This window comes from Paenibacillus paludis (assembly GCF_042610515.1).
Taxonomy (GTDB): domain Bacteria; phylum Bacillota; class Bacilli; order Paenibacillales; family Paenibacillaceae; genus Paenibacillus_AQ.
This window is the reverse complement of record NZ_JBGJZP010000028.1, coordinates 1-54,436: the sequence shown is the minus strand read 5'-3', so window position 1 is coordinate 54,436 and position 54,436 is coordinate 1. Positions and strand designations below refer to the sequence as shown.

Annotated in this window: 75 protein-coding genes and 1 pseudogene (1 of these 76 cut by a window edge); 69 read left to right on the top strand and 7 right to left on the bottom strand. The window is 45.8% G+C overall.

The window, feature by feature from the left end; all coding sequences use genetic code 11:
• The 28 genes from rpsC to ACAN56_RS32145 form a co-directional block, all read left to right on the top strand.
• Window positions 1-435, top strand: partial view of a 30S ribosomal protein S3 gene (rpsC, locus tag ACAN56_RS32280; protein WP_038597067.1) — the 3' portion only. 231 nt of this gene lie to the left of the window's left edge; only the last 435 of its 666 coding nucleotides appear in the window; its start codon lies off the left edge, out of view; the stop codon is at window positions 433-435.
• Between the two features lie 2 nt (window positions 436-437).
• On the top strand, window positions 438-872 hold the full coding sequence (gene rplP / locus ACAN56_RS32275; protein ID WP_036652954.1) for a 50S ribosomal protein L16: 435 nt from the start codon (window positions 438-440) through the stop codon (window positions 870-872).
• The gene (rpmC, locus tag ACAN56_RS32270) at window positions 862-1,059 is read left to right on the top strand and encodes a 50S ribosomal protein L29 (RefSeq protein WP_019908232.1); all 198 of its coding nucleotides are present in this window, start codon (window positions 862-864) and stop codon (window positions 1,057-1,059) included. Before rplP ends, rpmC begins: the two co-directional genes overlap by 11 nt.
• A 43-nt stretch (window positions 1,060-1,102) precedes the next feature.
• Window positions 1,103-1,369: a 30S ribosomal protein S17 gene (gene rpsQ, locus ACAN56_RS32265; protein ID WP_038597064.1), complete on the top strand. Its 267-nt coding sequence runs from the start codon at window positions 1,103-1,105 to the stop codon at window positions 1,367-1,369.
• A gap of 39 nt (window positions 1,370-1,408) precedes the next feature.
• Window positions 1,409-1,777, top strand: coding sequence for a 50S ribosomal protein L14 (rplN, locus tag ACAN56_RS32260; protein WP_019908234.1), 369 nt, complete (start codon window positions 1,409-1,411; stop codon window positions 1,775-1,777).
• A 60-nt stretch (window positions 1,778-1,837) separates the two neighbouring features.
• Complete coding sequence (rplX, locus tag ACAN56_RS32255) at window positions 1,838-2,191, top strand: 50S ribosomal protein L24 (protein ID WP_019908235.1); 354 nt, start codon at window positions 1,838-1,840, stop codon at window positions 2,189-2,191.
• A gap of 30 nt (window positions 2,192-2,221) precedes the next feature.
• Window positions 2,222-2,764, top strand: coding sequence for a 50S ribosomal protein L5 (rplE, locus tag ACAN56_RS32250; RefSeq protein WP_038597061.1), 543 nt, complete (start codon window positions 2,222-2,224; stop codon window positions 2,762-2,764).
• A 45-nt stretch (window positions 2,765-2,809) separates the two neighbouring features.
• Entirely contained in the window at window positions 2,810-2,995 is a 186-nt protein-coding gene (locus ACAN56_RS32245; protein WP_036589425.1) for a type Z 30S ribosomal protein S14, read from the top strand.
• Window positions 2,996-3,027: 32 nt separating this feature from the next.
• Window positions 3,028-3,426 carry a 30S ribosomal protein S8 gene (gene rpsH, locus ACAN56_RS32240; protein ID WP_019908239.1) on the top strand — a complete coding sequence of 133 codons (399 nt, stop codon included), beginning with the start codon at window positions 3,028-3,030 and terminating at the stop codon, window positions 3,424-3,426.
• A gap of 30 nt (window positions 3,427-3,456) precedes the next feature.
• Window positions 3,457-3,999 carry a 50S ribosomal protein L6 gene (rplF, locus tag ACAN56_RS32235; protein ID WP_038597058.1) on the top strand — a complete coding sequence of 181 codons (543 nt, stop codon included), beginning with the start codon at window positions 3,457-3,459 and terminating at the stop codon, window positions 3,997-3,999.
• Window positions 4,000-4,083: 84 nt separating this feature from the next.
• Entirely contained in the window at window positions 4,084-4,452 is a 369-nt protein-coding gene (rplR, locus tag ACAN56_RS32230; RefSeq protein ID WP_038597055.1) for a 50S ribosomal protein L18, read from the top strand.
• A 27-nt stretch (window positions 4,453-4,479) separates the two neighbouring features.
• Window positions 4,480-4,977 (top strand): 30S ribosomal protein S5, encoded by a 498-nt coding sequence (rpsE, locus tag ACAN56_RS32225; RefSeq protein WP_036652980.1) that lies wholly within the window; start codon window positions 4,480-4,482, stop codon window positions 4,975-4,977.
• A gap of 14 nt (window positions 4,978-4,991) precedes the next feature.
• On the top strand, window positions 4,992-5,177 hold the full coding sequence (rpmD, locus tag ACAN56_RS32220) for a 50S ribosomal protein L30 (RefSeq protein WP_019908243.1): 186 nt from the start codon (window positions 4,992-4,994) through the stop codon (window positions 5,175-5,177).
• A gap of 40 nt (window positions 5,178-5,217) precedes the next feature.
• Window positions 5,218-5,658 carry a 50S ribosomal protein L15 gene (rplO, locus tag ACAN56_RS32215; protein WP_020427058.1) on the top strand — a complete coding sequence of 147 codons (441 nt, stop codon included), beginning with the start codon at window positions 5,218-5,220 and terminating at the stop codon, window positions 5,656-5,658.
• Window positions 5,658-6,956: a preprotein translocase subunit SecY gene (secY, locus tag ACAN56_RS32210; RefSeq protein ID WP_038597052.1), complete on the top strand. Its 1,299-nt coding sequence runs from the start codon at window positions 5,658-5,660 to the stop codon at window positions 6,954-6,956. The genes rplO and secY overlap by 1 nt, the downstream gene beginning before the upstream one ends.
• A 97-nt stretch (window positions 6,957-7,053) precedes the next feature.
• Window positions 7,054-7,698, top strand: coding sequence for an adenylate kinase (locus ACAN56_RS32205; protein WP_379147899.1), 645 nt, complete (start codon window positions 7,054-7,056; stop codon window positions 7,696-7,698).
• Between the two features lie 4 nt (window positions 7,699-7,702).
• On the top strand, window positions 7,703-8,455 hold the full coding sequence (map, locus tag ACAN56_RS32200; protein WP_341096601.1) for a type I methionyl aminopeptidase: 753 nt from the start codon (window positions 7,703-7,705) through the stop codon (window positions 8,453-8,455).
• 9 nt (window positions 8,456-8,464) lie between these two features.
• Complete coding sequence (locus tag ACAN56_RS32195; RefSeq protein ID WP_038597045.1) at window positions 8,465-8,773, top strand: KOW domain-containing RNA-binding protein; 309 nt, start codon at window positions 8,465-8,467, stop codon at window positions 8,771-8,773.
• 2 nt (window positions 8,774-8,775) lie between these two features.
• Entirely contained in the window at window positions 8,776-8,991 is a 216-nt protein-coding gene (gene infA, locus ACAN56_RS32190; protein WP_018753971.1) for a translation initiation factor IF-1, read from the top strand.
• 53 nt (window positions 8,992-9,044) lie between these two features.
• Window positions 9,045-9,158: a 50S ribosomal protein L36 gene (gene rpmJ / locus ACAN56_RS32185; protein ID WP_003322638.1), complete on the top strand. Its 114-nt coding sequence runs from the start codon at window positions 9,045-9,047 to the stop codon at window positions 9,156-9,158.
• A 19-nt stretch (window positions 9,159-9,177) separates the two neighbouring features.
• Window positions 9,178-9,546 (top strand): 30S ribosomal protein S13, encoded by a 369-nt coding sequence (rpsM, locus tag ACAN56_RS32180; protein WP_020427053.1) that lies wholly within the window; start codon window positions 9,178-9,180, stop codon window positions 9,544-9,546.
• A gap of 19 nt (window positions 9,547-9,565) precedes the next feature.
• Entirely contained in the window at window positions 9,566-9,961 is a 396-nt protein-coding gene (rpsK, locus tag ACAN56_RS32175; protein ID WP_020427052.1) for a 30S ribosomal protein S11, read from the top strand.
• Between the two features lie 131 nt (window positions 9,962-10,092).
• A complete protein-coding gene (locus ACAN56_RS32170; RefSeq protein WP_036680585.1) occupies window positions 10,093-11,037 on the top strand; it encodes a DNA-directed RNA polymerase subunit alpha in 945 nt (314 codons plus the stop codon).
• 42 nt (window positions 11,038-11,079) lie between these two features.
• Window positions 11,080-11,445, top strand: coding sequence for a 50S ribosomal protein L17 (gene rplQ / locus ACAN56_RS32165; RefSeq protein WP_019908254.1), 366 nt, complete (start codon window positions 11,080-11,082; stop codon window positions 11,443-11,445).
• Window positions 11,446-11,651: 206 nt separating this feature from the next.
• Entirely contained in the window at window positions 11,652-12,431 is a 780-nt protein-coding gene (truA, locus tag ACAN56_RS32160; protein ID WP_038597040.1) for a tRNA pseudouridine(38-40) synthase TruA, read from the top strand.
• Window positions 12,432-12,667: 236 nt separating this feature from the next.
• Entirely contained in the window at window positions 12,668-13,105 is a 438-nt protein-coding gene (gene rplM, locus ACAN56_RS32155; protein ID WP_038597038.1) for a 50S ribosomal protein L13, read from the top strand.
• A 20-nt stretch (window positions 13,106-13,125) separates the two neighbouring features.
• The gene (gene rpsI / locus ACAN56_RS32150) at window positions 13,126-13,518 is read left to right on the top strand and encodes a 30S ribosomal protein S9 (RefSeq protein ID WP_025706574.1); all 393 of its coding nucleotides are present in this window, start codon (window positions 13,126-13,128) and stop codon (window positions 13,516-13,518) included.
• A 495-nt stretch (window positions 13,519-14,013) separates the two neighbouring features.
• A complete protein-coding gene (locus ACAN56_RS32145) occupies window positions 14,014-14,733 on the top strand; it encodes a Pr6Pr family membrane protein (RefSeq protein ID WP_038597034.1) in 720 nt (239 codons plus the stop codon).
• 250 nt (window positions 14,734-14,983) lie between these two features.
• On the opposite strand, the pseudogene ACAN56_RS32140 reads toward ACAN56_RS32145, so the two are convergent.
• A pseudogene (locus tag ACAN56_RS32140) lies at window positions 14,984-15,133 on the bottom strand (IS701 family transposase); the annotation flags it as partial.
• 377 nt (window positions 15,134-15,510) lie between these two features.
• On the opposite strand from ACAN56_RS32140, the gene ACAN56_RS32135 reads away from it, so the two are divergent.
• The 9 genes from ACAN56_RS32135 (at window position 15,511) to ACAN56_RS32095 (ending at window position 23,550) form a co-directional block, all read left to right on the top strand.
• Window positions 15,511-16,422 (top strand): ABC transporter permease, encoded by a 912-nt coding sequence (locus tag ACAN56_RS32135; protein ID WP_231578342.1) that lies wholly within the window; start codon window positions 15,511-15,513, stop codon window positions 16,420-16,422.
• 11 nt (window positions 16,423-16,433) lie between these two features.
• The gene (locus ACAN56_RS32130) at window positions 16,434-17,318 is read left to right on the top strand and encodes a carbohydrate ABC transporter permease (RefSeq protein ID WP_038597029.1); all 885 of its coding nucleotides are present in this window, start codon (window positions 16,434-16,436) and stop codon (window positions 17,316-17,318) included.
• 57 nt (window positions 17,319-17,375) lie between these two features.
• On the top strand, window positions 17,376-18,899 hold the full coding sequence (locus ACAN56_RS32125) for an ABC transporter substrate-binding protein (RefSeq protein ID WP_379147891.1): 1,524 nt from the start codon (window positions 17,376-17,378) through the stop codon (window positions 18,897-18,899).
• A gap of 51 nt (window positions 18,900-18,950) precedes the next feature.
• A complete protein-coding gene (locus ACAN56_RS32120; RefSeq protein ID WP_038597023.1) occupies window positions 18,951-19,769 on the top strand; it encodes a metallophosphoesterase family protein in 819 nt (272 codons plus the stop codon).
• Between the two features lie 21 nt (window positions 19,770-19,790).
• Window positions 19,791-20,582, top strand: a complete 792-nt coding sequence (locus ACAN56_RS32115) for a tyrosine-protein phosphatase (RefSeq protein WP_052092344.1) — start codon at window positions 19,791-19,793, stop codon at window positions 20,580-20,582.
• A 162-nt stretch (window positions 20,583-20,744) separates the two neighbouring features.
• On the top strand, window positions 20,745-21,389 hold the full coding sequence (locus ACAN56_RS32110) for a TetR/AcrR family transcriptional regulator (RefSeq protein ID WP_038597021.1): 645 nt from the start codon (window positions 20,745-20,747) through the stop codon (window positions 21,387-21,389).
• Window positions 21,390-21,585: 196 nt separating this feature from the next.
• Window positions 21,586-21,717, top strand: coding sequence for a hypothetical protein (locus tag ACAN56_RS32105; protein WP_269322432.1), 132 nt, complete (start codon window positions 21,586-21,588; stop codon window positions 21,715-21,717).
• A 169-nt stretch (window positions 21,718-21,886) separates the two neighbouring features.
• The gene (locus tag ACAN56_RS32100) at window positions 21,887-22,534 is read left to right on the top strand and encodes an SGNH/GDSL hydrolase family protein (protein WP_379147888.1); all 648 of its coding nucleotides are present in this window, start codon (window positions 21,887-21,889) and stop codon (window positions 22,532-22,534) included.
• Between the two features lie 2 nt (window positions 22,535-22,536).
• Entirely contained in the window at window positions 22,537-23,550 is a 1,014-nt protein-coding gene (locus tag ACAN56_RS32095) for an alpha/beta hydrolase (protein ID WP_379147886.1), read from the top strand.
• A gap of 342 nt (window positions 23,551-23,892) precedes the next feature.
• Here the strand turns inward: ACAN56_RS32095 and ACAN56_RS32090 are convergent, their stop codons facing one another.
• Complete coding sequence (locus ACAN56_RS32090; protein WP_052092343.1) at window positions 23,893-24,780, bottom strand: ImmA/IrrE family metallo-endopeptidase; 888 nt, start codon at window positions 24,778-24,780, stop codon at window positions 23,893-23,895.
• Between the two features lie 93 nt (window positions 24,781-24,873).
• A complete protein-coding gene (locus tag ACAN56_RS32085) occupies window positions 24,874-25,263 on the bottom strand; it encodes a helix-turn-helix domain-containing protein (protein ID WP_052092342.1) in 390 nt (129 codons plus the stop codon).
• Between the two features lie 302 nt (window positions 25,264-25,565).
• Between ACAN56_RS32085 and ACAN56_RS32080 the strand changes: the two genes are divergently transcribed.
• The 22 genes from ACAN56_RS32080 to ACAN56_RS31975 all read left to right on the top strand — a co-directional run bounded on the left by ACAN56_RS32080 (window position 25,566) and on the right by ACAN56_RS31975 (window position 43,207).
• Window positions 25,566-26,087 (top strand): sigma factor-like helix-turn-helix DNA-binding protein, encoded by a 522-nt coding sequence (locus ACAN56_RS32080; RefSeq protein ID WP_081966003.1) that lies wholly within the window; start codon window positions 25,566-25,568, stop codon window positions 26,085-26,087.
• A 178-nt stretch (window positions 26,088-26,265) separates the two neighbouring features.
• A complete protein-coding gene (locus ACAN56_RS32075; RefSeq protein ID WP_052092341.1) occupies window positions 26,266-26,697 on the top strand; it encodes a hypothetical protein in 432 nt (143 codons plus the stop codon).
• Window positions 26,694-26,990, top strand: coding sequence for a hypothetical protein (locus ACAN56_RS32070; RefSeq protein WP_038597016.1), 297 nt, complete (start codon window positions 26,694-26,696; stop codon window positions 26,988-26,990). Before ACAN56_RS32075 ends, ACAN56_RS32070 begins: the two co-directional genes overlap by 4 nt.
• A 3-nt stretch (window positions 26,991-26,993) precedes the next feature.
• Window positions 26,994-28,439 (top strand): phage tail sheath family protein, encoded by a 1,446-nt coding sequence (locus ACAN56_RS32065; RefSeq protein WP_379147882.1) that lies wholly within the window; start codon window positions 26,994-26,996, stop codon window positions 28,437-28,439.
• Between the two features lie 12 nt (window positions 28,440-28,451).
• Window positions 28,452-28,973 carry a phage major tail tube protein gene (locus ACAN56_RS32060; RefSeq protein ID WP_038597011.1) on the top strand — a complete coding sequence of 174 codons (522 nt, stop codon included), beginning with the start codon at window positions 28,452-28,454 and terminating at the stop codon, window positions 28,971-28,973.
• Window positions 28,974-28,990: 17 nt separating this feature from the next.
• Window positions 28,991-29,311 carry a phage tail assembly protein gene (locus ACAN56_RS32055; protein ID WP_052092340.1) on the top strand — a complete coding sequence of 107 codons (321 nt, stop codon included), beginning with the start codon at window positions 28,991-28,993 and terminating at the stop codon, window positions 29,309-29,311.
• Between the two features lie 152 nt (window positions 29,312-29,463).
• Window positions 29,464-32,487 (top strand): phage tail tape measure protein, encoded by a 3,024-nt coding sequence (locus ACAN56_RS32050; protein ID WP_379147879.1) that lies wholly within the window; start codon window positions 29,464-29,466, stop codon window positions 32,485-32,487.
• Complete coding sequence (locus ACAN56_RS32045; RefSeq protein WP_038597006.1) at window positions 32,487-32,690, top strand: tail protein X; 204 nt, start codon at window positions 32,487-32,489, stop codon at window positions 32,688-32,690. Before ACAN56_RS32050 ends, ACAN56_RS32045 begins: the two co-directional genes overlap by 1 nt.
• A gap of 2 nt (window positions 32,691-32,692) precedes the next feature.
• Window positions 32,693-33,724 carry a phage late control D family protein gene (locus ACAN56_RS32040; protein WP_379147877.1) on the top strand — a complete coding sequence of 344 codons (1,032 nt, stop codon included), beginning with the start codon at window positions 32,693-32,695 and terminating at the stop codon, window positions 33,722-33,724.
• Between the two features lie 2 nt (window positions 33,725-33,726).
• Complete coding sequence (locus tag ACAN56_RS32035) at window positions 33,727-34,122, top strand: hypothetical protein (protein WP_038597004.1); 396 nt, start codon at window positions 33,727-33,729, stop codon at window positions 34,120-34,122.
• Window positions 34,119-34,541, top strand: coding sequence for a phage tail protein (locus ACAN56_RS32030; RefSeq protein WP_038597002.1), 423 nt, complete (start codon window positions 34,119-34,121; stop codon window positions 34,539-34,541). Before ACAN56_RS32035 ends, ACAN56_RS32030 begins: the two co-directional genes overlap by 4 nt.
• Window positions 34,538-34,870, top strand: a complete 333-nt coding sequence (locus ACAN56_RS32025) for a GPW/gp25 family protein (RefSeq protein ID WP_379147874.1) — start codon at window positions 34,538-34,540, stop codon at window positions 34,868-34,870. The genes ACAN56_RS32030 and ACAN56_RS32025 overlap by 4 nt, the downstream gene beginning before the upstream one ends.
• Window positions 34,871-34,874: 4 nt before the next feature.
• A complete protein-coding gene (locus ACAN56_RS32020) occupies window positions 34,875-36,002 on the top strand; it encodes a baseplate assembly protein (RefSeq protein ID WP_379147933.1) in 1,128 nt (375 codons plus the stop codon).
• Window positions 35,995-36,546, top strand: a complete 552-nt coding sequence (locus ACAN56_RS32015; RefSeq protein WP_038596998.1) for a phage tail protein I — start codon at window positions 35,995-35,997, stop codon at window positions 36,544-36,546. The genes ACAN56_RS32020 and ACAN56_RS32015 overlap by 8 nt, the downstream gene beginning before the upstream one ends.
• Before the next feature lie 12 nt (window positions 36,547-36,558).
• Window positions 36,559-40,179, top strand: coding sequence for a phage tail-collar fiber domain-containing protein (locus ACAN56_RS32010; RefSeq protein ID WP_379147872.1), 3,621 nt, complete (start codon window positions 36,559-36,561; stop codon window positions 40,177-40,179).
• A 3-nt stretch (window positions 40,180-40,182) separates the two neighbouring features.
• Window positions 40,183-40,980, top strand: coding sequence for a hypothetical protein (locus ACAN56_RS32005; protein WP_379147870.1), 798 nt, complete (start codon window positions 40,183-40,185; stop codon window positions 40,978-40,980).
• 23 nt (window positions 40,981-41,003) lie between these two features.
• Window positions 41,004-41,471 (top strand): hypothetical protein, encoded by a 468-nt coding sequence (locus ACAN56_RS32000; protein ID WP_379147868.1) that lies wholly within the window; start codon window positions 41,004-41,006, stop codon window positions 41,469-41,471.
• On the top strand, window positions 41,472-41,579 hold the full coding sequence (locus ACAN56_RS31995) for a CD1375 family protein (protein ID WP_379147866.1): 108 nt from the start codon (window positions 41,472-41,474) through the stop codon (window positions 41,577-41,579).
• A 58-nt stretch (window positions 41,580-41,637) separates the two neighbouring features.
• The gene (locus ACAN56_RS31990) at window positions 41,638-41,778 is read left to right on the top strand and encodes a CD1375 family protein (RefSeq protein WP_179091818.1); all 141 of its coding nucleotides are present in this window, start codon (window positions 41,638-41,640) and stop codon (window positions 41,776-41,778) included.
• Window positions 41,779-41,871: 93 nt separating this feature from the next.
• Complete coding sequence (locus ACAN56_RS31985) at window positions 41,872-42,276, top strand: hypothetical protein (RefSeq protein ID WP_379147864.1); 405 nt, start codon at window positions 41,872-41,874, stop codon at window positions 42,274-42,276.
• Between the two features lie 11 nt (window positions 42,277-42,287).
• Complete coding sequence (locus ACAN56_RS31980; RefSeq protein ID WP_379147862.1) at window positions 42,288-42,992, top strand: M15 family metallopeptidase; 705 nt, start codon at window positions 42,288-42,290, stop codon at window positions 42,990-42,992.
• On the top strand, window positions 42,992-43,207 hold the full coding sequence (locus ACAN56_RS31975; RefSeq protein WP_038596984.1) for a phage holin: 216 nt from the start codon (window positions 42,992-42,994) through the stop codon (window positions 43,205-43,207). Before ACAN56_RS31980 ends, ACAN56_RS31975 begins: the two co-directional genes overlap by 1 nt.
• 343 nt (window positions 43,208-43,550) lie before the next feature.
• Here the strand turns inward: ACAN56_RS31975 and ACAN56_RS31970 are convergent, their stop codons facing one another.
• Window positions 43,551-44,180: a DUF1796 family putative cysteine peptidase gene (locus ACAN56_RS31970; RefSeq protein ID WP_038596983.1), complete on the bottom strand. Its 630-nt coding sequence runs from the start codon at window positions 44,178-44,180 to the stop codon at window positions 43,551-43,553.
• Between the two features lie 162 nt (window positions 44,181-44,342).
• Between ACAN56_RS31970 and ACAN56_RS31965 the strand changes: the two genes are divergently transcribed.
• The 5 genes from ACAN56_RS31965 to ACAN56_RS31945 all read left to right on the top strand — a co-directional run bounded on the left by ACAN56_RS31965 (window position 44,343) and on the right by ACAN56_RS31945 (window position 49,381).
• The gene (locus tag ACAN56_RS31965; protein ID WP_379147859.1) at window positions 44,343-45,218 is read left to right on the top strand and encodes a glycosyltransferase family 2 protein; all 876 of its coding nucleotides are present in this window, start codon (window positions 44,343-44,345) and stop codon (window positions 45,216-45,218) included.
• A 236-nt stretch (window positions 45,219-45,454) separates the two neighbouring features.
• The gene (locus ACAN56_RS31960) at window positions 45,455-46,147 is read left to right on the top strand and encodes a phosphoadenylyl-sulfate reductase (protein WP_038596980.1); all 693 of its coding nucleotides are present in this window, start codon (window positions 45,455-45,457) and stop codon (window positions 46,145-46,147) included.
• Between the two features lie 40 nt (window positions 46,148-46,187).
• Entirely contained in the window at window positions 46,188-47,357 is a 1,170-nt protein-coding gene (gene sat / locus ACAN56_RS31955; protein ID WP_379147857.1) for a sulfate adenylyltransferase, read from the top strand.
• 78 nt (window positions 47,358-47,435) lie between these two features.
• Window positions 47,436-48,182 (top strand): N-acetylmuramoyl-L-alanine amidase CwlD, encoded by a 747-nt coding sequence (gene cwlD / locus ACAN56_RS31950; protein WP_038596974.1) that lies wholly within the window; start codon window positions 47,436-47,438, stop codon window positions 48,180-48,182.
• 89 nt (window positions 48,183-48,271) lie between these two features.
• A complete protein-coding gene (locus tag ACAN56_RS31945) occupies window positions 48,272-49,381 on the top strand; it encodes an Mrp/NBP35 family ATP-binding protein (RefSeq protein ID WP_038596971.1) in 1,110 nt (369 codons plus the stop codon).
• Window positions 49,382-49,441: 60 nt separating this feature from the next.
• Here ACAN56_RS31945 and gerD read toward each other — a convergent pair whose 3' ends face one another.
• Window positions 49,442-50,119 carry a spore germination lipoprotein GerD gene (gene gerD / locus ACAN56_RS31940; protein ID WP_379147854.1) on the bottom strand — a complete coding sequence of 226 codons (678 nt, stop codon included), beginning with the start codon at window positions 50,117-50,119 and terminating at the stop codon, window positions 49,442-49,444.
• A 128-nt stretch (window positions 50,120-50,247) separates the two neighbouring features.
• Here gerD and ACAN56_RS31935 point away from each other — a divergent pair, with 128 nt between their 5' ends.
• The gene (locus ACAN56_RS31935; RefSeq protein ID WP_038600885.1) at window positions 50,248-50,838 is read left to right on the top strand and encodes a KinB-signaling pathway activation protein; all 591 of its coding nucleotides are present in this window, start codon (window positions 50,248-50,250) and stop codon (window positions 50,836-50,838) included.
• A 164-nt stretch (window positions 50,839-51,002) separates the two neighbouring features.
• Window positions 51,003-51,821 (top strand): PPK2 family polyphosphate kinase, encoded by an 819-nt coding sequence (locus tag ACAN56_RS31930; protein ID WP_379147852.1) that lies wholly within the window; start codon window positions 51,003-51,005, stop codon window positions 51,819-51,821.
• A 40-nt stretch (window positions 51,822-51,861) separates the two neighbouring features.
• Here the strand turns inward: ACAN56_RS31930 and pdaB are convergent, their stop codons facing one another.
• The gene (gene pdaB / locus ACAN56_RS31925; protein WP_038596963.1) at window positions 51,862-52,665 is read right to left on the bottom strand and encodes a polysaccharide deacetylase family sporulation protein PdaB; all 804 of its coding nucleotides are present in this window, start codon (window positions 52,663-52,665) and stop codon (window positions 51,862-51,864) included.
• A gap of 141 nt (window positions 52,666-52,806) precedes the next feature.
• Between pdaB and ACAN56_RS31920 the strand changes: the two genes are divergently transcribed.
• From ACAN56_RS31920 to ACAN56_RS31910, 3 genes are all read left to right on the top strand, one after another.
• On the top strand, window positions 52,807-53,457 hold the full coding sequence (locus ACAN56_RS31920; RefSeq protein ID WP_379147850.1) for a stage II sporulation protein M: 651 nt from the start codon (window positions 52,807-52,809) through the stop codon (window positions 53,455-53,457).
• Entirely contained in the window at window positions 53,442-53,537 is a 96-nt protein-coding gene (locus tag ACAN56_RS31915) for a hypothetical protein (protein WP_379147848.1), read from the top strand. The genes ACAN56_RS31920 and ACAN56_RS31915 overlap by 16 nt, the downstream gene beginning before the upstream one ends.
• 254 nt (window positions 53,538-53,791) lie before the next feature.
• Window positions 53,792-54,022 (top strand): hypothetical protein, encoded by a 231-nt coding sequence (locus ACAN56_RS31910; protein ID WP_025336637.1) that lies wholly within the window; start codon window positions 53,792-53,794, stop codon window positions 54,020-54,022.
• 44 nt (window positions 54,023-54,066) lie between these two features.
• On the opposite strand, the gene ACAN56_RS31905 is transcribed toward ACAN56_RS31910, so the two are convergent.
• Window positions 54,067-54,436: hypothetical protein (locus tag ACAN56_RS31905; RefSeq protein ID WP_379147845.1), on the bottom strand; the 370-nt coding region annotated here is incomplete at its 5' end.

The window sequence follows — 54,436 nt, the reverse complement described above, 5'->3', positions numbered from 1 at the left end:
AAAGGCGGAGCAGAAGTAGAAGTACTTCGCAGCGCAGTTACAACTATCGCTGGTGGCAAAAAGGTTCACATCAACATCAACGAAATTAAGCACCCTGAACTGGATGCAATTCTTGTTGCTGAAAGCATTGCACAACAATTGGAACGTCGTGTATCGTTCCGTCGTGCTCTGAAACAAGCGATTCAAAGAACTATGCGTTCCGGTGCAAAGGGAATTAAAACTCAAGTTGGCGGACGTCTTGGCGGCGCTGAGATTGCCCGTTCAGAAGGTTATAGCGAAGGAACAGTTCCACTTCATACGCTTCGTGCCGATATCGATTACGGAACGGCTGAAGCACATACTACTTACGGCCGTATCGGTGTAAAAGTATGGATCTACCGTGGAGAAGTTCTTCCCCCAGCTAAGAAACAAGCTGCTCAGGAAGGAGGCAACTAATCATGTTGGTACCAAAACGCGTTAAACACCGCAAGCAACAACGCGGTCACATGAAGGGTATGGCAAAAGGCGGTACCGAATTGAACTTCGGCGAATTCGGCTTGCAAGCTTTGGAGCCGTCTTGGATCACTAACCGTCAGATCGAAGCTGCCCGTATCGCAATGACACGTTACATCAAACGTGGCGGTCAAGTTTGGATCAAGATTTTCCCAGATAAGCCTATTACTCAAAAACCTCTTGAGGTTCGTATGGGTAGTGGTAAAGGTAACGTTGAGAAATGGGTAGCCGTAGTTAAACCGGGCAAGATTATGTTCGAACTCGGAGGCGTGTCGGAAGAAATCGCTCGTGAAGCGATGCGTCTTGCCGCTCACAAGCTGCCTATCAAGACTAAGTTTGTGAAACGTGAAGAATTGGGTGGTGAAGCAAATGAAAGCTAATGAACTTCGCAACTTAACCACTGCCGAGATTGAACAAAAGATCGCAGGATTCAAAGAAGAACTTTTCAATCTCCGTTTTCAATTGGCAACTGGCCAATTGGATAACCCGACTCGGATTCGTGATGTGCGTAAGGAAATAGCTCGTGCTAAAACCGTTATCCATCAAAGAGTACTCGGGATCAGCTAAGTGAGGGCGGATTAATGATCCGTAATCAGGAAGGAGGCTAACTATGAGCGAAGAACGTAATGCACGTAAGGTGCTGATCGGTAAAGTAGTCAGCGACAAAATGGATAAAACCATCGTAATTGCTGTTGAAACCTATAAGAAACACAATTTGTATCACAAACGCATCAAGTCTACGAATAAATTCAAAGCACATGATGAGGAAAACGTTGCTAAAATCGGTGATACTGTGAAAATCATGGAAACTCGTCCTTTGTCTAAAGACAAACGTTGGAGACTTGTTGAAGTGGTTGAAAAAGCGGTTATCATCTAAGATAATGAGCAGAGCCTTTCCGGAAGGAGGAAATTAATAATGATTCAACCATTTACACGTTTGCATGTGGCTGATAACTCTGGTGCGAAGGAACTGATGTGTATCCGCGTACTGGGTGGTACTGGACGCCGTACAGCAGCAATCGGTGATCTGATCGTTTGTTCCGTTAAACAAGCAACACCAGGCGGCGTTGTCAAAAAGGGTGATGTCGTTAAAGCGGTGGTTGTTCGTACTAAACGTTCTGTACGCCGTAAAGACGGTTCTTACATCGCATTCGACGAAAATGCAGCTGTTGTTGTTAAAGACGACAGAAGCCCGCGCGGAACACGTATCTTCGGACCAGTTGCTCGCGAACTTCGCGATAAAGACTACATGAAGATCGTTTCCTTGGCACCGGAAGTAATCTAAAAAAGTTACCCCTAAAGTAACGTGAAGTTCTGAGAAGGTTAGTCATAGGAGGTGTAATAAATGCCTAGAGTGAAAAAAGTTCTGGAATCCCATAACAATAAACTGCATGTGAAGAAAGATGATGTGGTACTTGTGATCAGCGGGAAAGACAAAGGTAAAAAAGGCCGTGTCATCGCTGCTTATCCTCGTGAAAACCGCGTCCTGGTAGAAGGCGTGAACATGGTGAAAAAACACCAGAAGCCTAACCAGTTGAATCCGCAAGGCGGAATCATCGAACAAGAAGCTTCGATTCATGTGTCCAACGTAATGCACATCGATCCGAAGAGCGGTAAAGTTACTCGTATCGGTTACAAAGTACTCGATAACGGTAAGAAGGTTCGGGTAGCAAAGAGATCCGGAGAGATTATCGACTAATACAGTCCTAAAGAAAGGAGGTAAATCTTCATGGCAGCAAGAATGAAAGAACGTTATTTGAATGAAATAACACCTGCTCTGATGCAGAAGTTTAACTATACAACTGTTATGCAAGTACCTAAGATCGAGAAGGTTGTCATCAACATGGGTGTGGGTGACGCTGTTCAGAACTCCAAAGTACTTGATGCTGCAGTTAATGACTTGCAACTGATCGCTGGTCAAAAGCCAGTAATCACTAAAGCTAAAAAATCCATCGCCGGTTTCAAACTGCGCGAAAATATGCCGATTGGGGTTAAAGTAACACTGCGCGGCGAGCGTATGTATTACTTCCTGGACAAATTGTTCAACGTGACGCTTCCACGCGTACGTGACTTCCGCGGTGTTTCCACTAAAGCCTTTGACGGCCGTGGTAACTACACGCTTGGTCTTAAAGAACAACTGATCTTCCCAGAAATCGAGTATGACAAAGTGGATAAGGTCCGTGGTATGGACATCGTTATCGTAACGACTGCAAAGACGGATGAGGAATCCCGTGAGCTGCTGAATCAGCTGGGAATGCCTTTCGCTAAGTAAGAATCATCCATTTCTCCGAAACTGTTTAGGAGGTGTCAGGCTAAAGTGGCAAAAACTTCGATGAAAGTTAAACAACAACGCGAGCCTAAGTTCAAAGTACGTGCATATACACGTTGTGAGCGTTGCGGTCGTCCACATTCGGTACTGCAAAAGTTCAAAATTTGCAGAATTTGTTTCCGTGAGTTAGCTTATAAAGGCCAGATCCCTGGCGTGAAAAAAGCAAGTTGGTAAGAAGTTTATAAACGGGAAGGAGGTTTACACACATGACTATGTCTGATCCTATTGCAGATATGCTTACTCGTATTCGTAACGCCAACACTGTGCGTCACGAGACAGTAGAAATGCCTGCTTCTACTATGAAAAAACAAATCGCGGACATCTTGAAGCGTGAAGGTTTCATCCGTGATGCGGAATTCGTTGAAGATAGCAAACAAGGGATTATCCGTATCTTCTTGAAATACGGCCCTAACCAAGAGCGTGTTATCTCTGGTCTGAAAAGAATCAGTAAACCAGGCCTTCGCGTTTACACGAAGAGCAATGAAGTGCCTCGTGTACTCGGCGGCCTAGGAATCGCGATTATCTCCACATCTAAGGGAGTTATGACCGACAAAGAAGCTCGTCAATCAAAATCGGGCGGAGAAGTTGTCTGCTACATTTGGTAATAAACGTCACAAGATAAGGAGGTGCAACACATGTCTCGTATTGGTCGCAAACCAATCGCAGTACCTAGCGGTGTAGATGTCACTTTGGACAACGCCGTTATTACAGTAAAAGGTCCTAAGGGCACTTTGACTCGTGAGCTTCATAAAGACATGAAGGTTACAGTTGAAAATAACGAAATCACCGTTGTCCGCCCGTCGGACAACAAATTGCATCGTTCACTTCACGGCACAACCCGCTCCGTTGTCAACAACATGGTGAGCGGTGTGACTGAAGGTTTCTCGAAATCTCTGGAGCTGGTTGGGGTCGGATATCGTGCAAGCAAATCCGGAGATAAAATCGTTCTGAACGTTGGTTACTCCCACCCGGTTGAAATTACACCGGAAGCGGGCATCGAGTTCGAAGTTCCTGCGAACACGAAGATCATCGTTAAAGGTATCGATAAAGAACGCGTTGGCGCTTATGCTGCCAAAATCCGTTCCGTACGTGAACCAGAACCGTATAAAGGTAAAGGTATTAAATATGAAGGCGAGCGTATCATCCGCAAGGAAGGTAAAGCCGGTAAGAAGAAATAATCGGCTTACTCTTCATTGTAAGATACCCCGTGCATCTTAAAGTGAAGCTGTTTACGGCAAACTGAAGGGAGTGAAAGGGAAGTCATGATTACAAAAGAGGATAAAAACAAGGCTCGTCTCAAAAGACACCTGCGTGTTCGTAAAAAAATCCAGGGAACTACTGAGCGTCCACGTTTGAACGTGTTCCGTTCTTCGAAACACATCTACGCTCAATTGATCGATGACGTGACAGGCGTTACAATCGTATCTGCCTCGACACTTGATAAAGATCTGAGCGCTACAATCGGCAATGGCGGCAGCGTTGAAGCTGCAAGCAAAGTAGGTCAACTGATCGCTGAGCGTGCTAAAGCTAAAGGGTATGCAGTGGTTGTATTTGACCGCGGTGGATACTTGTACCATGGACGAATTCAGGCTTTGGCTGATGCAGCTCGCGAAGCTGGTCTTGAATTCTAGAATATTTCTTAAAAGGAGGTTAACGACTTGCGTGTAGATCCGAACAGTTTAGAGCTGACAGAAAGAGTTGTACACATTAACCGTGTAGCAAAAGTTGTAAAAGGCGGACGCCGTTTCAGCTTTAGTGCACTTGTTGTTGTGGGCGATGGCAACGGCTACGTTGGTGCTGGTATCGGTAAAGCCGGCGAAGTTCCGGATGCCATCCGTAAAGGCATTGAAGACGCCAAGAAAAACCTGATTCACATTCCAATCGTAGGAACTTCGATTCCCCATCTGGTTACTGGACATTTCGGCGCAGGACGCGTGCTGCTGAAACCAGCATCGGAAGGTACTGGCGTTATTGCCGGCGGTCCAGTTCGTGCGGTATTGGAATTGGCAGGCGTTGGCGACATCTTGACAAAATCTTTGGGTTCTTCGAATTCCATGAACATGGTCAATGCAACTTTAGAGGGTCTTTCCCGTCTGAAACGCATTGAAGAGGTCGCGAAACTTCGCGGCAAATCTGTCGAAGAATTGCGCGGTTAAGGAGGGGAACGTCAATGGCAAAATTGCAAATTACCCTCGTACGCAGCGTAATTGGACGTCCAGAAACACAACGTGTTACTGTTAAGACGCTCGGCCTGCGTAAGACTAACTCGTCCGTGGTTCACAATGACACTCCTGCAATTCGCGGAATGATCAACAAAGTGAGCCACTTGCTGTCCGTTACAGAAATCGAAGGCTAAACGCCTCGCATAAATTAACAAACATAAGGAGGTGCAAACGATGAAGTTACATGAACTTGCTCCAGCTCCGGGTTCCCGCAAAGAACGCAATCGCGTTGGTCGCGGACCTAGTAGCGGTAACGGAAAAACTTCCGGTCGCGGTCATAAGGGTCAAAACTCCCGTTCCGGCGGTGGTGTTCGTCCCGGCTTCGAGGGTGGACAAAACCCACTCTATCGTCGTCTGCCTAAACGTGGTTTCATCAATCCTACCCGTAAAGAGTATGCGATTGTGAACCTGGAAGATCTGAATAGCTTTGCTGAAGGAACTGAAGTGACTCCACAGTTGCTGATTGAAACTGGTGTTGTCAAGAATTCCAAAAGCGGCATTAAGATTCTCGGTAACGGCGAACTAGCCGTTAAATTGACTGTACAAGCAAATAAGTTCTCTCAATCTGCGGTAGAGAAAATCGAGGCTGCCGGCGGTAAAACCGAGGTGATCTAATGTTCAAGACGCTTAAGAATATATGGCATATTGAAGATTTGCGCAAAAAGATCCTGTTTACCCTGTTCGTTCTGATCATCTACCGACTCGGTTCGTTTGTACCGGTTCCTGGTGTGAACAAAGAAGTACTGGAAACAACAAATCAAAGCGGCGACGCTTTGATGGGTCTTCTGAACACCTTCTCGGGCGGAGCGCTCAAAAACTTCTCGATTTTTGCGATTAGTATTTACCCGTACATTACAGCATCGATCATCGTGCAATTACTGTCGATGGATGTTATCCCTAAGTTTGCCGAATGGGCTAAACAAGGGGAGCACGGGAAAAAGCAACTGGCGCAAGTCACCCGTTACGGCACAGTAGTGCTCGGTCTGATTCAAGCGTTTGCGACTTCAATCGGATTCAACCGGATCTACAGCACTGAGATGATTCCGAATGCAACCTTTGCGGATTACCTGCTTATCGCGATCATTCTGACTGCAGGTACATCGTTCCTGATGTGGCTGGGTGAGCAGATCACGGAAAAGGGAATAGGAAACGGGATTTCGATCCTGATTTTTGCGGGAATCGTCGCTGCCATACCGGGACATATCACGGCTACGGCTCAGTCCAGCTTTATACAGCCGGATCAGATGTTCCTTAATATTCTTAAAGTCGTTATCGTGTTGATCTTGGTTGCGGCGATTATTGTTGGAGTAATCTTCGTACAGCAAGGGATTCGTAAGATTCCTGTGCAATATGCCAAACGCGTAGTCGGTAACAAGATGTATGGTGGACAGAATACGCATATTCCGCTGAAGATTAACGCAGCAGGCGTTATTCCTGTCATTTTCGCTGTTTCTCTACTGCAATTCCCGGTTGTACTCTCCAGCTTCTGGTCAACACATGAGTGGGCGAAATGGGTTGCTGGCAACCTGAAGTTTAATGAGCCTCTCGGTATGGTTCTGTATGTGCTGATGATTATTGGATTTACGTTCTTCTATACGTTTGTTCAGATGAATCCACAGCAGATGGCCGATAACATGAAGAAGAATGGCGGTTATATCCCGGGCATTCGTCCTGGTAAAGCAACGGAGAAATATCTCACCAAGGTAATGTCCCGTCTGACTATGTCCGGCGCGCTGTTCTTGGCGTTTATATCCGTACTTCCTGTATTCTTCGGGAAGCTCTCCGGTCTACCTGATTCGGTTCAGATTGGTGGTACATCCATCCTGATCGTTATCGGTGTAGCATTGGATACCATGAAGCAGATCGAGAGCCAATTGATCAAACGCCATTACAAAGGCTTCATCAATAAATAGTGGATAGGTTCCGGCGAAGCATGAGATTTACAGACTTCCCGGCACCTATTGTGCTGTTTCTTGCTTGGTGGCGAACTTTTGGGGGGAGAGAGAAATCGTGAACATTCTATTCATGGGCCCTCCTGGGGCAGGCAAGGGGACACAAGCAGGAGTTATCGTTAAAGAGCTTGGCATTCCGCATATTTCGACAGGTGACGCCTTCCGCTTGGCAATCAAGCAGGGTACTCCGGTTGGACTGAAGGCCAAATCTTACACCGAGCAAGGCTTGCTTGTACCTGATGATGTGACTATTGGGATCGTTGAAGAACGGCTTCAGCAGTCCGATTGCGAAAAAGGTTTCTTATTGGATGGCTTTCCAAGAACCCTTTCGCAAGCGGAAGCGCTGGAAGATATCTTAAGCCGCCTCAATATTTCATTGGATCATGTAATCAACTTGAATGTAGACCGTGGACTGCTGATGGCGCGTCTTACGGGACGTAGAATCTGCAGAGTTTGCGGAGCATCCTACCATTTAATTTTCAACCCGCCGAAGCAAGAAGGCATTTGCGACATTGATGGCGGTGAGTTGTATCAACGTCCGGATGACAACGAAGAGAGCGTAGGCAAGCGTCTGGATGAGTATGATAACAAGACAGCACCGCTGCTTGCGTTTTATGAGAATAAAGGTCTTTTGCGTCAGGTAAACGGAGAAAACGAAATCAATGTCGTTACTTCCGAAATCGTATCTTTGTTGCGAGGTTAATGTAATGATCATTTGTAAATCCGAGCAGGAACTTGCCTTTATGAGGGAAGCTGGTCGAATTGTTGCCGAGAGTCACCGGTTGATCGCTGAGGCTATCCAGCCTGGCATCACAACCGGAGAGCTCGACAGAATCGCCGATCAATACATTCGCAGTCAAGGTGCTGTGCCGTCTTTCAAAGGTTACAACGGTTTTCCTGCCAGCATTTGCGCTTCAGTCAACGAACAATTGGTGCATGGATTTCCGGGTAAACGCAAATTGATGGAAGGCGATATAATAACGCTTGATATCGGTGCAGAGTACCGCGGTTATCACGGTGATTCCGCTTGGACCTACGGAGTGGGCAGCATTTCTGATGAAGCTCAGCGCTTGCTGGACGTCACGGAAGGCTCCTTGTACGCAGGACTGGCGTTAGTCAAACCGGATGTGCGCTTGTTTACAATCTCCCATGCGATCCAGCAAACTATTGAAGACGCCGGATTCTCCGTCGTACGAGAGTATGTGGGTCACGGCATCGGGGCAAAACTGCATGAAGAACCGCAAATTCCGAACTATGGCATAGCGGACCGCGGACCACGTCTGAAACCGGGTATGGTACTCGCGATTGAGCCGATGGTGAACGTAGGGGACAGATATGTCAGAACGCTGGAAGATAACTGGACGGTCGTTACGGTAGACGGTTCATTGTGTGCTCACTTCGAGCATACAGTAGCAGTTACACCGGACGGCATGGAAATTTTCACGAAACTGAATGCGTAGGTGATCTTGATGAATACTCAGAGCAGCCCGCAGATTGGTCAATTGGTGAGAATTCTCAAAGGCAAAGATGCCGGAGAGGCTGCCGTTGTTATCGCAGTTGTGGATAGCAGATTTGTATATATTGCCGATGGGGACAAACGGAAGTTTGATGGGCCGAAGAAGAAGAACATTCAACATCTGGAGCTCATACCCTTTATCAGCAGTGAGGTTGTGAACAGTTTGGAAGAAACCGGCCGGGTTACCAACGGAAAGCTGCGTTTTGCAGTGATGAAGTATGGCGGACCTGCTGGAATAAGTGCAGATGAGAAAGGAGACTAACTGTGGCTAAAGAAGATGTCATTGAAGTCGAAGGTACGGTCATTGAGCCGTTGCCGAATGCAACGTTTAAGGTTGAGCTTGAGAACGGTCATCAAATACTTGCCCATGTGTCCGGGAAATTGCGGATGCACTTTATCCGTATCTTAACCGGAGACAAAGTGGTCGTGCAGTTATCGCCTTACGATTTATCTAAAGGTCGTATAACTTACCGTAAATAGATGGGAACTACAACAAAAGTTTTGCTTCGCAAAACTTTGAGGAGGTAATTAACATGAAGGTAAGACCTTCTGTGAAGCCCATTTGCGAGAAATGCAAAGTCATCCGCCGCAAAGGGACTGTTATGGTAATTTGCGAAAATCCGAAACACAAACAAAAACAAGGTTAAGAAGGGGGTGTAGCGTAAAATGGCTCGTATAGCTGGAGTGGATTTGCCACGTGATAAACGCGTTGAGATCGCCTTGACTTATATTTTCGGAATCGGTAAAACGACTTCCCAGAAAATTCTTAATGAAACAGGCATTGACGTTAACACACGTGTCCGTGATTTGACGGAAGATGAAGTCAGCAAACTGCGTGAAATGATCGACAAGTCAGTTAAGGTTGAAGGTGACCTGCGTCGTGAAATTTCCTTGAATATTAAGCGTCTTACTGAGATCGGCTGTTACCGCGGTGTTCGCCACCGTCGTGGATTGCCTGTTCGCGGTCAACGCACTAAAACGAATGCCCGTACCCGGAAAGGCCCGCGTCGTACGGTAGCAAACAAAAAGAAATAATAAGGGGGGATAAGAGACAATGGCTAAACCGAAAAAAGTCGTACGTACCAAACGTCGCGACCGGAAGAATATCGAGAGCGGCGTGGCACATATTCGTTCCACGTTCAACAACACTATCGTTACGATCACGGATCCTCACGGAAATGCAATTTCCTGGGCTAGCTCCGGCGGTCAAGGATTCAAAGGTTCCCGTAAATCGACTCCATTTGCAGCGCAGATGGCAGCCGAAACTGCTGCTAAAGCAGCGATGGAACACGGCATGAAGTCCGTTGAAGTTATGGTTAAAGGACCGGGCGCGGGCCGCGAAGCAGCCATCCGTTCCCTTCAAGCCGCAGGGCTTGAAGTAAACCTCATTAAAGACGTAACTCCGGTTCCTCACAATGGATGCCGTCCGCCGAAACGTCGTCGCGTATAGTGAAATCAGAATTGTGATTGTGGTATAATTCTGACGCATCTGCTAATAATAGGTGTTTAGGCATACTACATGATGCACCTGATGGGGTGACAGTTTCATATAGGAGCGACGTTTGAAGGAGGGGTACACTCGTGATAGAAATCGAAAAGCCGAAGATTGAGACCGTAGAAGCCAATGATGAAGGAACCTATGGGAAATTCGTAGTTGAACCGCTGGAACGTGGATATGGCACGACTCTGGGGAACTCGCTTCGCCGGATTCTGCTTTCCTCCCTTCCGGGAGCCGCAGTAACATCGGTCCAAATTGACGGCGTTTTGCATGAGTTCTCGACCGTTCCTGGCGTAATGGAAGATGTGACGGAAATCATTCTGAACCTTAAAGCTCTTTCTCTGAAGATCCATTCAGATGAAGAGAAAGTGTTCGAGATTGATGCTGAGGGTGAAGGCATCGTTACCGCAGGTGATATCCGTGCGGATAGCGATGTTGAGATCCTCAATCCGGATCTTCATATTGCAACGCTGGGACCTGGCGCGAGACTTCACATGCGTATTTTTGCAGGCCGTGGTCGCGGTTATGTCCAAGCAGACCGGAACAAACGCGACGACCAGCCAATCGGTGTTATTCCGGTTGACTCCATCTACACTCCTATTTCCCGCGTGAATTACGGCATTGATAACACTCGTGTCGGTCAAGTGACGAACTATGACAAGTTGACGCTGGAAATTTGGACAGATGGCAGTATCAGACCGGAAGAGGCTGTAAGCCTCGGAGCCAAAATTTTGAACGAGCACCTCGTATTGTTCGTAGGACTTACGGACGAAGCGAAAGACGCCGAAATTATGGTTGAAAAAGAAGAAGACAAAAAAGAAAAAGTGCTTGAGATGACAATCGAAGAACTTGATCTTTCTGTCCGTTCCTACAACTGCCTCAAACGTGCCGGTATTAATACCGTACAAGAGCTGACTACGAAAACTGAAGAAGATATGATGAAGGTTCGTAACTTGGGCCGCAAATCTTTGGAAGAAGTTCAAGAGAAGCTCGAGGAACTTGGTTTGGGTCTCCGCACAGAAGAATAGTTAACAGATTGCTTGAGTACTTGAGTGAAGGAGGGAAAACAAATGGCATACCAAAAATTGGGCCGTGATTCCAGTGCGCGTAAAGCGTTGTTCCGCGACATGGTAACGGATCTGTTCCTTTACGAGCGCATCCAGACAACGGAAGCCAAAGCGAAGGAAGTTCGTTCCATCGCTGAGAAACTGATCACTAAAGCGAAAAAGGGCGATCTTCATGCTCGTCGTCAAGTAGCTGCATTTGTTCGTCGTGAAACTGTTGACGGTGAACAAGATGCAATCCAAAAACTGTTCTCTGATATTGCTCCTCGTTACACAGAGCGTCCAGGCGGATACACTCGTATCCTGAAGCTGGGACCTCGCCGTGGCGATGCTGCGCCTATGGTTTATCTTGAACTGGTAGACCGCGCGTAGTAACGCAAGTAATGATTTCCGGAATTATCCCTTTCCCCCATGATCCTCGGAGCATGGGTAGGAAAGTATTAAACGTTATTGTGCTGCAGGGGCGCTATGGCCCTGCCGTACAACTAACCGCGGGAATCACCTTGTATAGAGTAGAAGGAGCTCCCGCCGGGGCTCTTTTTTTTTGAAAACCAAGTATGGACTGACAGGAGAACGGAATGCGCAATCTATTGATGAAAGTCAATTATGACGGGACCCATTATGATGGCTTTCAGACCCAGCCTCAGGGCAATACGATTCAGGACCGGCTGGAACAGGCAATACTCCATCTGACGGGCGAGGCGCTCAAGATAACCGCCTCTGGACGGACAGACGCGGGTGTGCATGCTTATGGACAGCCGTTTAACTTCATGACCTCCTCTCAAATCCCGCTTGAACGCTGGTGTCTGGCCCTGAATGCCCGGTTGCCGCAAGATATCGTGGTTACCGAGGCGAGGGAGGTTCCGCTATCGTTCCACTCTCGTAGAGGAGCAAAGCGCAAAACCTATCGGTACACAATTAATGGCAACCGGTTTCCGGATCCGTTTCAGCGGCGCTGGCAGCATCACCACCCGGTGAAACTCGATATACCGGCTATGCAGAAAGGTCTTACACATTTACTGGGTACCCATGACTTCACCTCGTTCGCATCACGGAAGTCCACGAAGACTTCCCATGTCCGGACGATCTTTGAGGCTCATATGGAGATTGACCGCAGTATGTGTCGACCTGACTCGGTAGACCAGGGTGTCATTCACACTTATATTACGGGCAGCGGATTTCTGCAGCATATGGTTCGCATTATTATGGGAACGCTGATTCATGTGGGTGAGGGCAAATACCATGCGGATAAGGTTGCGGATATCCTAGCCGCATGCGATCGGGCGGCGGCAGGACCAACGGCCGTATCTAAGGGCTTGGCGCTGTGGAGTGTTGAATATGACGAGGGTGGAATTTAGGCGAGAGCGTTCTATACTTTTTTTAGAAAAATTATAGTCAATAAGCTTAAAAATCACTTGCACTTGTCATGTTTATGCTGTAATATAAAAGTTGTGTTTTCTTGATGGCTATCCCACAGCCCCGATCAAGAAGATGCCGACAAATAAGCTTTTTTTAACTCACATAATTGTAATCCAATGAGAAACAAGATATACGAAACAGATGATTTTCGTACGAGAACAAGGAGGAAACATTCATGCGTACCACCTATATGGCGAAACCAAACGAAGTTGAACGCACTTGGCACATTATTGATGCCGAAGGCAAGACACTTGGTCGTTTGGCCAGCGAAGCCGCTGCATTGATCCGTGGCAAACACAAACCGCAATTCACTCCACATGTTGATACTGGAGATTTCGTAATTGTTATCAACGCTGAGAAGATTCACCTGACAGGCAAGAAAATGCAAAACAAGAAATACTACCGTCACTCGATGCACCCAGGTGGCTTGAAAGTCACTGTTGCAGAAGACCTGATCAAGACTAAACCTGAACGCATGATCGAATTTGCAGTTCACGGTATGATTCCTAAGACTCGTCAAGGGGATCACATGAAGCTGAGATTGAAAGTCTATGCAGGCGCCGAGCATCCACATGCAGCACAAAAACCTGAAGTTTACGAACTTCGCGGATAAGAATAGAGGAGGACAGTTTCATGGCACAAGTACAATACTATGGGACAGGTCGTCGTAAACATTCGGTAGCACGTGTTCGCCTTGTACCGGGTGAAGGACGCATTGTCATTAACAAACGCGAGATGGACGAATATTTCGGTGTGGAAACATTGAAGATGATCGTGAAACAACCTTTGAACCTGACTGAAACACTGGGCAACTACGATGTAATCGTTCTTGCACATGGTGGCGGCATTTCTGGTCAAGCTGGAGCAATCCGTCACGGGATCTCCCGTGCATTGCTCAAAGTGGACCCTGAATACCGCGGCGCCCTTAAGAAAGCCGGCTTCCTGACTCGTGACCCACGTATGAAGGAACGTAAGAAATACGGCCTCAAGGCTGCACGTCGTGCGCCTCAGTTCTCGAAACGTTAAGAACCGCATTACATCAAGGATTTCAGCCCTTGGCCTTTATGGTCAGGGGCTTTGATTTTGCCCTCTGAATCATACGTGACCATATTTTGACCATATATTATTCATTTGAGTGAAGAGTGACCACATTTGAGCCGGTGATCGGTGGATCAGATTCCATGAATTTTTCAAACCGATTCGCTTTGATCTCTTTAACCGTTTTCAGCACATGTGTCTCCTTGTGTAGATTTGTGGTGACTACTTTTTACCACAAGGAGCGCGCTTTGGCTCTATTTTTTTTTGATTTTTACAGTTTTCTGGAAGCGAAATCACTCATTTATAGTTCATTAGTGTTAGGAGGTCCTAACATGAGCAATAACCAATTGGAAGAAAGATGTACATCCCTCAAACTATTTTATCAGCATTTCGACCTGTGTCAGTATAATGCTCTTAATATAATTGCGGGCCAAATGCACAGAACTGTGAAGAATTTCAGAAAAACAAAAGGGGTATGGAATCATGATTCATGACCGCAGATTTGCATTTATTTTTAGATTGTTCGCATTAGTCTTCACATTTTCAGGTTTATTGGGTGCCTTAGGCGCTTTTCAAGGCAAGTTTGAACTCGATAAATTGATGTTTTATACCGTACAAAGCAATGCTCTGGGCGTTATTCTCTTTTTGATTTTGGTAATAAAAACAGTGAGAGAATGGCGAAGTAAAGGGGCTTTTGGGAATAACGGATATTATCCTTCTTTCGAAATGGTCTGTATGATTGACTTATTGCTTACTTTGTTAGTTTATTGGGTTATCCTTGTACCAGTTGGTTTTTCAATGAACGACGAATATACCCCATGGCGATTTAACAATGTGGTCGTTCATTTAATTACCCCTCTTTTATGTTTAATAGATTATATTTTGTTTGTGGGTTCACGAAGCTTAAAATACAGATACATTTATTGTGTTTTGATTTTCCCACTGGCATATGTTCCATTTGTTTATATAGCAGGACTTTTTGGCTACGTTTACTATACTTTGCCCAATGGGACAAAAGTGAGCAATCCATATTTTTTTATGGACTACAGCAGGATTGGGTATAAGGCATTTTTAAATATATTAATCCTGGTTATTTTTTTCTTAATTCTTGCACATATTGCATATTTTCTTGATCGAAAAGTTCGAAAACCCGTTTTCCCTCGCAATAGCAAAGAGTATAAAATATCCAAAGAAAATAATTGAAAATATTTGAGCCACAGAAACGAGGCAATACGTCAACAATATATCGATGGCTCAACGATAGATGAACTCTCTGATCAATTCTGTCTTTCCAACGATCGTATTAAAAAGATCATTTATTCAAAAATATAAGTCATAGAAATCACATCAGTATCTTATGATGTGATTTTTTGTGTGTAAAAAATGATTCTGAATTATCTTTTATATATTTTGTAAACTTAAGTTCGTCCAAGTTACGTGTAGGTCAATCCGAATGAATCAAGGATCGGTCTGAACAACCGAGAACGGTAGCCTGCACCTGATGCCCCCAGACCACCTTGCCCAGCAGATGAGAGTGATGAAAACCGGCGTGCTCGATAGAAAAACGGGCCTGTGACGAAGGCTTTGTTTTCTGAGCAATCGTTATTCGAGATTCTTCCTGTATATTCTCCTTTTACAGCATCAAAATAAATTTTTGTTAATTCACCCTCGGAAAGTCCTACGACTCCAATGAATGTCTTGAGTTATCTCTTGTTAATAAAAAGTGATAACCTTTCGCCCAATCCTTCCCCGGTTGTCATATCACCAAAATGGGGGCTGAGATTCTTTTAATGGATCATTCTAAAACACATTTACAAAACCTTAACCCTAGGTTGATCTTTCGTTAATAAATGGGTTGTACACTTAGGGTGTTTACTAGTGGTACATTAATAGTTCCTCGCGGTAAATAGGTGGTGAAGAGAATATTGAATTCCAATATTGGAGGAAAGGGTCTGTTTCATGACACAACTAGGATTAAACATGAGAATCAAAAGGGCAAGGAAATACGGCGTACTCTTCTTGATGATGATACCCGGAATAGCTTATTTAATCATCAACAACTACTTGCCACTGTTCGGAATCATTATCGCGTTCAAAGATTACAACTATTCGCAAGGTATATTCGGAAGCGACTGGTCTGGACTGAAAAATTTCGAGTACCTGTTCAAAACGACAGACGCTTTTATCATTACGAGAAACACGATTTTGTATAATGGCGCTTTTATCGTGCTGAATCTCGTCATCGGAGTCGGAGTTGCTATTTTGCTCAATGAAGTGAAGGCTCGTTTTTTTTCGCGGTTTTATCAGACGGTTCTATTATTGCCGTACCTGATTTCCATGGTCATTGTCGGTTACCTCGTATTCGCTTTACTGAGCCTGGAGACCGGATTTATAAATAAAACGGTCTTGCCTCTTTTGGGTCTTTCCGAGATTTCGTGGTATAGCGAGGCGAAATACTGGCCGTATATTTTGACGATCGTACACATTTGGAAAAGTGCCGGTTACTTGTGCGTCATTTATCTGGCGGCGATCATCGGTATCGATAAAGAGTATTACGAAGCTGCTGAAATTGACGGTGCAGGAAAATTGCAGCAAATAAGGAGCATTACGATTCCTCTCCTTATTCCGGTCATCACGGTTATGACGCTGCTTCAGATTGGGCGTATTTTCTACTCTGACTTTGGGTTGTTTTACCAGGTTCCCCTGAACGCGGGCGCTCTGCAATCGACAACAAACGTAATTGACACCTACGTTTACCGTTCCCTATTGATGCTTGGTGATATGGGCATGTCATCGGCTGCAGGACTCTATCAATCGTTGGTCGGCTGCGTGCTTGTATTCTTGTCAAACTACATCGTCAGAAAAATAAACAAAGATAACGCCATATTCTAGGGGGACTTGTTTTGAAACAGAAATATCGGGCGTGGCAAATCATCGTAAACACCATGATGCTTATGGTAACGATAATATGCCTTCTTCCACTCATTCTGCTAGTAACTTCTTCGTTTACCGACGAAGAGACTATTTACCGTAACGGATATGCCATCATTCCGGAGAAATTCAGCTTGGCCGCTTATCAATTTATATGGAACGATAGCGAGCGGATTTTGCATGCTTACGGCATTACAGTTGCCATTACTTTGATCGGAACGACTTGCGGCTTATTCATCATTGCGCTTCTTGCCTATCCGTTGTCTCGTAGAGATATGCCATCTAACGGTTTTTGGTCACTGTTCGTTTTTTTCACGATGCTGTTCAACGGCGGGCTGGTACCGACGTACATGGTATACACGCAATTGTTTGACTTGAAAAATACGCTGATGGCGTTGATCATCCCCTCATTACTCATGAATGCATTTTTCGTCATGCTGATGAGAACGTTTTTCCTGACCTCTATCCCAGCTGCAGTCATCGAATCTGCGAAAATCGATGGCGCGGGAGAATTCCGCATATTCGTCAGGATCGTACTGCCTCTCTCGCTGCCCATTCTGGCGACCGTCGGATTGTTCCAGACTATTCATTATTGGAACGATTGGTTTAACGGGATGGTTTATGTTACAGACGACAAGCTGTACAGCCTGCAGAATTTGCTTAACCGAATTTTGCTTGATATTCAGTTTTTGTCCAGCTCGAATTTTGGCAGTCAGACCGAGCTGTCAGCCAATACTCCGACGGAATCCGTACGCATGGCATTGGCCGTAATAGGCGTCCTTCCGATACTGATCGCTTATCCGTTCTTCCAGAAATTCTTCGTAAAAGGACTTACAGTCGGAGCGGTAAAAGGGTAAGGCTATTTCCGGTATTTAGCCGGTTAGTAAAAAAAATCACAGAAGGCAGGTTCAAAAATGAAAAGAAAAAGCTTCATAATGATGCTAACGATCGTACTCTCGACAGTCATGCTATTGGCGGGATGTGGCGACAAGAACGGGAACAGCACAGCCAGCCCGTCCGAGACAGCAGGTTCTACCGGTACGACGGGCAAAGATCTGAAGCCGTATGAGGTGGTCATCGCGTTCTATGGCAACGAACAAAAAGATATGCAAGCTGTGCAGGACGAAATGAGCAAAATAACCAAGGAAAAATTCAATGCTACTGTCAAGCTTTTACCTATCGGAGTCAGTGCATGGGCGCAGCAAACCAACCTGATGCTTGCAAGCAACGAGAAAGTCGACCTTATGTTCACCTCACCTCTGTTCAACTACGCCACACAGGTGGCGAAGGGACAGCTTCACTCGCTGGACGAAATGCTGGATAAATACGGGGCTGGCATAAGGCAATCATTGGAGCCTTATCAACTCGCGGCTTCCAAAATCAACGGTCAGCACTACGCGGTTCCCAATGTGAGAGATATGGCAGCCTATTATGGTCTTATGATGCGTAAAGATCTCGTGGACAAATATCATATCGATATAAGCAAAATCAAGACGATTAACGACTTGGATGCCGTCTTCCAAACGATCAAGGAGAACGAGCCGGAGGTCATGCCGCTTGTCGCCAAAAATCCGGGAACAGCACCCTTTACCGCTGGCTATTCAACATTCGATGCGCTCGGCGATTCCATCGGCGTACTTCCCAATTATGACAATGGCATGCAGGTCGTCAATTGGTTCGAAACCAAAGAATATGCGGACCAGTTAACTATTCTGAGAAGATGGTATCAAGCCGGATATTTGCTGAAGGATGCCGCAACGGGCAAGCAGGACGGCAGGGAGTTGGTGAAGGCGGGCAAAGCGTTTTCCTTCCTTTCGAACATGGGTCCCGGTTCAGATGCGGAAAGCTCCAGAAAGCTGGGCATGGAAATGATTTCGGTTCCGCTGACGCCAACGTATACCACAACCGATCTGATCACAGCCTTGATGTGGTCTATTCCAAAAAACTCGGAGGATCCGGAAAGAGCGATGATGGTGCTGGACATGCTTTATTCCGACAAGGATTTCTACAATTTGTTCGCTTGGGGCATCGAAGGCAAACATTACGTGAAGAAGTCGGACAACGTTATCGATTTTCCGTCAGGGGTCGATATCAAGAATGTTGGCTATAATTTCGGTACGCCTTATATGTTCGGCAATGAATTCCTGTCTTATACATGGTCAACCCAAGACCCTGACACTTTTAAAAAGTTAGATGAATTCAACAAAACTGCTAAGCAGTCAAAAGCGCTGGGATTTAATTTCAACGTTGAGAATGTGAAGACGGAAATGGCTACGGTAAGCAGCGTGAGGTCCGAATTCCGCCTGGGGCTGGAGACGGGTACACTTGACCCTGCCAAGGAATTGCCGAAGTTCAACGAGAAGCTCAAAGCGGCTGGCATCGACAAGATCATTGCGGAAAAACAAAGGCAGCTTGACGAATGGGCGAAGAATAAGTAATCCAAAATCCGTGTTTAAGCGACAAAACGATAAAGAAGGGAAGTATCAAACATGAAATTCGTACACCTTACCGACACCCATCTCAATGCTCCAGGGAGAAACAACCAATTCCCCAATGCCAATCATTTTGAGAAGGTAAAGCAAACCTTCCGTCATATTCGCGAAACCGGAGTTAACCCGGAGTTTGTTCTGATCACAGGAGATCTTGTACATGAAGGCGACGCGGAGGATTACTCCTTCGTTCGATCTCTATTCGACGAAGCTTCCGAGCAACTCAAAGTACCGGTTTATGTATTACTCGGCAATCATGACCATCTCCCGGCATTCCGTCAAGGCTATCTAGGTGAGTTGCCCGCAGAAGAACCTTATTATTATGTTCAAGACATCAATGGTTTGCGTCTGATCTGTTTGAATTCCCAAATCCCCGGTCAGCCTGGTGGACAAATCGACGAAGTGCAATTGACATGGCTGGAGAACCAGCTTCAAACGCCGGCGCCTAAGGGCACCATCATCGCCCTCCATCATCCGTTGTTCGACCTCGGCGGTTCTGCAGCAAAAGGAATGCTCGTCGATAATCGCGATCAGGTCGCACACGTAATCTCCGGGAAGGACGTGATCGGTATATTTGCAGGTCACATTCATTCCAACTATTCCGGGACTTATCAGGGTATCTTCCACGCCGCGGCTGCAGGCACCGCTTTCTCTGCGGAGGTGGAAGAAGGCATGGAACATTATCAATTTCTCGATACTTGCGGATACAATATCATCACGATAAGCGAAAAAGGAATTGCGGTTAAAGCAGTCGAACTCCCGCGTTCGCGTGCCGAATACATGCGAATTTCGGTTGCTAGCTTTACCCCCAAAGCTTAATCATTGGAGGATAACGATAAGATGAATTCACAACAACTTTGGCACGATCTTGAGCGCAGAACGAACCTTCGTCAGCTTGGGGGGTACCGTACTTCCGACGGAAAAACAATCAAGTCCGGTCTGTTGTTTCGTTCCGGCCAATTGTCGGAATTAAATGCAGACGATCTCGAGATGCTTCGAACGTTGGATTTGCGCTATATTTTCGATTTCCGCACGGACAGCGAGCAACAATTGAAGCCGAACCCGGTGATCATCGGTGCCGAGAACGTCAGCCTCCCCGCTTTAGGCGGGGCTGTCAATCCACAGGAATTGCTGCCCTACATTCGGAGCATGGGCGAGGCTGCCAAGCAGGGCGGCCTGCTTATAGGGGCTTACAAGCAATTTGTCTCCAACGACGCAGCACAGAAAGCCTACCGCCGGTTTTTTGAAGGGCTCCTGGAGACAGAAGGAAAACCGCTGCTTTGGCATTGTGCGGCGGGTAAAGATCGGACGGGGTTCGCCGCGGCGATCTTGTTGCTCGCGCTCGACGTACCACGGGAAACGGTTATGGATGATTATTTAAGAAGCAATCGTAATCGCATCGAAGCGAATAATCAATGGGTGGACGCGATTCGCCAGAAGATTGGTGACGTGGAAGAGCTCGGCGTGTTCAGGGAAATGATGAGCGTGGATGCTGTTTATTTACAAGAGGCACTTAATGAAGCGGAAGAACGCTACGGAACATTAAATGCGTACATGGAATCAGTGCTCGGACTAACCGCTGAACGTCGGGAACAATTTAAAAAAATCTATTTGGAACAGGCTCTCGTCTGATTTATGGGTGGATGCTTCTCTCTAATCGGAGAGAGCATCTTTTTTTATTGTCATATGGGGAAGTGTTGCAGCTATATTTACAAATTATTAATGACTTCATTGTTTTAATATTCATGCTATCACATGTTATAATAATAATTTATTGAGGGGAGGTTAACGTGTTTGAACGATCAGTGGAAAGAGCAATTGGAATTACACAGAACCAAGCGACGCGAAGTCATTATTATGGAAGCGAAACGATTGTTTTTGGAAAAAGGATTGTCTGCAGTAACCTTAAAGGAGATCGTAGAAGCTTGCGGAATTAGTAAGGTTACCTACTATAAATATTTTCGGTCGCTGGATGAAATTATATTTGAAGTACAAATGGATATGTTAAAAAGTTTTATGAAGGAAATTAACGCTGTTCCTCTGAAAGGGGACTGCGGATTTGAGAAGTTGACCAATTTGTTAGCTAGAACGATGGAGGTAAGTCAACTTCATAGCTCTTACATCCGATTTATTGCCGCTTTTGATCATTATTACACAGAGAGTTACCCTACAACGGAATTGGAAGAAAGGTTTCGCATGTTCGTGCAAAGAGGTCAGCCCTTTTATGTTCTTATCCAGGAAGGAATAAAGGACGGATCCATACGATTGGATATTGATGCCAAGGTTTTAACCTATACCCTTAGCAATATGTTTTTGGCTACGTTACAGCGTCTAACGGTTAGAGGGAAATTGCTTCATCAGGACCAAGGCGTAGATCCGGCAATCATTATGAAACAAGCAATAGAAGTGATGCTGGCCTATCTGAAACCCATTAAATAAATAGGTGAATTACGATTAGAAGAAGTCCTTGCTGTGGGGGCTTCTTTTTTATTAACCTTCTTCATAATTTCTTTACGTAAAATTGATAAATTGATAACAAGCAGAATATACAATATAAGTGTCTACTATAGGTAAACATACACTTATTATAAGTTAATAGATAATAACTAAAGTAGATTGTATGGAGGAGAGAGATATGAATAACAAATTATCTACCTTAGTGCAAAAAATGAGATTGGAAGAAAAAGCATCCTTGCTAAACGGAAAAGATTCCTGGAGTACGGCTCCGATTGAACGTTTCGGCATTCGTGGGGCTGTACTTCAATGATATTCCTTTAAAAAGGCTCTTGGCTATGGGGATAATGAATGAGAGCTCGTTGGACGAAGTTATAGCTAAAATTAATGATGCTTTAGAAAAAATCGATCACAGCCCAAAGTGACAATTAAAGTTAAAAGAGTAGTCAAAGGTTGACATATTATTTTGGAGGTAATTAAAGATGACCGACACGAGAACGATCTTATGCTTCGGGGATTCAAATACATGGGGAGCCGATCCGCAGAATCGAGGAGTTCGGTTTCCGGCGGATGTTCGGTGGACGGGCGTACTGCGTAAGGAACTGGGAGACGGCTACGACATTGTTGAGGAAGGCTTGCCCGGGAGGACGACAGTGTGGACGGATCCGATCGATGGAATCATGAGCGGAAAAGAGTACTTGACGTCCTGCCTGCTGTCTCACAGGCCGCTTGATCTTGTCGTGATCATGCTCGGAACGAATGATTTGAAAGAGCGGTTTTCCGTCTCTGCGCTGGATATCGCGATGAGCACCCTGTCGCTTGCCGGGCTCGTAAAAACGACTTTTTCAAGGCCGGGGATTACGATAGTCCCTCAGGTTCTGATTCTAGTTCCGCCGCCAATCAAGGAAACCGGATTATTCGCAGGCATGTTCAAGGGCGGGGAAGGGAAGTCCAAACAATTGGGCGAGGCATTCGCAATGCTTAATCCTTATACCGACGCATCTATCATGGATGCTTCGACCGTGATCGTTTCCAGTGATGCAGACGGCATTCATTTCGAAGCAGAACAACACCGGAAGCTCGGAAGTGCTGTTGCGGAAAAAATAAAAAGAATGTTGGTGGAGTTATAACAATGAACATTCCTTTGTGGGACGACCAACCCGCATTGCAGGGATTCAACGAAGGTTGTCCCAGCTTAACACCGTACTTGCTGGAAGGGGAAGGACCGTTTCCTGCCATCATCGTTTGTCCTGGCGGAGGCTATACGCATCGGGCCGGTCATGAAGGCGAGCCTGTCGCCAGGTGGTTGAACGCGATCGGCATTTCGGCATTTGTCCTTCATTATAGGGTTACTCCGGCACAATATCCGAGCCAGCTTCATGATGCTCAGCGGGCCATACGAACGATCAGGCACAGAGGGACGGAATGGAATATTGATCCCCAGCGAATCGGTATGCTGGGATTTTCAGCCGGAGGGCATCTTGCTTCGATGGCAGGTACGAGTTTTGACAACGGCAATCCGCAAGCCAATGATCCGATCGAACGATACAGCAGCCGTCCCGATGCGCTCGTGCTCTGTTATCCTCTCATTACGATGGGCGAATTTACGAATGCATCGTGCAAATCGGTATTGATGGGGGATCGGCAGAACGACTGTGCTCTGATCGAACTGTTATCAAGTGAAAAGCAAGTAACGGAGGAAACACCGCCGGTTTTTATGTGGATCACGGCAGACGATCCGGTTGTTCAGGCTGAGAATTGTTTAATGTTCGCGGCAGCGCTCAGGAAGTTTAGGGTTTCTTTCGAAATGCATCTTTTTGAAAGTGGTCCTCATGGACTCGGACTGGCCGGCGGCGATCGGGAAGCGCAAGCATGGACAAAGCTGTGCGAGGCATGGTTGAAATCAAGGGATTTTCTCCTTGTAGAACAAGTGATTGACGAGTATACAACAGTAGGCCAGTTGCTGGCCGATGATTGCAGCAAACCCGTATTGGAGCGGTATCTTCCGGATCTTTTGGCATCGCCGAAGATCGACTATATCAAAGCGTTTTCGTTGAAGTCGCTGTTCAATTTATCCGATCCGATGTTTACGGACGAGAAAATGGCAGCCATCTTAAAAGACTTAAAATCGAGCGCAAAAAAATAACAACGAAGTGCATAGGCATAAAGGTTCACTTTTTAGAAATATGGAGCTCGGAAAGTTTGGATGGCTGAACAAATTTCGCGACCATATTTTGACCATATTTGAATCGGAATTAATCGGAACTTATCTGAAGATAAATCGAAAGACTTCCTAATTATATGCGGTAATCTGAACTGTTCGAAGTTCAATATTTAAGAACGTAAGAAATACAGCCTCAAAGCAGCACGTCGCGCTCCACAGTTCTCGAAACGTTAATATCCCTTGGTTATCAAGGATATCAAGCCTCTGGTCTTTATGGCCAGGGGCTTTTTGTATTGGTATTTTAACGGAAGGTTCATGCTTATACTAATTAAACTTCTCTAAAGATCTTCGATCTGTTTCGAGGAGTTGAACGATATCCCTCATATGAAGTACAAAATTTCTTTTGGAATATCCACACCTGTAGACAAGTTGGTGCACTTGGAGTGTTAATTGTCCATCGAAACAAATTAAGTCTCCGCTTATTGTTGATTCCACAACGATATCATTTAAGGCCTCTAGTTCAATTTCTTGAAACCGTTCATCCATAGGAATAACAATTTCATATTGTGTAGTTAAAGTCTTATAATCTAAACAAACAATTAGTTGGTCTGGCCCATCAAAATTGCTGTAGGGGTCATAATACGCCAATACTTTTGTCTCTTTAACATGATTGCTGTGTGTGTTTGGGCTTTTCTTGAATTTATTATGCAATGTTCTGCCAGATAATAATTCGCCTTCATATTCACGGCGTAAGATTTGATCAAACCTTAACTTAGCCATTTCTCTAGGGACTCCGAAGATGCTCGAGAGTTGATGGATTGCCTGATTGTAATCATCTGATAAAACGTATGCTCTTATCATGAAATACGGCATTGTCGCATAGAGTACAAATTTGTGAGCGTCTTCTTCCTGAGCTTTAACAAATTGATTGGGAAGTACGATCTGATTACCAACGTGGCGAAGCATGTGACAGAGCTCATGTAAGAAATCAAAGCGTTGTCTGATTGGAGATATCCGGCTATCCAGAAGAATACATCGCATACCTGAGACTGACTCATAAGCACGGCTACTGATAGGGGAATATTGTACATTTATATTTAGTTCAATGGAAAGATCATGAATTGTAATTTGCTCTGGGCTCGTAATGTGGTGATCTAAATAAATATGTTCAATGAATTGCTCTAAATGAGTTTTTTTGTAATGTATAAACATAATGGGCCTCCGTTATGAGAATGTATGTTCGTATATATGGATGCGTGAAACCAGCTCGTCGGCTGGCACCACGATTATGTGTATTAGTTGTTATTACTGATCATTTGTTTTTTTCTTCTCCAGGTCCTTAATAAAATTCCAGAAGGTAAGCATTTCCCGTTTTCTTTCTTCTGGAGCACCCAGGTAGTCTTTAAAGAATAGGCTGTGTTCAGGATTGTTAATAAAAGCTTCAAACTCAGCAAGCTCGTGAATCGAGTGGGAAACAACTTCTTCATCAGGTCTAAATGCCAAACGATCCATTTCTTCAGTTGTAATTCCTAGAGCACGGCATACTTTGATGACATTATCTACTGAAGCACCACCTACCCCGCGCATTAACATTGATCTGAGCGTAGTATAAGGAATCCCCGCTTTCTCAGCAAATGCTTTTGTGTTCAGGCCGGTTTCCTCGATCAGTTTCTTTAAGACTTCAGCCCTCCGCACTGTCAAGTCCTCCTCATATCATCAGAATGTTCTTTCTACTAAGATGTATTTCATTATAGAGGTTTTTTTTTTGCAAGTAAATGCTCAATATCGTATTTATTCGCAATAATCAATTGACTAAATACGAAAATGAGTATACCATTGATAAAAAATACGATATTGAGTATTGGGAATCATATTTATTTAAATTGTTTGATATATGAACAAAGCGCATTTATACAATGATAAGTGCTTAATTGATTCGTATAACAACGTTACTAATACATAATATGATTAATTCCCCTCACAAAAGGAGCATAAGGATGACTACAGTACGGACTGAAAAACCAGCCCTGCCGTATACCAGGGAACTTGAGGGCATGCTTTCAGATTATCAGGATACTTTGAAGGTAGCCGAATGTGCTTATGTGAACGCTGATGCTGATGACCGGAAAATCATTTCTGGAATGGTCAGTGACTGCAAATACATTATTGAGTGGCTGACCACAGGTAGGCGTCCGGGAAATAGAAGGGGGATAGAGCGTCGTGCCGGATATGAACGTGAAATATTACTGGAACCGTTACGAATGCAGTTGTTTACCAGTAGCGATGCTATTAATCGAAGTGATTCGATTACAGATGATCGGCGTTCATTGCTTGATTTTGCTTTAGAGCCATTGAGTAAAAGGGAGCGAGAATGCTATATGATGGCGCATGGAGAAGGATTTTCCCATGCTTGTATAGCTGAGATGCTTGGAATTTCAGCCGGTAGCGTAAGTGAGTACATTCAACGGGCTCAAAGAAAAATAAGCCCTCTTGTTAATGAAATAAGAGAGTTTGTCTAGCAAATGCCCTGTATGTATAGAAAGACATTTTAAAGCATGTGCTTAACCGGCTTGGCTGGTAAGGAGGTGGAAGTTGATATGACTACTAAAGCTAATCTGTTCTAAAGGGTATGAAAATAAATTCATAATAATCGGGCAGTGCTTATGAGTGGAAGTGTTTACCGAAAGGGGAAATGATGTGACGATATTTTTGTTGATCAAGGCGATTCAAACCTTTTTGGAAAATGAGCTGGTTGATGATGCATTTGCGGTTCCAAATGTATATTTAGGTGATTTGCCGCCGAATTCTGCAGATAGTCAGGAGGATCCCGAATATCCGTTCATTATCATCCGACCATTTGAGGGGGAGGGAGGTAAGGATAATATACAATCCCAGATTAAACTTCTTTTTAGGACTCGGCCGCGGGATAATTCAGGATTTATTGATTTATTAAACCTGATGGAGCGGGTACGTATACTGCTTATGCGGCAAGGTATCCTGGAAAAGAAATTCGCTATTAATGATAGCTGGAAATGGAAACTTATTGAGGAACAGCCAATGCTCGAATGGGTTGGTGAAGTCATTACCACATGGACTTTACCGCAAATTAAACGGGAGGTAAAAATATGAGTCGAACTAAAAATAATGTTAAATTGCAGGAGGAGCAGGTGGTAACGGTGAAAGAAAATTTGGATTCAGTAAAAATCTATCTTGGTCCGAACTTGCCGGGTGGACGCTTGCTGCAGTCAACTGTCTTTCGGACCGGTATTCCTGCTTATTTGCAGCCACTGATTGCGGAACAGCCGGATGTAGAAGAACTTATCGTACCGGTTAATGGGATGAATGCAGTGCAGGAACGTATTGTTCAGTCCGGTACAGCAGAGTATGCAGCATATCAAAGGCTTTTAGGAAAGGGGAATTAATTAATGGCCTATAAACATGGTGTAACAATTATCGAACAACCAACATCAGTCCTGGCACCCACAGAGGCAATGAGCGGAATTCCGTTTGCAGTAGGGACGGCTCCTGTTAATCTGGCTTCGACAGCTGCACCGGTGAATACTCCAGTACTGGCTTATACTTATGCTGAGGCTGTAGCCGCACTTGGCTATAGCGATGATTGGAAGAACTATACTCTTTGCGAACTTATCTACTCACATTTCGTGTTATACAAGAAAGCCCCGTTGATTATGGTTAATGTCCTGGATCCCGCTGTGCATAAGACGACGGTGCCACCGGAGGCGGTCACTGTAAATAACCGTACAGTTACGCTGACGTCTGAGGGGATACTGTTGCCAACGCTCACAGTCAAATCGTCTGACGGAACATCAACATACGTAGCTGGTGTCGACTTTAATGCCGCATTTAATGATAACAGCCATGTAGTGATCTCGGTGAAAGCTGGTGGAAACATTTCAGCTAATGTAGCACAGCTCTCTGTAGGGTATGACCGGATTAATCCAAGTGCCGTAGACTTGGTTGATGTGATCGGTGGTCTTACATCATCTGGGGAATACACCGGCTTTGAGTTGATTAACCAAGTGTATCCGCGTTTCGGGATTCTCCCAGATTTACTGCTTGCACCTGGATGGTCTCATTTCCCTTCAGTAGCAGCAGTTATGAGAGCCAAAGCCAGCAACATTAACGGCAACTTCAAGGCAATGGCGCTGACAGATATTGATCCGGCTCAGGCTTATAGCGATGCCGGAACCTGGAAGTCTGTGAATAGCTATAATGGAACTCTCCAAATTGCCTCCTACCCCATGCTTACAATGGGAGATAAGCAGTATCATTTTTCTACACAGCTGGCAGGACTAATCGCAGCAACAGATGCGAGCTACGGCGGAGTACCTTTTGTATCGCCATCTAATAAAGCACTTCAAGCCGATGGTACTGCACTTTCCAATGGGACGAGCTTGTATTTAGGGATCGATCAAGTGAGCTATATGAACAGTCTCGGAATTATGACTGCCCTTAATCTTGGCACGAGCGGATGGAAAGCCTGGGGGAACAACACAGGTTCGTTCCCGGGGACGACCGATCCGAAAGACAGCTTTATTCCGGCTCGCCGTATGTTTAATTGGATCGGGAACAGCTTGATTCTGACCTATATGCAAAAGGTTGATGATCCGATGAACAAGCGGTTGATCGCTGCAGTCACGGACTCGGTAAATATTTGGCTGAACGGTCTCGTGGCATCCGGTGCGCTGCTTGGCGGTCGTGTGGAATTTAATGCTTCCGAAAATCAGGCCACGGACCTGATGTCCGGTAAAATTACTTTCCATTTATATATCACTCCACCAGGTCCTGCACAGGAGATCTCATTCCTGCTTGAATACGACACAACTTATTTGGCTGCATTGACAGCCTAAAGGAGGAAAAACATGCCTAATAGATCAGAACGTATTATCGATTATTCAGTTTTCTTGAGTGATCAGGATAGATATTTGGGTACAGCTACTGCTACGTTGCCAGAGATTACTTATCTGGTGGAAACAATCAAAGGTGGAGGAATCTCGGGCGAAATAGAGGCTCCTTCTCCAGGACATACCGGTGTAATGAATCTGTCCCTCAAATGGCGTACGATGGAAAAGGAAGCAGTTGAACTAATGGCTCCTAAGGTTCATATGCTAACCCTGCGCGCATCAATTCAGACGTTTAATACCTCCACTGCTGAATATAATGAATCCGCGCTAAAGATCACAGTACGTGCAAGACCACTGGGGCTGTCACTAGGCAATCTTGAACCTGCGACAACTATGGAGACTACGAATAATTTCTCGGTTAGTTATCTGATGGTGGAACTCAACGGTGAGCGTATATTGGAGATCGACAAATATAACTATGTCCACAGAGTGTTTGACAAAGATTATCTTGAAATTACTAAAAGAAATTTGGCGTTGTGATAAGGGAGGGCTAAACAATGGAAAATGAAATAATCGAGGAGGACTTGGCGGAAGTATATACTTTCGCCCGGCCTGTCACTTTTGAAGGAAATACTGTAGAAACTTTGACCATTGATTTCGACAAGTTGACCGGCGTGGATATTCTTGCCTGTGACCGTCAATACCAAGCTGAAGCGGCAAGACACGGTGGCACTGAATTGGTTAAGGAGACGAATAAAGCCTATCAGGCTTACATTGTAGCAAAGGCTGCCGGCGTTCATGTCGGATTAATCCGCGCGCTTCCGGCAAAGGATTTCACTAGGCTGACTTTGCGGGCACAAAGTTTTTTGCTGCTGTAGGCTGTGGGGGTGGCGGGGAGGTCAAGGATCTCGCCGCCCTTCTGGCCATGTTTACCTACACACCCATTCCATATTTTCTTTCGCTGCCCCTTTGCGAAATGGCGGAATGGGTGGAGCGGGTTACCCGGATTAAGGGAAGGAGGAAATAATTCGTGGCAGGGTCGAGTGGTGCAATTAATAGTTATAATATTGTTTATCAATTGAATGCCGTTGTATCTGCCTCCTTTCGCCGGTCGGTGGGAGAAGCAGAGGACAGTATAGAAGATGTTGCAAGGGTTCTTCGGGAATTATCACGAATTTCAGGTTTTGATAATGTGCGACGAGATGCGGACGCGGCGGAAGATTCAGTTGGAGAATTAGGCGAGAGTGCTTCTAAACTTGGCCGCATTTTGGAAGGCATGAAGGGACAGAAGGAACTATTCTCTGAATTGAAATCAGGTGTCGAACCGCTTAAGAAAATTATGACCGGAATCAATGAATCCGCGGATGCTATGGCCCAATTGCAGGCATCAACAGGAATGACAACAGAGCAGATGGAGGATATGGAGGAAATCTCTAACAGTCTCTATCGCCAGAACTATGGTAAAGGCTTTGAGGATTTAGGTGACTCTCTGGCGCTGGTTAAAAAAGTATTGCAGCAAAGTGGGGATGAGCTTGAGAAAACTACGGAGAATGCGATTACCTACCGGGATGTTTTTAAAGGAGAGCTGCCTGATTCCTTAAAAGCAGTGGATGCGATGATGCAGCGGTTTGGCATTAACTCCGAGCAAGCTTATAACTTGATGGCTCAAGGGGCACAGAAGGGCTTGGACCGATCTGGTGAACTACTTGATACGACAAGTGAGTATAGTGTGTATTTTGACAAAATGGGCTATTCAGCCAATGAGATGTTCAGCCTCTTCAGTGCAGGGATCGAAAATGGGGCCTCTTCGCTTGGAGGTGTAGCTGATGCTGTGAAAGAGTTCAGTACAGCAATAATGAGTGACTCTGACTCAGTAAGCGCCTCTATATACGAATTGTTTGCGCCAGAGCAGTTGGACAAGTTCAGCGCAGCGCTTGTAAAGGGCGGTGCAGGTTCGGCTGAATACGCCCAACTTCTGAAAGTGACGGGAAAGACTGTAGCTGACACCCTGACAAAAGATTTAAAAGCGGGCGGAGATTCCGCGAAGAAAGCCATGCTGGAGCTTCAGAAAACACTTGGCAGCGGAGAGAAAATTTTCAAGGGGCTGTCGAACGGTTCACTTACCGGCAAGCAAGCGATGGAGCAAGTGATTCAGAAGCTAAAAGAAATTAAAGATCCTGTAAAACAAGCACAACTTGCTGGAGAGTTATTCGGCAGTCAGTTCTCGGCTATTGGCAGCGAAGCCGTCCTTGCGCTCGGGAGCACCCGAAGTCAATTCGACATGACCAAGCAGACTATGGAAGAAGTTGCTGCTGTAAAATACAGTACGTTGACACAGCAGTTCCAGGCAGTCGGCCGGGAAATGATGACCGAACTGATCGTTCCGCTTGGAGAGAAGTTGATGCCGTTGCTTCAGGGTCTGGTTCATTGGATGGGGAACAATAAAGAGCTCATGATGGTCATCGGCCTTGGAGCTCCCGCGGCGGCAATCGGAGTGAATACTCTCAAGATTGTTCAGGGATTCCTGAAAATCGGAAGTGCGGCTGGCGGGGCAGGCGGAGCGGCTGGCGGGTTTGCCGGCGCGCTGGGACTGCTGACGAATCCAGTGGGGATAGCTGTGGGGGCACTGGGATTAGTGACAGCTGGGGTGGTCGCTTATAAACATCATCAGGAAAATGCCCGGCAGGAATTACTGCACATGGGCGATGCACTGGACGAAGCTGGAGAGAAATATGAAGCAGCACAAGGAAAGGCGAAACTCACCAATGACCTTGTCTGGGAATATCGGCATTTGAATGAAAAAATAAAAGAGAGCTCAACCAGTTCAGAAGGATTGGCTAAAAATACAGAAACTTTAGCCAGACAACAGGAGCGTTTACGTGAAGTGACTACCAAACTGCAGGAGCTACATCCTAAGACAATAAGTCAATACGATATTGAGAATGGGAAGATTGAAGAGAAGCTGGACCTTATGAAGCAGGAAAGCGATGCAGAGAAGGACTTGGCGAAAATCACCCTTGAGAACAAAATATACGAGACTGAAGACAATCTTCCTGAGCTTGAAAAAGAGATGACTGAACTTCAAAACAGTTCCCAAAATTTGGCCATGAAGAAGGATATGCTTGATCCTGCAATTTCCGACCTTAAAAAATTCGAAGCGGAGTATGAACGGTTAATGCAACTCCCTAACTCGGATAAAAAAAATGAACAGCTTGAGGAACTGCGTCAAAAGGTCAATACAATAACTGGTGAGGTAGGATTTAATGTAGAAGGTACTAGTGCTAATTTTGATGATATAAATCGGCTACCTGGTCTTAAAAATGCAATAAAAACAATAAAAGAGAAGCGAGACAAAGGCTCAGAAGAACTTCAGAGTATTTTGGAAAAGCAGGTAATTGCCCAAGACACTTATGAAACTCTTTATGACAATAAAAAAAGTTTAATTGAAAAGAAGCTTGGGGGAACTCTGGAGGAGCAGGCAGCCAAGTATAAGACATTATCTGATGCTCAAAAGCTGCAATTTCAGCAAGCGATGGAGGATGTTTCGGAACTGAACGCGGCATTGTCCATGATGCCCAGTGATAAAAAGATAAATGTTATGCTGATATGGGGGCAAACAGGGCAATTCCCACAGAAAATTGACAAGTTTGCAAAGAAAAACGGTTCACCCGATCTAAGAACGGTATCCGGTCGAGAGCAACACCGTTTGCAGCTACGTGATCCTGGTTTTGAGGGTTATGCGGGTTTTGCGGATGGAGGCATAGCTTTACGTCCTTCTATATTTGGAGAAGCAGGCCCTGAAATTGCAATTCCGCTCAATAATAAACCGCGTTCCCGCTCCCTTCTGGATAAAGCAAATGACTTAATGGGTTACACCAGTTCAACCAGCTTAACGGAGGGGAATATACAGGTTAACTGGGCGCCGCAAGTTACGATTCAAGGAGGGACGCCGTCTATTGCGGCTGAAGTAGCCAAGGCCATCCAGGATCAACAACCGGCATTTGAACAACGGTTTCAGCAAATGATCCAGCAGCAAAGGCGGGTGAGTTTCTAATGATCTACAGGACAGTACAAGGTGACACTTGGGATAGTGTCGCCTTTCAGGTGTATGGAGACGAGCAATTAATGACAATGCTCATGAATGCAAATCCCAACCATGCGGCAACAGTCATCTTTTCTAGAAATATTGCCATAAACGTGCCTGATAAGCCAGTCATCACTTCAGATATGCTTCCGCCTTGGCGAAGGGAGGATTAACCTTGGATTTGCCCCAAAACGCCCGAAGGGCAATGCTGGTACTTCAGTATAACGGAAAGGATGTAAGCAAGGATATTGCAAAATCGCTGACAGGTTTTCAGTACAACGATGCCGCTTCCGGTTCACTTGATGACATTTCTATCTCACTGGAGGATACAGGGCGTAATTGGCAGGGGGCCTGGGTTCCAAGCGAAGGGGATCGAATTCATGCCACAATACGTACTATAAATTGGGATGCGCCAAATGAAATTAAGAAGCTGCCACTTGGGACATTTGAAGTAGACAGCATTGAATTTAACGGTCCGCCGGATACGGTGGCAATAAAGGCAGTGTCGCTTCCAATCAGTTCGGAAATTCGAATGCAGCAAAGCTCGCGAGCCTGGGAGAAAACGAATCTAAATACGGTGGCTGCTGAGGTTGCCAAACGGGCAAAGCTAAAGCTGCTTTATAGGGCTGAAGATAACCCCTCATATGATCATTTGGAACAGACAGAGCAATCAGATTTAAGCTTTTTATTGGAGACAGCGACCAGGGAAGGGATTGCCATTAAAGTTTCAAACGGTACTCTGGTAATGTTTGACGAATCTGTATATGAAAAAAAGCTACCAATCGCGACTATAACACGTGGTGAGGACAATGTGAAGGGGTATGGATTTTCAATCAATACGGCATACTCGGCATACCGTGCCTGTACGATTACGTATACACCACCTAAAAGCAAGGAGCCGGTACAAGCAACGTACACACCTGTTGGTGCTCCGAAGACTGGTCCTATACTAAAGATAAACGAACAGGTAGATGATCAAGCTGCGGCCATACAGCTGGCTCGTAAAAGGCTAAGGGAGCGCAATAAAGAAGGCGGAAAAGGCTCATTATCTCTCATGGGAGATATCCGCATGGCAGCTGGCTTGACTATTAATATAGTGGGCTGGAAGCGATTCGACGGCAAATACATTATTGAGTCTGCGAGACATGTTATCGGAAGCGGAGGCTATACAACTGATTTGGAAATAAGAAAGGTATTAGGGTGGTAATCATGAACTTTATTGGACAAGTTTCTACGGCAGACCCGGGATCCGGCAGCGTGCGGGTTACCTTTCCTGACCGGGACAATATGGTGTCAGCACCGTTGCTGGTTATTACACCAGGAGGATGGGCACGTACAAATGCTTTTCCGGAACCCGGGGATACCGTTCTTTGTGCATTTTTGGATAATGACCGCTCTGCAGGTTTTTGCTTGGGGACCTACTATGGTTCAGAGGATGCTCCGCCTGGTGATGTCCATCAACAGGGTGTGTGGTTTGAGGATGGCAGCTTTGTCTTTTATGACCGCAGTACCCGTATGTTAAATGTTAAGGCAGTCGGCGGTATGAAAATTGAAGGGGATTTGACCGTTACCGGGAATGTTACAAGTTCAGGAGGCGTATTATGAGCGGAGAAGCAGAAGCGGATATCTATACTGTCGGCGCCCTTGGGCCTATCGTATTTTCTGTTTCCGAAGCATACATTCTTACGCTCCAGGATTTAGTGCGAAGCAGTGCGGGACGCTGGGCTCAACATGATATTATCGGGCAAAAGCCTAAAAAAGAGTGGCTGGGACCTGGAGTGGACACAGTGACCTTTTCTATACGCTTTTCTTGGGAGCATGGCCTCAACCCCAGGAAAGCAGTGGACAGGTTAACAGAGCTGGAACGGGCCGGCCGAGCACTCCCTTTGGTTATCGGAAATAAGGGTGTAGGAACAGGGCTATGGGTGATCACTAATATGACACAAGCCTGGGAGCAGCTTGACAACAGGGGGAATGTCCGTGTGGCAAAAGTTGATCTTACATTGGAGGAATATGTAAAGTGATCTATACAGTAGATACTACCCAGCAGCCAAACATAGATTTTGCACCGGAAACAATAACGGAAGAAATTGCCCAAAACGTTCGGACGATTCTCATGACACCGCAGGGCAGTGCACCGCTTGCACGAAATATCGGACTGGATTATGGAATAGTGGACGAGCCCTATTCCTTCGCAAAGACACGTATTATAAGCGAGATTATGTCTGCTGTGGCTGAACAGGAGCCACGAGCGCAAATAACGGAAATATTTTTTAAGGATGACCTGATTGATGCTCTGACAGGCCGGTTATTAGCAGTAGTGAAATATAGTTTAAATGAGGAGGTGATGTGATTTGGTGCTATATGCAGATTTGCCTGAAATACAATTCGTGGCTGAAGAAGCTGCGGATATCCAGCGAAACGTGATTGCTATTTACGAGGGCCTAACCGGCCGTACCCTGCAGCCTGCCGATCCGGTGAGGCTGTTTTTGTCTTCATTGGCTGTTCTGATTGTTCAACAACGAGTACTTATTAACCAGACGGCAAAGGGCAATTTGTTACGGTATGCATCGGGAGTTCTGTTGGATCATATGGGTGCATTTCAGGGTTCGGAGCGATTGCCTGCGTCTTCGGCAATCACCACGCTGCAATTTACACTGTCCATTCCTTTGTTAGCCGTCACTTCGATTCCTGCGGGTACTCGTGTCGGTATACTAGGAGGTGATGGTTCTATATATTTTGCGACAACAGAGTATGTAGAGATACCTGCCGGAGCAACCACCGGTACCGTTACAGCGATTTGCTCATCTCTCGGTACTGGCGGCAATGGTTTCTTACCAGGCCAGATTAATGTTCTTATGGATCAATTACCATTTGTTCAATCTGTTATCAATTCTACAACCAGCAGTGGAGGTTCTGCAGAGGAGACGGATGAAGCCTTTCGGGATCGCATCCGGGCAGCTCCGGATTCGTATAGTACAGCTGGTCCGCAGGGGGCGTACGAGTTTTGGGCAAAATCCACATCTGCAGCAATTCTGGATGTGCATGCCTATTCCCCGGATGATGGTAAGGTGACAATAGTTCCTTTGCTTATTGGTGGACAGATTCCAGGCCAGGATATCCTTGATGCCGTCAGTGAGATATTGGATGACCGCGGCATTAGGCCATTGACGGATCAGGTGAAGGTAATTGCCCCGACACCTGAATCTTATAACACTACTGTTACCTATTACATTAGCCGCAGTCGGGCTTCGGAAGTATCTAGCATTCAGGCGGCGGTAACAACCGCAATCGCTGATTATCAGCTCTGGCAAAAGTCCAAGCTTGGTCGACATATCAATCCTTCTGAATTGATTACCCGTGTCATGGAAGCGGGTGCGCTGCGCGTAGTGCCGACAGCACCAGTGTATACGGCTTTGACAATGACCCAAATTGCACAGGAGGGTACGACAACAATCACCTATGGAGGTCTTGTTGATGATTAATATTCAAACGGTAAGCCTGCTTGATCTCCTTCCGCATTCGATCCGAAACGATCCGGCTATCACTGCCGCCGCCACTGCACTGGATAAACAACTTCAAGTAACAACGGATATGATAACATCACTAAATATATTTAGTCGCTCGACAGAATGGACAAATGAAGAGACTGATCAATTGGCACTTCAGTACCGTCCGCCCTATTATGATCCGGAATTATCCGTGGGACAAAAGCGACTCCTGGTTAACAACGCCATTTCCTTTCACCGGCATAAAGGAACAGCTGGTGCTGTTGAAAGTTTAATAAAGATTCTATTTGGGGAGGGTTCAGTTGAGGAGTGGTGGGAATATGGCGGTGATCCTTATCATTTTCGAGTGGTTACTAATAATGCGGATGTTACTACCACACGTGCACAAGAGTTTATAGAAGCCGTGAATGCAATTAAACGTCTTTCTACTGTACTAGATAGCGTCACCATATCACAAGCTGAAACACTGCCATTGTATATAGGTGGGTTTATACACGTTGGAGAACGAATTATTATTTAAGGAGGGGCTTTTGTGGCAGTATTTGGTGGCATGACAATAACGACAAAAGGTATTGCACTTCAGGGCAAGGCGCAGGCGGGAGCGGCACTTAACTACACGCGTATTGCGGTCGGAGATGGAACACTTAGTGGGCAGTCTATTTCAGCGCTAAATGGGCTGATTTCTCAAAAAAAGAATTTGCCGATTACAAGACTGAAGACTCAACTGCCTAATAAGGCGGTAATTGGAGCGGTTTTATCAAATGCAGAAATTACAACGGGCTTTTATTTTCGAGAGGTCGGGGTTTTCGCACATGATCCGGATGTAGGGGAAATTCTTTATGCTTACGCCAACTCTGGCGTAACAGCAGATTATATTGCCCCCGCCGATAGTACCGACATCATAGAAAAGTCATTTGACTGTATCGTTGTAGTCGGCACTGCAGCAAACATAACGGCAGTAATCGATGAATCGCTGGTTTATGCTTTACGGTCTGATCTGGATGCTGTAGCAGCAATCAAGGTGGACAAGGTGGGCGGAAAACAACTAAGCACCGAAGATTACACCACGGCTGAAAAGGCGAAGCTTGCCGGGATTACGGCGGGTGCTGGTGGCACAGGATCAGCATCAGACACTGTCATCGGGAATCGAACGATAAGCGACAGCACCGCACCCACTGGCGAAACTGGTACGCTGACCACTTTGCTGGGTTGGCTGGCTAATATGATTAAGGGAATCACGGGTAAATCCTCCTGGCGGACAGCGCCAGCTACAACATTAGAGGCAGCTAAAGTCCACGCGGATGATGCAACCCGCCACATCACAGCACCAGAGCGAACAACCTGGAACGCCAAGGAGACACCAGGCGGGGCACAGTCTAAGGCTGATGCAGCCAAAGACGCAGCTATCAATGCAGCTGCTCAGGATGCGACCAGTAAGGCTGATGCAGCAGAATCAGCGGCAAAGAATGCTTCAATCCCGACAACCCAAAAGGGCGCGGCGAATGGTGTAGCAGCACTAAATGAAATAGGCCAAGTAATGGGAAGCGGGTTGAGTTTGGGTGGAAATAAATTAGGAGAAAGTATATTTACATTCTCTTTCGCTCATGGTGTCCAAAATCAAAAGCTAAACCTAGTTCACACGGGATTAACCGCTGGTTTTGTAGAAGTTACAGTTGCAGGAACGTGGGTTAATGGTAATGCTGCGGGGAAATTAACAAAGCGCTATGAAATCATAACAGATGGCGGGGGAACAATAAGTTATCAAACTGATGCTTATACAGAAGTAACCGGGCCAATACAAGATGCAATTTCTATTTCTCCAATTTCGTGGGATTCTAGTGCTTCAACTTTGATAATCACTATTGAAGCCCAGACGAGCAACGGAAACGATTATGTTGTTAGTATTAAACAGATGTCTCCTCATGGTTATGTTGCGTGGAGTAAAGGTACTGTATACACTGGTGCTGCCACAACATTACCTAGGGCAGTACAAACTATACCAGATGATACAGTTACGCGAAGTGGTTATCTGATCCAAAAGCATAGATTAACAACCCCGACTGGGACAGTAATTAATCTTTCTACTGGGTATAACTTAAATAATTTAACAGTAAACGGTTTTTTTGACGGAGAAAGTTTTGTAAATGCTCCTAATAACATAACGGATTGGTTTTATATTGAGTCTTATGTTCATTCTAACAATCAGTGGGACTACCGCTTCCAACGTGCTACTACATTAAACGGGTCACCTACACGAAAGCCTTCTACATTTGAGCGTATTCAGGTCGGGGGAGTATGGGGAGCTTGGTCTGAAGTAGCAGCAGGCGATTCTGTATTTAAAATTAACGGACTCGTAGATAAAGATTATAATCAAATTGTTAAACCGGGAACATATCAAATTTATGGGGGAATATTTCCTAATGCTCCAGCATTAACAGCGCCGTGGGGCATCCTTAACGTCTATCTGGGAAGTAACAGTTACGTTGTACAAGAAGTTACCCAAACAACTGCCCCATACGGAAAATGGTATCGGGCGGCGACGGAAACAGCGTGGAGTCCATGGAGAAAAGTTATTACTGATGCAGATACGCCAGTATTCGCAAAGGCAGGACTTTTTGTTACTTTTGGCGGGGCAATGACGGGCGTAACGACTGCTGAGTTTATAACTATGCTTAATAATATGGGAGCACACTCCCCAGAGGGAGGGTATTGGGTAGGACGGGGTGACTGGTCTTATGGTACTAATGCCTATATTACAGATTCCGGCTTTGGCAAGATACATCTCGCTGGGGCAGTTGTGGAAGTTATAGGATCCCTTGTCAATGATAAGTATACAATCCGCGTTACGACCCCGCCGACGAATGGTGTAGATGCCGATACAACCAATAGTGAGTTTACCTATGTTAACAATGGGATAGGTTATTACCCGGCGTGGCGGAGAAGCCTAAACACTGCAAATACGTCAGGCTTGTTCGGAGTTGGAAATACTGTAAGCAATGCCAATACGTTAGTATACAATGGTTCATATGTTGTTACTGCAGCATGGACGGGTAGCCCATGGGCTGGGACAGACGGAAGTAATCAGGGCTATCTTACGCATACTAGCTGGAACGCTGACAATTCTTATGCCATGCAAACGTTCATGCCCATCAATGCTACTGACGTCAATAGAACAGGAATGTGGTACAGAAGAAAATTAGCGGGTGTTTGGGGCACATGGACTAGAACGTACAGTGCCGAAAATGATGTTGGCCTTTTTAAAGAAAGGGGAGGCATACCTGCTGGGTCAGATTTAAATGACTACCACGGCAACGGATCTTACATGCTCCTAAGTGACTGGTACGCAACTTATGTTCACCGTCCGCCGGTGGACTCATACTACGTCTTGACAGTTTCGAGAGCCCAGTCCAGTGGCGGTTTCGTCAAGCAAACGGCTACTCAGGTATTTGGATCTTTTGAGTACTACCGCACTCGTACGGATCAGGGGTTTTGGAGTCCATGGGTAGAAGTAATGACTAGTGAATCAGGCAACTCATTTGTTAAACGTGGAGCCCCCTCCGCCGGCGAGGACCTAAATAATAAAACTGCATTGGGTATGTATACCTTAGCAGCAAACGCCAGTTATATTAATGGACCAGGACTTGATTGGTGTGTACTAAACGTGTACATGAACTCAAACGGCTATATTGTCCAAGAAGCCACCAACGTGGGGTCTGATACTCCACGGAAGAGGTTTAGAACACGGACCGAAGCGAATTATTGGAGTCGCTGGACTGACGTTGTTACCACAGATTCCACAGGGAGGATTCCGGGAGTAGCTGCTAATAGAGTAGCTATTAATGGTGTGCCGCTAACGACAACCGCATCCACTACAGTGGCAACATACACAGTTCCCACTACGGGGATGTACACAGTTAAGATATGCTTGCATGCGGCTAATCAACGGGATGTGGCAATAAACGTCAATTATGCGGGAATGGGAGGTTCGAAAAGCCGAGTAGTGTTGCCGTATTTAACAACGATGCCGCCTGATGATTGGGATTTCATCCCCGTTACTATTTTATGTAATGCGGGCAGCAATATAAACGTAGTCGCGCAAACAACCATTGCCAGTTCAGTTTATATAACCGCGACCATTACACAGGAGGGTTAACCAATGCCATTATATATACCAGGTTCAGCGCTTCAATCTCAAGTGCTGATCGGAGTTACCTTTTCGGCAGGGACTAAATACAATGTCGTAGGTACGATGCCTTTAAAGACTGCTTCGAATGGGGACGGAGGCGGCACAAACCACCACCTAGCGAAAGAAACGTCTGGGGTTCCTGGCACGATTTACTTAAGGCCAGTTAATCCGACTGACCCAATTACAGCTTTTCAAGGGGATGTTTGGATAAGGAAAGACGACGCGAACTTTAATCCCGCATATTGGAGATCAGATGTCTCTATGTTTGGTCTCCAAGGAACTATGCCAAACAGAAGCGCACAGAATATACACATGCCAGCCAACGCTTTTACAGTATGGTCTGGTGATAGAGTATTTTTACAGCCGCCACCAGGTTATTACGATGGGTCCACATGGGTTACAGGTGCTGCAGCGGGTCTCGTTGCTTCTAATATCCGTAACGGAGTCAATATTCTTGGACTCACAGGTACGATGATAGAAGGAAAGAGAAGTGCGAGTGGCTCAGTTGCCAGTCCGGGTGCAAGTTTCTCCGTAAACGGTCTGGCATTCGATCCTTATGTAGTAGTCATAAGTCTTTACGACTCAACTCTTGGTGATTACACCGTATTTACAGGCATTGACGGGGAATGGCATTCGACTACTCTTACTGCTCCAGGCGGGAGTTTCAAATACGGTGGTTATTCTAAGGAAGCATGGACAACCAGTGGCTTTACACTGGGCAATACAGTCGGAACACATACTGTAACTTGGCAAGCGTGGGAAAAATAATTACATCGAGAGGATGAATTTTTATGGAAATCGGAAGAAAAATTTATTTTGATAAAGCGACGGGAAATGTAATTCTTGATACTGGCGAAAAAGTCGGTGATGTTGTTAAAACAACTCGCGAGCAGGATTTTGCATCTTTCAAGGTGCTTCAGGAACGTGTAGAGGAAACGGTAGGAATGATTGAATTAGAGTTCGGTCAATATAACGTTGAATTTCGTGAGTCCTGGGGACGATTTCGCGTGAATCCAAAAACGGAGGAACTGGAATTTTCCTACGGTCCGATTGATCCGGAGGAACCCACGGAACCAGTCTACCAGAAGCCTTTAACCGAGCAAATCAAGGACCTGACAACAGAGCTATCCAGCACACAGATGGCTCTCGCTGATAATTACGAGCAACTGCTCTCTGCACAAAATGAGGCTGTAAGTGCGCAATTGGCGTTAACCGAGCTGTACGAGCTGGTATTACCCTTGACTGGAGGTGCTAAGTAAATGATACAAGTATATGCAAGCTTGATCCGCAAGGGACTTAAAAAGCTGAAACAAGTACCAGCTGTAATCCGCGAGGATGTTGCCGCGCTGCTGGAAGATAATGCGTAACTGGTTGGCAGGGCTGCTGGTGTCCGGCGGTCTACGTCTCATGAAGGGAGGTGACACAATGTCTGTTATTTATGCCTTGTTGATTATTAAGGGGCTGAAAACTTATGCTCAAGTGCCAGCCAAACTGCAGCCTGAGGTTAAGACCTACCTGGCAGCGTCTGATCTGGATGAAAACGGAGAACCATTACCAGCTAAATAAATTTAAGGATGCGCCCAATGAGGCGTTTTTATTTTGCCCTCGGAGCCGATCCGGGGGCTCTTTTTATACAACAACTAGATAAAGGGGTACATCATGATGGCAGACGCGGGTGCAGATGTAAGAGGAGGGGTTGAGGATGTAATGCCATTACAACAACGTCTTGAAGAAGTAGAAGCGGGATTGAATACTCTGACTGGTGAGTTTGCCCGAATAGCTGCCGAAAATGTTACGGCAAACACTAAGCTGCGGTTACTGGAAGAGAATGACCATCGTCATGATGAAAGTATTAAGGAGATTAAAAGTTCGACAATCAAAATGGAGATTCAGTTCAGTGCAATTATGGCTAAGTTCGACAGCCTCGAAAGCAAAATTTTCTCGCTGCTTCAACAAGCTAACAAGGACAGTGGGGCAGAGCGGAAACTTTGGATGGACATGATTAAATACATTGTTTTGATTGCTCTTGGAGCAGCGGCAGGCAATCAATTTTTAGGGAAATAAGGAGTGATGTGATGCGTACATTAGAGCAGGTAAAACTCAAATCCCATAAACGTCTAATCGGGCTGCATCCTGTTGTTGTAGCGGCTACGTTGGCTCTCATTGAGCGGAGTTACGCCCGGGGAGTCAATATAGTCATTACCCAAGGGCTCCGGAGCATTGAAGAGCAGGATGCCCTGTACGCTCAGGGTCGTACGAAGCCAGGGGCTATTGTGACCAATGCCAAGGGGGGCACGAGTTACCACAACTTTGGACTTGCAGTCGACTTTGCGTTGCTCTTGCCAGATGGAAAACAGGTATCTTGGGACTTGAAACGCGATGGTGATGCAGACGGAATGGGGGATTGGACAGAGGTGGTACAGGGGGCCAAAGCGCTCGGGCTAGAGTGGGGCGGGGATTTTGTCTCCATTAAAGATGCGCCACACTTCCAAATGACCTTCTGTCTCACAACGTCTCAGTTACGTGCCGGCAAGGAACCAACAGCATCCCAGGTGGCAGCGGCATATATCAAAATTGGTAAATGTACAAAGGAGGATTCAGAAGTGAAGAAAGATGTAATCGTATCAGTAATCGTGGATGGCCAGAAGGTGGCTGACGGTGTAGCGGACGAAGGGGTAACCTATACGCCAGCAAGAGCCATAGCAGAGGCTCTGGGAGCTATAGTGTCGTATGATGCCAAGAACAAAACAGTGACAATCAATAGTAAGGAGGCCAAATAGTGAGAAGCAAATGGAGAAACTATGGATTATGGGTATCTTTGACGGCAGCAGTGCTGCTGGGGGTGCAGACCGTTGGCGTGATCTTTGACGTGCAATTCACACCGGAGAAATTTGAAGAAGTAATGGCAGCAGTAAATGCTGTGCTCGGCGTGCTGGTGGTGCTGGGGATCGTGAGTAATCCTGAGGCTGGCAAAGGGTATACAGATAATATGTGAAAAATTCGATAGGTTAAAAACGATCACGCCCTACCACGGAAGCGTCGGGGCAAGATTTCGCTAGAGGAGTAGATGTGTGTAACTCTGATTAATGGAGAGTTTTTTTGATGACTATATATCTCGACCTAATTCATAACCAAACTAATCGGAATTAATCGGAACTCTTGAAAAGAAACTTCCTATTATATACGGCTATCTGAACTAATCGGAATTAATTGTCGCGCTCCACAGTTCTCGAAACGTTAATATCCCTTGGTTATCAAGGATATCAAGCCTCTGGCCTTTATGGCCAGAGGCTTTTATTTTTGCCATAATAGCGCTGTGACCATAACAATGGCTTATTTTATCTAACACTAAAGCCATGCAATATGGATCTCCAGAGATGATCATTATCATGGAACATGTCCGGGACTTCTGGGATTTGTAAGGCGCAAACATTGTTAAAGGGCCAAGGAGTTTCGATGATTCCATGTACGGGTGCATGATTAATAATAAGCAGGTTAAATGTTCCTTTAACCATCCCGTTTAACACATCCAGCAGTTCAGCGGTTTCATGTATTGTGGCTTCGGTTCGAATAAATAATACCTTGTCAGCGTCCATGAGGGTCTGGAGGAATCGCGGAATGCGGCGCTGTAGTTTTTCTTTTAGTTTTGGATAGCTGACAAGCTGCTCCGGTGTATTTTCAATCAGTGGAAAATCATGGTGAGAAAAAGCATGGTACGCTGCGTCCCTAACAATATAACATTCCGCCTTATGATTAATTCCCGTAATACTAAGATTAGGGAAATCCATGAAATGGGCGAACCGATTTCGCAATAGATTGCTTACACCTGCCAAAACGGGGGTCTCCACCCAATCAATCACCCCACCTACCTTTCGTAATAGAGTGCGGGATAATTGATCGGCAGCGAGGCAGTTATGTCCTAAACTGAATATAACATCATAGGTACCCTTAATCTCATTCAATATCATGCGGATCGCCCCCCGGATAATTTACTATATTAAATTAATGTCAGGGGAAAAGCGTTTGGACGATCATACATATTTAATTTGAAACAGGCACTTACTTATATCGAGACAAGGCATGGCCTCATAATCTATAAAGTGTTAAGTATAGTTGAGGCGGTGCGAGTAATGGTGAAAATATCGGTTTTGTTGCCTGTATACAACTCATCCCTTTATATTGAGGAGTCAACTCAGAGTATCCTTCAGCAATCGTATCCGGATTTTGAACTACTGATTATAGATGATGGGTCTGTTGATGGAACCTTGGGAAGAATAAAGGGTATTCATGACAGCCGTATAAAGGTGATTTCTCATGCCGTAAACATCGGGCTTATCAGAACATTGAACGAAGGCCTTTCGTTATGTACGGGTGAATATATTGCCCGCATGGATGGGGATGACATCGCATTGCCGCACCGTTTGGCACGTCAGGTGGCCTTTATGGATGCGAATCCGCATATAGGGGTTTGCGGTAGCCAAGCAGAATATATCGGCATAGCCGGGACTACGGCTAAACCGCTAATTCATGACGAAATAAGGTGTTGGCAGTTTTTTCACTGTACGATTGTGCATCCTACTGTCATGCTTAGAAAATCCATTCTGGATAATCATGGAGTGAAATATTGGGATTACCCCCATGCTGAGGATTTTGAGCTGTGGAACCGCTTGGGGGAGGTAACCCAATTGACCAATCTGCCTGAAGTACTGCTAAAGTACAGGGTGCATACTAACCAGATATCTTACGTCCATGAAACTATGCAAGAACAGATGGCTGAGAGGATCATCAGGCAACAATTTGGGCAAATCGGGCTCAATCCCTCCTATGAGGAGTATCAGCTGCATAAGGATTTCTGCCATTTTAGGATTCAGGTTCATGATTTCAATCAATACAACAGAGCGTTAGCATGGGCTCATAAAATCTTGGAGGCGAATAATCGGGTCCAAAAATACAACCATGAGGTTTTGAATTCGGTATTATCTCAATGTTTTACCTTCTCTCAATAAGCTTGCCGCGTCTATATATTCTTCTTATTACAGCATATCTCTCGGTTTTTAGGGATATCAAGCCTCTTGCCTTTATGGACAGGGGCTTTTGGCTTTTTATGGCGCTATAAATGCTATAAAATGCATTGACTTCCTCAGGGAAAGTTATATACTATTCCATATAAAAATAGTTGGAATTGTCGTCATAAGTTCAGCATTATCTTTAAGCTGCATAACTAGGATGGAGGAATACCGAAATGAATCTGCTTGAGAAAGAAGATTTGATTAAAGTTAAGGCCGAGGAACTGGAAAATGCCTCACCTGAAGAGATTATTCGTTGGGCAGTAGAAACTTTCCCTAACATCACCTTTGCCTGCAGTTTTGGAGCCGAAGATGTAGTGCTTGTTGATATGCTGCAGAAGGTTAGTCCGTCAACGGATGTTTTTTATCTGGATACGGATTATCATTTCAAAGAAACCTATGAGACAAGAGATATTATGGCTGATAAATATGGAATGGAGTTCGTGCGTGTGTCGCCGCAGATATCTACGCAGGAACAAGCACTTCAATACGGTGATGCGCTATGGAATGTCGATCCTAACCAATGCTGTGCGATCCGCAAAGTAGAGCCGCTTACCCGCATTCTTTCCCAATATGATGCCTGGATTACCGGGATTCGCCGTGATCAGGCCCCAACCCGCGCCAATTCCAAAAAGGTAGAGTACGATTATAAATTCGGACTGGTCAAATTTAATCCGATTGCGCACTGGACGACTGAGGATGTATGGAATTACATCCGCGAAAATGATGTTGTATATAATCCGCTCCATGACCGCAATTTCCCGAGCATCGGCTGCGAGCAATGCACCCGTGCTGTTATGCCTGGCGAAGATCCGCGTGCCGGAAGATGGTCCGGTTCGGAAAAAACGGAATGTGGACTGCATAAATAAGCAAGGCACGAGAAGCGAGACACAGGAGGAGAGAAATTAGATGACGTCAATACTTCCACATGGAGGAACACTGATTCAGCGTACAGTGGAGGGAGCGCAGAGAGAAGAACTGCTGCAGCAAGCTTCGGACTATAAATCAATCGCAATTAATACATGGACTATCTCTGATCTGGATTTGATTGCCGTGGGAGCCTTCTCACCGCTTACCGGCTTTTTAAATGAAGAAGATTATCATTCTGTCGTGAAAAGTATGAGACTTGCGGATGGCACCGTATGGAGTATTCCCATCACACTTGCTGTTGAAGATGAGGTGGCCTCAGGTCTGGCTGTTGGTGATACCGTGTCTTTGATCGGTGACGAAGATGGTGTGATTTATGGTTTGCTGGATGTGCAGAGCATTTACAGCGTAGATCAGCAGCTTGAAGCACAGAACGTCTTCAGAACGACAGATCCGGAGCACCCTGGCGTCAGCAAATTGCTGGCCCGTCCGGCAACCTATGTAGGAGGACCTATAACGGTCTTGAATCGTCCGCAGCCGGAGAAGTTCGGGGAGTTCTACTTTGATCCGGCCAAGACGCGGCAAATATTCGCTGATAAAGGCTGGAGAACGGTTGTTGGCTTTCAGACACGAAATCCCGTTCACCGCGCGCATGAGTACATTCAGAAGTGTGCTATGGAGGTTGTAGACGCTTTGTTCCTCAATCCTCTGGTCGGCGAGACCAAATCCGATGATGTGCCGGCCAATGTGCGGATGAAGAGTTATCTGGCACTGCTGGAGAATTACTACCCGGCAGACCGTACGTTCCTTGGAGTCTTCCCGGCAGCTATGCGTTACGCGGGTCCAAGAGAAGCGATATTCCATGCCATGGTCCGCAAAAATTACGGCTGCACCCATTTCATCGTGGGCCGTGACCATGCAGGTGTAGGTGACTACTATGGAACTTACGAAGCACAAGAGATTTTTTCCAACTTCACTGCTGAGGAGTTGGGGATTACACCGCTATTTTTTGAGCACAGCTTCTTCTGCATCAAATGCGGAAATATGGCCTCCAGCAAGACCTGCCCTCATCCGGGTGATCAGCATCTGACATTATCCGGTACGAAGGTGCGTGCGCTGCTGCGGGATGGCCAGTGCCCGCCTCCGGAATTTACACGGCCTGAGGTTGCGCAAATTTTGATTGAGGGAATGTCTCAGGAAGTTAACGCCTAAATACGAAGAGCCAGTACTATTTGGCCCTCTTGTCCCATATAGATGAGTAGAATCTATCGGGACGAGGGGGTCTTTGTTATGTCTGGCCGAAAGCAGCGGAAGGTCTCGGTCTGGATCTCATGGAACAGTATTAAAAAAAGCATGCTGGGCGCAGTGCTGCTTGCTGTGATGATCGGCATCATTGCCTATGATATGCCTACCGCCAAAACGCTGAACTATTGGAGCCTGCCATTGTCCGGTAAGATTATAGCCATCGATGCCGGCCATGGCGGACCGGACGGAGGGGCAGTCAGCCGTGAGGGACTGATTGAGAAGGATATTAATCTCTCGGTATCACTCTATCTGCGCGATTATTTGCAGCAGGCGGGGGCGATTGTAGTTATGACGCGTGAAGGTGATTATGACCTGGCCCAGGAGGGCACCAAAGGATATTCCAAGCGCAAGACAGAGGATCTGAAGCAAAGGGTAAGGACTATTGAAGAGAAGGGCGCGGACCTCTTTATCAGCGTGCATATGAACAGTGTCCCTTCCGGCCGCTGGAGCGGAGCGCAAACCTTCTATTATCCCAACAACGAAGGGAATAAAGCGTTGGCGGGCTTTGTGCAGGATGAGCTCAGGGCTACGCTGGAGAATACCGATCGTGTAGCTAAAACTGTGAATACAGTGTATCTGTTAAAAGCATTGAAAATGCCGGCTGTGCTTGTGGAGGTGGGCTTTCTGTCACATCCGCAGGAGTCGGCTTTGCTTGGAGACGATGTCTATCAGCGGAAGGTGGCAACGAGCATTTACCGCGGGATTATGCGTTATGCTTCAGAGCAGCAGTGAGGAGGGACTACTCATCCGCAGAGGGGGAATGCTATAATAGACAAAAATACCGGAACCTTACCCGTCCGGAAGGAACAGAGGTGCTTTCCATGCTGACCAGGGAACAAATTCAGGAACTATTGCAGTCGCTTACAGACCCGGAATCCGGAAAAAGCCTTGTGGAGCTGCAGTTGATTCGCGATATTATGATCAAGGAAGACCGCATATCCTTATCGCTTGTATGTCTGGACCAAGATGAGAAGAGCCGTATGGAGTTGGAGCAGCAGGTGCGTGATCTGCTTACAGCGGGCGGAGCCGGCAATCTACATATCCGGCTGCGTGATGCCACCGACTATGAGCGCTCTATCTTGCGCGGAGAGAGCGTGGAAGATGAGCCGGAAGATCGTCAAGGGGACAAGCTTAAAGGGCATGCAGCGGGCCTTGAGGGCCATGAGCTGATTGGTGAGAACTCCGGCGTGAACTTCATCGCTATCGCCAGCGGCAAGGGCGGGGTCGGCAAATCAACCGTGACGGTAAATCTGGCAGTGGCACTCGCCCGAAAAGGGAAGAAGGTCGGATTGATTGATGCTGATATCTATGGCTTCAGTATTCCGGACATGATGGGGATTGAAGAGGGACCGATTGTCGAAGAAGGCACAATTATACCTGTAGAACGTTTCGGAGTGAAGGTCATGTCCATGGGCTTTTTCATCCGTGAGAATAGTCCAGTCATCTGGAGAGGACCCATGCTTGGCAAGATGCTCCGCCAGTTCTTCAGCGACGTAGGTTGGGGAGAGCTTGACTACATGCTGCTTGACTTGCCTCCAGGTACGGGTGATGTGGCGCTGGATGTGCATCAGATGCTGCCGCACAGCAAGGAAATTATCGTAACTACGCCCCATGCAACAGCAGCCTTTGTAGCGGCCAGAGCAGGATCAATGGCTTTGCAGACAGAGCATGAGATTCTTGGGGTCATTGAGAATATGGCCTACTATGAATGCTCGGAATGCGGCAAAAAGGACTATATTTTCGGCCGCGGCGGCGGGGCGAGACTAGCAGAGACACTGCATACGGAGCTGCTGGCCCAGGTGCCGCTTGGCGCACCGGATAATCATATCTCCGAACCGGATTTCTCACCGTCCGTATATAAACCCGAAACAGCCACTGCACAGCTGTTTGCGGAGATTGCCGATAAATTGATTGCGAAGTATGAGCAGTAATTCAGATTGGCATTAAAAAGAGGCCGTCCCCATTCTAAGTGGGACAAGGCCTCTTTTTATTTAGGAATCAGAATCATCGCCGCCTTGTTGCTTCTGGCTGTCGCCTCCGCTTCCTTTGTCCCCGCCTTTCTTTTCAACCTTCGGCTGAAGTTCATCCTGGACTACCGTTTTAAGCAAACCGAGCACTTCCATGCGGAATAAAGGATTCTGCATCGCTTCCTGCATAATAGTCATGGATTGCTTACGGTAATCTGAAGTTTTAGTAAGGTCTAGGAACATTTTCATCATTTCGGGCGACTTCATGATCTCTTCAATTGATTTTTGATACGTTGGATCTTTGATCAACTGAAGATGCAGCTCTTTGCTTTGGGTATTGATTGCTTTGGCAAATTCACCGGCAAATTTCGGATCGGTCATGATTTTTTCAATTTCTTTTTTATACTCAGGAGCTGTAATTGTGTCTTTAACGGCAATCCGGATTTGTTCCGTCGTTTGGAGCGGCATCATTTTCATGCTCAACCCGCCGCCGCTTCCTTCGGAGCCGGAGCTTGGACTGGAGAGTGCCTCCTCTACGGCTTTCTTTCCCTCATCGCTTTTCAATATATCAACAACCATGGTCTTCATTTCCTTGTATCCCATCTGCCCGGATGATGAACTGCTCTGTTCTCCTCCGCAGGCCGTTAAAGCCATAATTAAGCTTAAAGCCAGGCCTCCGGACCATAAACTCCTCCATTTCATTGGCGCTGCCCCTCCTTTGTAGGATTCCTGACTGTAGTATGCCGCGCGGACACACATTTATGTTGCAGTATAATGGTTTTTTGACGGTAAGCTTGGTAAAATAAATCTGACACGGGGAGGTGAACTGGCTGAGTATAAAGAAATGGTTTTATTTGTTCTGGACCACGCTTCTGATCGGTGCGGGCGGAGCGGTAGTAGCTGGACTTGCACTGCAGGCTGTGAATGGCCGTATCGAGTTCAAAAGCACTGCCGATCTCTTCATTTACCCCCTGATCCTTTTTGGCTATGGCATGCTTGTCAGCGTTTACTCGCAGCTCGGCTTCTTTGCGTATCTGATTCTCAACTATATGGGAACGGGTGTGTTTCGGCGGAAGGTCTGGCAGTACATACAACTGGTGCTGGCTGTGCTTGCCCTGCTTGAGCTGATCTTTCTGCGAACTTTTGTAGGAGGAGAACGAAACGTCGTCTCTGATTTGATTCTGGGCATCGTTATATTGCTTACAGCCATTATTGTGTCCTATTTTAAAGTACGAAGCACGAATAGTTCAGCCTGGATTCCGACATTTTTCTTTATGACAGCCATCACGATAGTGGAGACGATTGGTGTGCTCCGCATAGGAGTGGACAGCGCTACCGTATTTATTGTAATTCCGCTTATTGCAAGCAATGCATTCCAAATTCTGATGCTGCACCGTATTCTGAAACCACGAACAGGATAATTATGAAAATACAAAGAACCCCGTTCTCCAGATGAGAAGCAGGGTTCTTTGTGATTCCTCCAGCCGGCGATTAAAATCAGGAGGAGGAGGTTAATCTTAAAGACATACTACATATTTTAAAGATGCGGCTGTTTATGCTCACAAAACTTTGAGGAGGGGAATATATGAACATCAAGCGCTATATGATAAAAGACACAAACGAAACGCTCCTGAGCAAGCTTGATCCGAACGAAAGCGGCGACTTAACCAAGGAGGAAGCCGAGGTCAAGATGAAGGAGCTTAAAGAACGTCTCACCGAGCTGCAGGATATTCTATTTGCCCAGAAAAAGCATTCCCTGCTTGTCATCCTGCAAGGAATGGACTCCAGCGGGAAAGACGGCACGGTAAAGCATATTTTCTCCGGGATCAACCCTCAGGGTTTTATCGTCACCAGCTTTAAAAAACCGTCTCTGGAGGAAGAAGCCCATGATTTCCTGTGGAGAGTGCATATGAAGACGCCGCCCAAAGGATATATTGCCGCGTTCAACCGCTCGCATTATGAGGATGTCTTGGTTCCCCGCGTGCACGGCAGTCTGCAAAAAGATGAGATGAAACGCCGGTTTCGTTATATCCGCCAGTTTGAAGAAATGCTGGTGGAGGAAGGGACAACGATCATCAAACTCTTTTTGCATATCTCCAAGGAGAAGCAGCTTGAGAAAATTCAGGAGCGGCTGCAGGACCCGACGAAACATTGGAAGTTTGACGCCAGTGACCTGCAGGAGCGGGAATATTGGGATGATTATCAGGAGACTTATCAAGATGTATTTAAAGAAAGCAGTTCAAAAAACGCGCCCTGGTATTGGATTCCGGCCAATCGCCGCTGGTACCGCAATTATCTTGCATTAGCCATTGTGGTGAAGACGCTGGAAGGGCTGGACTTAAGTTATCCGAAGCTGAACACTCCAACGCCCGATATATCAGAGCTGATATCACCACGCCATTAAAAATTACAGAAGAAGCAGGATAGAGTGGCGGCGGGTTAGCCTACATTCCGGCAGCGTCTTCAATTCCATCGTCCAGCCAAGCGGAATCACGTACTTCCTTGCCCTCGGCGCTGCCTTGGCTGATTAACTCGGACACGGTAACAAATTCGTAGCCCTGGCTGCGCAGCTTGTCAATGATAAGCGGAAGAGCCTCGTGAGTTTGTTTACAGGAATCGCTGGCATGCAAAAGTACAATATCTCCGGGATGAGCCTTTGTCGTTACTCGATTTACGATATTGTCCACACCGATGTTCTTCCAGTCTAAAGAATCGGTATCCCACTGAATGACCTTATAACCCAGGTCGCTGGCCACCTGAAGCACTCTTTTGTCGAAATCGCCGTTTGGCATGCGGATCAGATTCGGTTCCTTGCCAGTCAATTCAGTAAGCACGGTATGTGCTGTCGAAATTTGGGTGCGGATTTCCTCGTTGCTCAGCGCGCTGTAGTTTACATGCTTGTGACCATGGCTGCCGATCTCATATCCTGAATCTTTAATGCTTGTTACAATTTCCGGATGAGTCTTGCTCCAGGGTGACGAGAGGAAGAAGGTGGCTTTATCCACTTTTTTCTCTTCCAGCACCTTGAGGATCGGTTCGGGCCTTTTTTCTCCCCAGCTAATATCAAAAGTTAAAGCGATCAGCTTCTTCTCCGTCGGTACGCTGTATATCGCAGAAGGGGCCGTTTCGGAAAAAACGGTAATATTGCCCCTCTCGACATAAACGACACCGGCGGCAAGAAGCGCAGCGGCAAAAATGTAAATGAACCGTTTTATCTTCTTGCCGCTGAATACATAAAAAGAATTCATACTGACAGCGCTCCTCTCCTATGCGAAATGCTTGTTTGTTCTAAATGTATGCTCGTACCCACCGCTTATGACCTCCTCTAGGACAGAAATCGTAGTTAAGGCTTTTTAAGCGGGTGACGTCAAAACTTCCAGGAGGTGTCTATGCTATCCTTTTTTACGTTTGCCAAAGATTTAACCACGATCCGCAAAGCTTTAATACTGGCAGCCATTTTATTCATCGCAGGGGGCGTGATTGGCTGGATAGGCACCGGCGCTATGCAAAAATTGATTGAACAGCAGCTGCAGGGTCTCAGTAATATCAGTAAAGATCTTAAAGAGTCCGACCATCCGCAGTGGAGTTTTTTCAAATTTATATTCTTGAACAATAGTATCAAGAGTGTGTTCATTATTTTCCTCGGTGCCTTCTTTGGAATACTTCCCGCATTTTTTCTGCTCATCAATGGTGCGGTTATCGGATATTTAATCCACTTGTCGGTGCTTCAGGAACAGGATTTGTTTACGCTTATCGTTAAGGGGCTACTGCCGCACGGGGTTATCGAAATTCCGGCAATCATTATCGCCTGTGCTTTTGGACTGCAGTTCGGCGGTAAAATATTCGCAGGTATATTCGGTACAGCCGCCAATAAAGAAAAGCGGAGCAACGCTTGGCCAGTCTTTATGCGGCAAACNTCATTATCGCCTGTGCTTTTGGACTGCAGTTCGGCGGTAAAATATTCGCAGGTATATTCGGTACAGCCGCCAATAAAGAAAAGCGGAGCAACGCTTGGCCAGTCTTTATGCGGCAAACATTAACGGCATCGGTGTGGATTGTGATCCTTCTATTGATCGCCGCAATAATTGAAAGCACGATTACATTTTCACTTTTATCATAAAAAAACCGGGAATTGAGCATAACATTAAAGCCATACGATTTTGGGGTTTCCTGACAACCGGTGCTATGTATTTGCGGCAAGACCATAGAGGCGATTTTTTCGTAATTATGGTTATAGATACTGCGCTCCGGTTAATCTAGTGTAAACGGATAAACAGGTACAGCTTCCCGTCATCCATGGACTATCTTCTATCACACAAGCAGCGGCATTTGAGGTTTCTGTAAATATTAAATTTCATGAAGGAGGCCAAGCATATGTTGGGAATGTTGTTCAACGAGAAGGAATGTAAGGAGCTGGACTATGTTTTGCGTAAAGAGCTTGATGAGATGCTTCTGGATTTAAGTGATCAACGCTTGGACCAAAATATCAGGCATGCTATTGCCAATCGATATAAAACAGTATTTCGTATGTACGCACGTTTTGCTCCTCAGAAAGAGCTGTCTAAATATGCGTGGGGCGGCCGGTCATCCCAATTTAAACATTAAAATTAGAGGGCTGATACTTAGGATTCAATCGCTTGTCCATGAAATTAACTAAATAGGTTGACTAAAAGGGAGCCGCTATGATACATTATATCTCGCGCTCCTTTTCTATGTATTGAAAAGCAGCTGCAGGCAAGGAAAAACGAAAAAAACTTTTTTTCAAAAAAAGACTTGCCAAAATGATAAACACTGTGATATATTATAAAGGTCGCCGCTGAGACGCGGTGAAGAGTTAAAAAGAGACATTGATCTTTGAAAACTGAACAACGAGTGAGTGGGAAATCACGCAAGTGAGATCCAAAACTGATGGGTTTCGCAGCGTATTTATACGCTTTAGAAATTTCATCTTGAGAATGTAAATTCTCGTCAGATGTTTCAAATTGAGCAATCGCTCTTTCTAAATACCAATTTGGAGAG

What these genes read in the sequence shown, in the direction of transcription:
- map (WP_341096601.1), top strand. Translation starts at nt 7,703, where the DNA reads ATGATCATTTGTAAATCCGAGCAGGAACTTGCCTTTATGAGGGAAGCT.
- ACAN56_RS32135 (WP_231578342.1), top strand. Translation starts at nt 15,511, where the DNA reads ATGAGAATCAAAAGGGCAAGGAAATACGGCGTACTCTTCTTGATGATG.
- rpsM (WP_020427053.1), top strand. Translation starts at nt 9,178, where the DNA reads ATGGCTCGTATAGCTGGAGTGGATTTGCCACGTGATAAACGCGTTGAG.
- rplF (WP_038597058.1), top strand. Translation starts at nt 3,457, where the DNA reads ATGTCTCGTATTGGTCGCAAACCAATCGCAGTACCTAGCGGTGTAGAT.
- rpsH (WP_019908239.1), top strand. Translation starts at nt 3,028, where the DNA reads ATGACTATGTCTGATCCTATTGCAGATATGCTTACTCGTATTCGTAAC.
- ACAN56_RS32095 (WP_379147886.1), top strand. Translation starts at nt 22,537, where the DNA reads ATGAACATTCCTTTGTGGGACGACCAACCCGCATTGCAGGGATTCAAC.
- rplP (WP_036652954.1), top strand. Translation starts at nt 438, where the DNA reads ATGTTGGTACCAAAACGCGTTAAACACCGCAAGCAACAACGCGGTCAC.
- ACAN56_RS31930 (WP_379147852.1), top strand. Translation starts at nt 51,003, where the DNA reads ATGAACATCAAGCGCTATATGATAAAAGACACAAACGAAACGCTCCTG.
- rpmC (WP_019908232.1), top strand. Translation starts at nt 862, where the DNA reads ATGAAAGCTAATGAACTTCGCAACTTAACCACTGCCGAGATTGAACAA.
- pdaB (WP_038596963.1), bottom strand. Translation starts at nt 52,665, where the DNA reads ATGAATTCTTTTTATGTATTCAGCGGCAAGAAGATAAAACGGTTCATT.
- ACAN56_RS32005 (WP_379147870.1), top strand. Translation starts at nt 40,183, where the DNA reads ATGCCATTATATATACCAGGTTCAGCGCTTCAATCTCAAGTGCTGATC.
- ACAN56_RS31960 (WP_038596980.1), top strand. Translation starts at nt 45,455, where the DNA reads ATGAATCTGCTTGAGAAAGAAGATTTGATTAAAGTTAAGGCCGAGGAA.
- ACAN56_RS32090 (WP_052092343.1), bottom strand. Translation starts at nt 24,780, where the DNA reads ATGTTTATACATTACAAAAAAACTCATTTAGAGCAATTCATTGAACAT.
- ACAN56_RS31915 (WP_379147848.1), top strand. Translation starts at nt 53,442, where the DNA reads ATGCGGCAAACATTAACGGCATCGGTGTGGATTGTGATCCTTCTATTG.
- ACAN56_RS31980 (WP_379147862.1), top strand. Translation starts at nt 42,288, where the DNA reads ATGCGTACATTAGAGCAGGTAAAACTCAAATCCCATAAACGTCTAATC.
- ACAN56_RS31965 (WP_379147859.1), top strand. Translation starts at nt 44,343, where the DNA reads ATGGTGAAAATATCGGTTTTGTTGCCTGTATACAACTCATCCCTTTAT.
- ACAN56_RS31985 (WP_379147864.1), top strand. Translation starts at nt 41,872, where the DNA reads ATGATGGCAGACGCGGGTGCAGATGTAAGAGGAGGGGTTGAGGATGTA.
- ACAN56_RS32030 (WP_038597002.1), top strand. Translation starts at nt 34,119, where the DNA reads ATGAGCGGAGAAGCAGAAGCGGATATCTATACTGTCGGCGCCCTTGGG.
- ACAN56_RS32015 (WP_038596998.1), top strand. Translation starts at nt 35,995, where the DNA reads ATGATTAATATTCAAACGGTAAGCCTGCTTGATCTCCTTCCGCATTCG.
- ACAN56_RS32125 (WP_379147891.1), top strand. Translation starts at nt 17,376, where the DNA reads ATGAAAAGAAAAAGCTTCATAATGATGCTAACGATCGTACTCTCGACA.
- ACAN56_RS32000 (WP_379147868.1), top strand. Translation starts at nt 41,004, where the DNA reads ATGGAAATCGGAAGAAAAATTTATTTTGATAAAGCGACGGGAAATGTA.
- rpmD (WP_019908243.1), top strand. Translation starts at nt 4,992, where the DNA reads ATGGCAAAATTGCAAATTACCCTCGTACGCAGCGTAATTGGACGTCCA.
- cwlD (WP_038596974.1), top strand. Translation starts at nt 47,436, where the DNA reads ATGTCTGGCCGAAAGCAGCGGAAGGTCTCGGTCTGGATCTCATGGAAC.
- rplN (WP_019908234.1), top strand. Translation starts at nt 1,409, where the DNA reads ATGATTCAACCATTTACACGTTTGCATGTGGCTGATAACTCTGGTGCG.
- ACAN56_RS32080 (WP_081966003.1), top strand. Translation starts at nt 25,566, where the DNA reads ATGACTACAGTACGGACTGAAAAACCAGCCCTGCCGTATACCAGGGAA.
- sat (WP_379147857.1), top strand. Translation starts at nt 46,188, where the DNA reads ATGACGTCAATACTTCCACATGGAGGAACACTGATTCAGCGTACAGTG.
- ACAN56_RS32195 (WP_038597045.1), top strand. Translation starts at nt 8,465, where the DNA reads ATGAATACTCAGAGCAGCCCGCAGATTGGTCAATTGGTGAGAATTCTC.
- truA (WP_038597040.1), top strand. Translation starts at nt 11,652, where the DNA reads ATGCGCAATCTATTGATGAAAGTCAATTATGACGGGACCCATTATGAT.
- ACAN56_RS32060 (WP_038597011.1), top strand. Translation starts at nt 28,452, where the DNA reads ATGCCTAATAGATCAGAACGTATTATCGATTATTCAGTTTTCTTGAGT.
- rpmJ (WP_003322638.1), top strand. Translation starts at nt 9,045, where the DNA reads ATGAAGGTAAGACCTTCTGTGAAGCCCATTTGCGAGAAATGCAAAGTC.
- ACAN56_RS32100 (WP_379147888.1), top strand. Translation starts at nt 21,887, where the DNA reads ATGACCGACACGAGAACGATCTTATGCTTCGGGGATTCAAATACATGG.
- ACAN56_RS32035 (WP_038597004.1), top strand. Translation starts at nt 33,727, where the DNA reads ATGAACTTTATTGGACAAGTTTCTACGGCAGACCCGGGATCCGGCAGC.
- rpsK (WP_020427052.1), top strand. Translation starts at nt 9,566, where the DNA reads ATGGCTAAACCGAAAAAAGTCGTACGTACCAAACGTCGCGACCGGAAG.
- ACAN56_RS31990 (WP_179091818.1), top strand. Translation starts at nt 41,638, where the DNA reads ATGTCTGTTATTTATGCCTTGTTGATTATTAAGGGGCTGAAAACTTAT.
- ACAN56_RS31910 (WP_025336637.1), top strand. Translation starts at nt 53,792, where the DNA reads ATGTTGGGAATGTTGTTCAACGAGAAGGAATGTAAGGAGCTGGACTAT.
- ACAN56_RS32115 (WP_052092344.1), top strand. Translation starts at nt 19,791, where the DNA reads ATGAATTCACAACAACTTTGGCACGATCTTGAGCGCAGAACGAACCTT.
- ACAN56_RS31995 (WP_379147866.1), top strand. Translation starts at nt 41,472, where the DNA reads ATGATACAAGTATATGCAAGCTTGATCCGCAAGGGACTTAAAAAGCTG.
- secY (WP_038597052.1), top strand. Translation starts at nt 5,658, where the DNA reads ATGTTCAAGACGCTTAAGAATATATGGCATATTGAAGATTTGCGCAAA.
- ACAN56_RS31945 (WP_038596971.1), top strand. Translation starts at nt 48,272, where the DNA reads ATGCTGACCAGGGAACAAATTCAGGAACTATTGCAGTCGCTTACAGAC.
- ACAN56_RS32145 (WP_038597034.1), top strand. Translation starts at nt 14,014, where the DNA reads ATGATTCATGACCGCAGATTTGCATTTATTTTTAGATTGTTCGCATTA.
- rplQ (WP_019908254.1), top strand. Translation starts at nt 11,080, where the DNA reads ATGGCATACCAAAAATTGGGCCGTGATTCCAGTGCGCGTAAAGCGTTG.
- rpsI (WP_025706574.1), top strand. Translation starts at nt 13,126, where the DNA reads ATGGCACAAGTACAATACTATGGGACAGGTCGTCGTAAACATTCGGTA.
- ACAN56_RS32070 (WP_038597016.1), top strand. Translation starts at nt 26,694, where the DNA reads ATGAGTCGAACTAAAAATAATGTTAAATTGCAGGAGGAGCAGGTGGTA.
- rplO (WP_020427058.1), top strand. Translation starts at nt 5,218, where the DNA reads ATGAAGTTACATGAACTTGCTCCAGCTCCGGGTTCCCGCAAAGAACGC.
- gerD (WP_379147854.1), bottom strand. Translation starts at nt 50,119, where the DNA reads ATGAAATGGAGGAGTTTATGGTCCGGAGGCCTGGCTTTAAGCTTAATT.
- rpsQ (WP_038597064.1), top strand. Translation starts at nt 1,103, where the DNA reads ATGAGCGAAGAACGTAATGCACGTAAGGTGCTGATCGGTAAAGTAGTC.
- ACAN56_RS32120 (WP_038597023.1), top strand. Translation starts at nt 18,951, where the DNA reads ATGAAATTCGTACACCTTACCGACACCCATCTCAATGCTCCAGGGAGA.
- ACAN56_RS32105 (WP_269322432.1), top strand. Translation starts at nt 21,586, where the DNA reads ATGAATAACAAATTATCTACCTTAGTGCAAAAAATGAGATTGGAAGAA.
- rplM (WP_038597038.1), top strand. Translation starts at nt 12,668, where the DNA reads ATGCGTACCACCTATATGGCGAAACCAAACGAAGTTGAACGCACTTGG.
- rplE (WP_038597061.1), top strand. Translation starts at nt 2,222, where the DNA reads ATGGCAGCAAGAATGAAAGAACGTTATTTGAATGAAATAACACCTGCT.
- rplR (WP_038597055.1), top strand. Translation starts at nt 4,084, where the DNA reads ATGATTACAAAAGAGGATAAAAACAAGGCTCGTCTCAAAAGACACCTG.
- ACAN56_RS32055 (WP_052092340.1), top strand. Translation starts at nt 28,991, where the DNA reads ATGGAAAATGAAATAATCGAGGAGGACTTGGCGGAAGTATATACTTTC.
- ACAN56_RS32045 (WP_038597006.1), top strand. Translation starts at nt 32,487, where the DNA reads ATGATCTACAGGACAGTACAAGGTGACACTTGGGATAGTGTCGCCTTT.
- rplX (WP_019908235.1), top strand. Translation starts at nt 1,838, where the DNA reads ATGCCTAGAGTGAAAAAAGTTCTGGAATCCCATAACAATAAACTGCAT.
- ACAN56_RS31970 (WP_038596983.1), bottom strand. Translation starts at nt 44,180, where the DNA reads ATGATATTGAATGAGATTAAGGGTACCTATGATGTTATATTCAGTTTA.
- ACAN56_RS32065 (WP_379147882.1), top strand. Translation starts at nt 26,994, where the DNA reads ATGGCCTATAAACATGGTGTAACAATTATCGAACAACCAACATCAGTC.